Consider the following 54,747-nt stretch of genomic DNA (forward strand, 5'->3'; position numbering starts at 1 on the left):
ACCACGGCCCGCACCGGTGGCTTCGCGTATGCCGCGCCGCGGCCCACCGCGCCGGACCTCAACTTCGCGACGTTCTCACTGGCTAAGCCGGTGAAGGCGGGCTACGTCCGGTTCTTCATCGACTCGGTGCAGGGCAACACGTCGACGTCGGCCCAGGTGGCGGACATCGAGGTCTTCGGGGCCGGGGCGACCGTCGCCAACGGCTCGGTCACGCCTGACCCGGCCTATACCGACTCGGGCACGATCGTCGCGCCCAACCCGGCTGCCGGTGACCCGACCGGTCTGCAGAACGTGTTCGGGGTGACCGGCACCGAGATGAACACCGCGTGCACGTTCCCGCCGGCCAGCCAGGGTGCCGACGGCTGGGTCACGAAGTTCCCGCTCGGGTTCTCCGACGGGCTGCACTCGGTCTCGGTCAAGGGCACCAGCGACGCCGACGCGACAGTGGGCCACGACCTGGACCTGTACTTCCTGGACAGCGCCTGCCAGCTGACGGGCTCTGTGGCGACGTCTGCTGCCGACGAGTCGGCGGTCATCCCGCCCGGCTCGGTCTACCTGGTGACCCAGCTCTACACCGGGGCGAACGTGAAGGTGGACGTCACCGCGGTCGACAACCGCTGACCGCTGCTCCGCCCGCGTCAACGGACAGGGTGGGCCGGGACTTCTCGTCCCGGCCCACCCTGTCGTCGTGCGGTCAGCACCAATCAGGCGGTGTCGACGTAGGACGTGCGCAGGTACTTGTGCACGGCGTCCTCCGGAACCCGGAAGGACCGTCCCACGCGAATGGCGGGAAGCTCTCCAGCGTGCACCATGCGGTACACCGTCATCTTCGACACGCGCATGATCGAGGCCACCTCGGCAACGGTCAGGAACCGCACCTCGGCGAGCTGTCGCTCGTTGGACATGATTACCTCGATCTTCTACACGCGCGCATCRCCGGCTTCCCGTCCGGCGGACCTCTACGCTCGTGCAGAAGGAACTGTAGGGGCTGATGTGACTCGTGGGGAAGCCAACGGGGAAAACTCTTTCGACTTGTCCAGTCGACACGCCGCCAGGGTCCTGTGAATCACAGAGGTGTCACTCCGCCGGCGACCCCGGTCAGTCGAACCAGACGTCCAGGCCGTGCAGCCCGAAGACCGACTCACGCGTCGCCATGATGGCCCGGTCCACCTCGTCGTGGGGGTTGTAGCCCATGTCCCAGGGCTGGTGCCAGATCGGACCGTCGGCCGGGTCCAGGTCGCCCATCCGGCGGGGACCCTCGCGGCCGAAGGCCTGGCGCACGTGGTCGAGCCAGTCCTGCGGCACCTGCTCGGTCAACGGGATCGGGCGGTGCGCAGCGATCGCGGTCAGGTGCGTCCACGTCCTCGGCACGACGTGCACGAGCTCGTAGCCGCCGCCACCCAGGGCGACCCAGCGCCCGTCGCAGACCTCGTGGGAGAGCCGGTGCAGCGACTCCGCCGCCGCCCGCTGGGCATCGACCGACATGGCCAGGTGGGCCAACGGGTCCTGGGCGTGGGTGTCGCAGCCGTGCTGGGTGACCAGGACATCCGGCTTGAACGCCCGCACCAGGGGCAGCGCCGTGGAGTGCAGCGCACGCAGCCAGGCGGAGTCGCCCGTGCCCGGCGGCAGCGCGATGTTGACCGACTCGCCCTGCGCCTTCGGCCCCCCGATGTCGCCCGCGAAGCCGGTGCCGGGAAACAGCGCCCGGCCGGACTCGTGCAGCGAGATCGTCAGTACCCGCGGGTCGTCCCAGAAGATGCGCTCGACGCCGTCGCCGTGGTGCACGTCGATGTCGACGTAGGCGACGCGCTGCGCACCGTGGTCGAGCAGCCACTGGATGCCCACGGCGATGTCGTTGTAGATGCAGAACCCCGCGGCGTTGCCGGCCATGGCGTGGTGCAGCCCGCCACAGAAGTTGACGCCGTGCTGGGTGCGTCCCTCCCAGACGTCGGCGCACACCTGGCGGGTGCCCTCGACCACCCGGGCACTCGCGTCGTGCATGCCGGGGAAGGCCGGGTCGTCCTCGGTGCCGAGTCCGTAGGCCGGATCGGCCGACGACGGGTCTGCCGACGCCGCCCTGACCGCCGCCACGTACTCGGCCGTGTGCACGGTCGCCAGGACGTCGTCGCCCGGCACGTCCGGGGAGAAGACCTCGACGTCGTCGGGATCGAAGACACCGAGGGCGTCGCAGAGCCGGGCCGTCAGGTCGAGACGGACCGGGTTCATGGGATGACCCGGTCCGAAGTTGTAGGCGGTGAAGCCGGGATCCCAGACCACCCGCACCTGTGAGGGCATGGGCCGACGCTACCGGGCGGGGGGTCATCGCGGACAGCACGGTCCCACCTGCAGGGACGCGCTAGCGTGAGAGGTCTCACCATCCCCGATGCCGCGGAGGACCGCAGTGGCGAAGAAGCTCTACGAGGACGACGTCCTCGTCATCGGCCTCGGCCGGTTCGGCAGTGCGGTCGCGATCGAGCTGACGAAGCTCGGGCACCACGTCGTCGGCGTCGAGCGCGACCCTCACCTCGCGGAGTCGTTCCTGGGCAAGGTGGGTCGCATCGTCCAGGCCGACGCGGCCCAGCCGCAGTCGGTCGCCAACCTCAAGGCCCGCAGCTTCCAGATCGCGGTCGTCGGCATCGGCTCGTCGGTCGAGGCCTCGGTGCTGTGCGCGATGAACCTCGTGGACGCCGGCATCCCCACCATCTGGGCCAAGGCGCTCTCCCCCGAGCACGCCCGCATCCTCGAGCGCATCGGCGTCCACCACGTCATCTCCCCCGAGGTCGACAGCGGCCGCCGCGTCGCGCACCTGCTCAACGGCAAGCTGATGGACTACATCGAGTTCGACGACGGCTTTGCCATCGTCAAGATGAAGCCGCCGCAGGAAGCCATCGGTTTCACGTTGAAGCAGAGCGCGATCCGCAGCAAGTACGGCGTGACCATCGTGGGCGTGAAGGCGCCCGGCAGCGACTTCACGTATGCCGTGCCCGAGACCAAGGTGACGGCCCACGACACGTTGATCGTCAGCGGCCCGACCGACCTGCTCGACCGCCTCGCCGCACGCCCCTAGCCAGCCGTTCCTCCACCGCCAGGCGAGGTATGCCGCGTGGCCGGCCACGCGGCATACCTGCCGGTCAGAGGTTGGGGACGCCGCGGTCCTCGCCGAGGGGAAGCACCATGGCGACCTCGTCCTCCGCGTCGTCGTCACCCTTGACCCGCATCGGTCGGCGGCTGTCGGTCGGGCGGAAGCCGAAGCCGCTGGCGAAGGCGACCGCGCGGCCGTTGTCCACCCCCACCCAGTAGGCGAGGTGGCTGCGGCCCTGCTGGCGCGCGGCGTCGGCGCCGGCCTGCACCAGCTGGGTCGCCACACCGGTGCCTCGGGCAGTCGGAGCCACCCACAGACCGAACAGCTCAGCGACCTTCTCGTTGTCCTTCTCGCCCTCCTGGCGGGCTTGGCCGACGCTGGCCACCCCCACCGGAGCCCCGTCCTGCTCGGCGATCAGTCGCTGGGAGCGGCGCATCCTGCGACGCCAGAAGTCTTCCTCGTAGCCGCGTTCCTCGTCGGCGCTCGCCACGAAGGCGTCGGGTGACTCCTCGAGCGCGCTGAGCCGCACCGATCGGTACTGCTCCCACTCGTCCTCACCCAGTGACCGCACGGTGATGTCGCTCATGGACCCACTCTCGCATGATCCACGCGGGTTCGGTCAGGTGGGTTGCTGGGTGTTCACCCAGAGCCGACTGGGAGTTCCCCGAGCACGCCGACCGTCCCCCACCCGGCCGGGTGGGTCGGTGCGRCAGTCCCTCAGTCGTTGCCCGAGGCGAGCTCGTGCGAGCGGTTGGCGGCGGCCTCCATGGCCGTGATGAAGGCGGCCCGCACCTTGTGGTCGTCGAGCTGGCGCAGCGCGGCGGCCGTCGTGCCACCGGGCGAGGTGACCTGTTCGCGCAGGACGGTCGGGTGCTGGCCGGTCTCGCGCATCATCGTCGCCGCACCGAACAGCGTCTGGACGACGAGCTCCGTGGCGGTCGGCCGGGGCAGCCCCAGCACCACGCCCGCCTCGATCATCGCCTCGACGACGTAGAAGATGTACGCCGGTCCGCTGCCGCTGATCGCGGTGACGGCGTCCTGGTGCTTCTCGGCGACCTGGACGACGCGACCGCACGAGCGCAGCAGCTCGGAGGCCTCCTCGAGGTGGGCCGCGTCGGCACTGCGACCGGGGCTCACGGCCGCCATCCCCTGGTCGACCAGGGCCGGGGTGTTCGGCATGACCCGGACGACGGCGACCCCGGCCGGGAGCCGGTGCTCGAGGTAGGCCGTGGGGATGCCCGCGGCGAGGCTGACCACGAGGTTTCCGGGCGAGACGTGGTCGCGGATCTCCTCGACGAGCCCGCCCATGTCCTGCGGCTTGACGACAAGGACCAGGGTGTCGGCGGCCTCTGCCGCCGCGATGTTCGACATGGCACGCACGCCGTACTGCTCGGCCAGCTGGTCGGCCCGGTCCGGCCGACGAGCAGTGACGATGAGGTCGTCAGCGCTGCGACCAGACCGGATCAGCCCGGACAGCAGCGTCTCGCCCATCACGCCGGCACCGAGGATTGCGACAGTTCCCATGGCGGCAGTCTTCCAGTCGCGGGAGGTGTGTGCGCCTCAGTTCTTGGTGGCGAGACCGCGCAGGAAGAACACCGTGTTGGCGGGACGCTCGGCCATCCGGCGCATGAGGTAGCCGTACCACTCCTCGCCATAGGGGATGTAGACCCGCATCTGGTTGCCCCGGTCGGCGATCCGCTTCTGCTCCTCGGGCCGGATCCCGTAGAGCATCTGGTACTCGTAGCTGTCGGCGTCGCGGTGGTGGTGCGAGGCCAGCGCGCCGGCGATCTCGACCAGCCGCGGGTCGTGGCTGGCCACCATCGGGTAGCCGTCGCCCGCCATCAGGATCTTGAGGCAGCGCACGTAGTTCTGGTCGACGTCCGAGCTGCTCTGGTACGCAACGGATTCGGGCTCCTTGTAGGCACCCTTGCACAGCCGCACGCGGCTGCCCTCGTGGGCCAGGTCGCGGCAGTCCGCCTCGCTGCGGTGCAGGTAGGACTGGATCACCGCGCCGACCCACGGGAAGTCCTGGCGCAGCTCGCGCAAGGACTCCAGCGTGGCGTCGGTCGTCGTGTGGTCCTCCATGTCGAGGGTCACCGTCGTGCCGGCGTTCGCCGCCGCCTGGCAGATCTCGCGGGCATGGTCGAGGGCGATCTTGTGACCGTCGCCGGGGAGGTACTGGCCCAGCGCGGACAGCTTGAGGCTGACCTCGCCCATGCCGTGCTGCGACAGGTCGGCGTCCGCGAGCGCCTCGAGCAGCTCGATGTAGTGGTCACGGGTGCGGATCGCCTGGGTGAGGTCGGCGGTGTCCTCGCCCAGGTAGTCGATCGTCGCGAGCCGGTTGGTGGCGCGCAGCTCGGCGGTCGCGCTGACGGCGTCCTGCGTGCGGTCGCCGGGGACGAACCGCTTGACCACGCTGCGGCTCACCGGCGCCTTCTCGATCGTCTGTCGCACAGCGCCGCTCTTGGAGAGCTGGAGCAGGCTGTTGCGCAGCAGGTCACTGGCGTCCACGTGAGTCCTTCCGACCGGGTGCCGCGGAGGTCGCGGCCGCCGACAAGGCTAACCGCCAACCAGCAGGTATGCCGCGCCGCGGGGTGCCGCGCCCGCCTCAGGCGGTGCGGCGACGCAGGGTGAGGCTGCCGAGGACCAGCGCGACCAGCACCCACAGGCCGATGACGGCAGCGTCCGCGGTCACGTCGGCGCCCGGGGTGGGACTGGACGTCACCGACTTCATGGCGTCCACGGCATACGACAGGGGCAGCACGTCGGAGAGCCAGCGCAGGACGTCGGGCAGCCCGTCGCGGGCCACGAGCAGTCCGCACAGCAGGAACTGCGGCAGCACGAACGCCGGCATGAACTGCACCGCCTGGAACTCGGTGCGCGCGAAACCGCTCGCGAGCAGGCCCAGCGCGGTCCCCAGCAGGGCGTCGAGGACGGCCACCACCACGAGCTGCCACGCGGGACCGGCGACGTCGAGGCCGCACACGTAGACCGCGAAGGCCGTCGCGATCAGGGCCTGCAGGACCGCCATCACCCCGAAGGCGAGGGCGTAGCCGAACATGAAGTCCCCCTTGCCCATCGGCGTGGTGAGCAGCCGCTCGAGGGTCCCCGACGTCCGCTCACGGAGGGTCGCGACGCTCGTGACGATGAACATCACCACGAACGGGAACACACCGAGCAGGGGTGCCCCGAGGCCGTCGAACACCGGGGTGCCGTTGAAGATCCAGGCCAGCAGGCCGATCAGCACGCAGGGGACGACGAGCATCAGCCCGATGGTCCGGTGGTCGGCACGCAGCTGGGCCAGGACCCGGCCGGCCGTGACGAGGGTGCGGTGGGCGTTCATCGGGCAGTCTCCTCGGCGCGGTCGATCAGGGACAGGAAGGCGTGCTCGGCGTCGTCGGCGCCGGTGCGGGCGAGCAGCTCGGGCAGCGTGTCGTCGGCCATGATGCGGCCCTCACGCAGCAGGAGCAGGCGGTCGCAGCGACTCGCCTCGTCCATCACGTGGCTGGAGACCAGCAGCGAACGCCCTTGGCCCGCAAGGCGTTTGAACAGCTCCCACAGGTCGCGCCGAAGCACCGGGTCGAGGCCGACCGTGGGTTCGTCGAGGACCAGCAGCTCGGGGTCGCCGACGAGCGCGGCCGCGAGGGAGACCCGTGACCGTTGCCCACCGGACAGGCGACCGACCAGGGAGTCGGCGTGGCTCGTGAGGTCGACGGCCTCGATGGCCTCGTCGGCTGCCGTCGGGGCCGCCCCGAGGATGTTGGCGAAGTAGCGGACGTTGGCCCGCACGGACAGGTCGTCGTAGACGCTCGGCGTCTGGGTGACGTAGCCGATCCGGTTGCGGAGCGACGGCGAGCCCGCGGGCTCCCCGAGCACCGTGACGTCGCCGGACTCGACGATCTGGACCCCCACGACCGCCCGGATCAGGGTCGACTTGCCGCTGCCGCTGGGCCCCAGCAGCCCGACCACCTGGCCGGCCGGGACCGACATGGTCAGGTCGGGCAACACCTCACGACCGCCGCGCACCACGCGGAGGTTCGTGATCTCGATGGCGTTTTTCATCATGCGATGAATATAGCGCTGCTCCTTCGCCCGGACAAGACCTTTGTCAGCCGCCGCCGGACGACCACGGTCGGGGGCGGGGCGACAGGCGCGAGCACGACCAAACCCGCGCACGTGCCGAGCCTGGTCGTCCGCCGGTATGCCGCGGAGTCGCCCTACGGGGCGAGGTAGCGCTGGATCGTGGGCCCGACCAGGGCGGCCAGCTCGTCGTGCTCGGCGTCCACCACGGCCGGGAACTCCACGATGTAGCGCATCATCGCCAGCCCGACCATCTGGGACGCCGCGAGACCGGCGCGCAGCTCGAGATCGGCCGGCCGGTCGCCGTCGGCTGCCATGGCCCGCAGCACCCTGCCGAAGACCTCGCGGGTCAGGAACTCGCGCAGCATCCGGGTCGCCTCCTCGTGGCTGACCGCCGCACGCATCAGGGCCTGGAAGCGCTGTCGCCCGTCCTCGGAGTCCCACACCGCCAGGAACGTCCGCACCAGCGCCTCGCCCACCTGGTCGCGTGGCCCCTCGACCACGGCGCTGATCAGGGCTGCCGGGTCTGCCGGGATGTCCATCACGGCCGCGAACAGCTGCGCCTTGCCGCCGAAGTAGTGGTGCACCAGGGCCGGGTCGACCGCAGCCCGACGGGCGATGCCACGCAGCGAGGTGCCGTCGTAGCCCTGGTCGGCGAAGTCGACCCGGGCGGCCTCGACGATGGCCTGGCGCGTGTCCACACCTCCGGGGCGGCGTCCACGGGGGCTCATGACGCGCCGACCGTCGTCGCGGTCGCGAGGTGCAGCCGGGCGAACGCCAGGGACTCGGCGAGGTCGACCTCCCGCTGCTCCTGGGTGAGCTTGCGGGTCCCCACCTCGACGACGACTGACCCCGAGAACTGTTGCACCGCAAGCATTTCGAGGAACTCCGCACAGGGCTGGGTGCCGCGCCCGGGGACGAGGTGCTCGTCCTTGAGGGAGCCCAGGCCGTCGGCGAGGTGGACGTGGGCGAGCCGGGGCCCGAGTGCCGCGGCCATGGTCATGGCGTCGGAGCCCGCCGTCGACGTGTGCGAGAGGTCGAGGGTGACGTTGTCGTAGGCCTGGGGCACCGGGTCCCAGTGCGGCAGGTAGGCCTCGAACTCCCGCTGCCGGGCGCGCCAGGGAAACATGTTCTCGACGGCCAGTGCGACGCCGGTCTCGTGCTCGCGCAGCGCCACCCCCTCGACGAACTCGCCGGCGTACTCCTTCTGCCACCGGAAGGGTGGGTGCAGCACCACCGTGGACGCCCCCACCTCCTGGGCCAGGGCGATCGAGTTGTCCACCTTGGTCCACGGGTCGGGTCCCCAGATGCGCTGCGTGAGCAGGAGCGTGGGTGCGTGCACCGACACGACGGGTATGCCGTGCAGCCGGGACAGCGCCGCGAGCGCGCCGGCCTCCTGCGAGACGGGGTCGGTCCAGACCATCACCTCGACGGCGTCGTAGCCGAGCCGGGCCGCCGTGGCGAAGGCCGACGCGCAGGTGTCCGGGTAGACCGACGCGGTCGAGAGGGCCACCGTGGCTCCTGGGATCGACACGGCTTGGGCCATGCACCGAGCCTACCCAGCGCGGGTCAGCGCATCGCGTCGAGTCGGCTCAGGATGACGCCCTCGCGCAGCGCCCAGGGGCAGATCTCGAGGCGCTCCAGGCCGAGCAGGTCCATCGCCGCCTCGGCCACGAGGGCACCGGCGAGCAGCTGTGGCGAGCGACTGGCCGAGACGCCCGACAGCCGCTCCCGCTGGTGTGCGGTCATCCCGCCCAGGTCGGCGACGAGCGAGGCGAGAGCGGCGCGCTCCAGGCTGCGCGCGGCATACGGACCGTCACTGCTCGGCGCCGCGCCGGTGACGCGCGCGAGCGAGCGCATCGTCTTGGAGGTGCCGACGGCACGGTCGGCGGTCCCGGCCTTGGCCAGGGGCCGCATGGCCGCGGCCATGCGCAGCCGGATCGCCCGGCGCGCCTCCCTGACCACCTCCGTCGTCGGCGGGTCACCGGGGAGGAGGTCGCGGGTCAGCCGCCCGGCCCCGAGGGGGAGGGAGACGGCGGCGTCGGGGTCCTCGTCCATTCCGGCGGCGAGCTCGAGCGACCCGCCACCGATGTCGACCACGAGCAGCGTGCCGCTCGACCAGCCGAACCACCGACGTGCGGCCAGGAAGGTCAGCCGAGCCTCGTCCTCACCGGAGAGCACCTGGAGCTCCACCCCGGTCCTCGCGCGCACGCGGGACAGCACCTCCTCGCCGTTCGGAGCCTCACGAATCGCACTCGTGACGAAGGCCATCACCTCCTCGACGCCCTGGTCCTCCGCAACCGTGAGGCACTCGCCGATGAACTCGATGAGCGCGGCCTCGCCCGACTCGGCGATGTCACCGCCGTCGGTCACGTGTTCAGAGAGCCGCAGCTCGATCTTGTGCGAGGTGGCGGGGAGGGGCTGGGCCCCGCGATGGGCGTCGACCACGAGCAGGTGGACGGTGTTGGAGCCGACGTCGATGACCCCGAGGCGCATGGCTGCACGGTATCGGCTGAGGTGGCCGGCCACTGGGACGGTTCACCGCGGAGGTATCACGAAGGCCTTCCCGAGCCTCCTTGCCTGCGGGGACGGGGCCGTCGGGGCCTTGTCGAACAGGGGGGAACAAGCATGGATGCAGACCTGCGTCTGGACGGGAACACCACGACGGCCCAGGGGGACGTCTTCAAGACGACCGCCGCCGATGTCGTCATCGACGCGCCGAGCCGTCGCTCCACCGGTGCTGGGCAGCGCCGCGCGATCGTGCACGACTTCAAGGACGGCATGACGCTGAACTGGGACTCGGACTACCCCGGTGGCGTCACGGTCGAGGGGTTCCGGCTGACCTGTCACCAGGCCGACGTGGTGCTCGACCACGCGGCGCGGCGCAAGAGCTCCACGCCGTGGCGACGGGCACTCGTGCACGACTTCGACGACGGCCTGACCATCAACTGGGCGCACGACTACCCGGGCGGGGTGACAATCAACGGACCCCTGAAGATCAACGGGGCGGTCGTCGTCAACGGCACGCTGACGGTGAAGAGCCCGTTCGGCCACCTCAGCCTCGAGGACACGCTGGCCCGCTACAGCGACCTCATCAAGCACCTCGACGCCAGAATCAAGAAGCTCGAGGGCTGACCCGTGGCCAGCCTTCGCCAACGCGCCGCCTGCATCGGCATCGCGACGTCGCCACTCTCGGTCCGCCGTGACTTCATGGGGCAGCTGACCAACTCGGTCCCCGTGTCGCTGAAGACCCAGCTGGACCGGCTCGGGAGCAAGTTCGTCCACGTGAACTGCATCCAGGTCGGGTCCGACCAGTTCACCTTCAACGACGCGGTGGAGATCGACCGCGCCGTCGCCAACACCCGGGACCTGTATGCCGGTGCCGGCCGGTCGATGGGGGTCGGGCGGATCCAGCACTTCGTCATCTCGACCGGCGACGCCAACGGGCGGGACGTCATCAACTCCGACGGGGAGGCCGAGACGCTCACCGACGAGTGGACCGTGCCCAACGACGCGCTGGACCTGTTCTTCGTCCGGATGTACGTCGGCAGCACCGCCGGCCTGTCCCGGGTCGACGGTCCGTGCGACAAGAACGCCAAGGGGATGGACGGCAGCGTCGTCGAGATGAACGCGGGGGGCGGGGTCTCCGACTTCGCCACCGCGCACGAGCTGGGCCACTACCTGGGCCTCAGCCACCGCACCAACTCCACGGCCCTGATGAACCCGACGATCCCCAACGGGGGCGTCATCACCACGTCCGAAGCCGACAACATGCGGGACCACTGCCGCATGAAGAACCCCTGCTAGGAGGCGACATGTCAGTCATCATCGGGTCCCGCAAGGACCGCACCGTGTCGGGGGCCATCGCGGCCCTCGCCGGCAAACCCACCACACTGACCCCCGGGGCAGCGATCGCCATCCTGTCCGAGGCGGCCGCCGCCGGCCCGGAGAAGGTCGCCGGGCGCCGGGCCACCAACGCCCTGGCCAAGCTGGTCTCGGACCATCACGAACCGCAGGTGCGCGTCGCCGCGGCCAAGGGCCTGGCACAGGTGCACTCCCCGACCTCGCTGCGCGCCCTGCGCAGGGTGGTCGACCAGGCCGAGGACGGCCAGCTCGTCGCAGCGGCGTCCGCCGGCCTCACCAACCTGGGCGCTCGCAGTGACGTGCGGCGACTGCGGACGGCGAGCGAGCTCGCTGACTGGCCGCACGCCAGCACTCGCGCGAGCGCCTCGGCACGCCTGCTCGCCCACCGGGTGGGAGCGGCCGTCGACCCGGCCGACCCCCGACAACAGCTCCCCGGTGAGACCGCTCCGGTGCTGCCGGTGACGGCGCGGGTCAAGACCCGCGTCAAGCCGGTCGAGCTCCCCGTCGCGCGGAAGGCCGCCACCGCGGACCTGCCCTGGCGGTCGCTGGTGCCCGAGGGCGCCGCGCCCGTGGGTGCGTTCAGCTGTGGGGACCGCACGCACGTGGTGCTCGCAGGCAAGGACCCGGAGTCGCTCGCGTCGGCGCCGGGCATCGCCGGCGCGCTGCTCGGCGTCAACGAGTCGATGGGCACGACCTTCGTCCGCTGGGTGGTGCTGACCCGGCCCGACGGAGACGGCCTGGCCGTCACCGTGGCGCGCCCGACCGGTGAGGTCGGCTTCGTGGGGCGGGGCACGGTCGTCGAGGGCGGGCTGTCGGTGACCGTGGACGCGGTCGACACCCCGGGCGCCACCGCGGCGCACGTCACGGTGTCGCTCGTCGGCGGCAAGCTGGAGGTCGACGGCCGCACCGAGAAGGGCATCACGACGCCGCGGCGGCAGCCGGCGCCGGTGCCCCTGCAGTTCGACCCCTCCGGTCCGGTGCCCGCACCGATCGGCTGAAGGCCCGCGCCCGGGAGGCGGTCCGGCGCCTCCCGGGGCGGCGGTCTGCCGCCTCTCGGGCACGACCGGCATACGGGCCACGCCGAGTGCGGCGCACTGCGCGACGTAAGGTTGCGAATGTGCCTGAGACCCCGCTCGACACCGCCCGCATCTGGGTGGAGTTCACCGATCCCGCCGACACGGGCCAGCGGTTCCGCTGCGACCTGACCTGGCTGACGTCGAGCTGGACGTGCATCTTCGGCAACGGCTGCCAGGGGATCTACGCCGGCCGACCCGACGACGGGTGCTGCACCCTGGGCGCCCACTTCACCGACGACGACGACGTCAAGCGGGTCAAGAAGGCCGTCAAGGAGCTCGGCGAGGACGAGTGGCAGCTGCACCCCGGCTCGACCAAGCTCGGCGCCTGGACCGAGAAGGAGGACGACGCCCTCAAGACCAAGGTCGTCGACGGCGCCTGCATCTTCCTCAACCGGCCGGGTTTCCCCGCCGGTGCCGGCTGCGCGCTGCACCAGCACGCGGTGCTCACGGGCAAGGAGCCGCACACCGTCAAGCCGGACGTCTGCTGGCAGCTGCCGATCCGCCGCACCTACCGCAAGGTGGAGATGCCTGACGGGTCGAGCTGGCAGGAGGTCACCATCACCGAGTACGACCGCCGCGGCTGGGGGGCCGGTGGCCACGACCTCGACTGGTACTGCTCGAGCAACCCCGAGGCCCACGTCGGCCGGGAGCCGGTGTTCCGCAGCAACCGCGCTGAGCTGGTCGAGCTGATGGGTGAGGACGCCTACGCCGAGCTCGAGATCCGTTGCGAGGCGCACCTCGCGAGCGTGAAGGCTGCCCGAAACGCCTACTCACGCAAGATGCTTCCCCTCCTGGTGCATCCCGCGACGCTGGCCGCGCAAGAGGCCCGCAAGTCCCGATGAGCTCGACGCCGGAGCCGCCCGGGTCGCCGGGGCAGCCGGGGTCGCTGCCCGAGCCGACGCGCAGCCCCAACATCTGGGACTCCCCCGACGTCTACGAGGTCGAGAACCTCGGCGTCGACCGCGCCGGGCTCATCGAGGCCGCGATGGCGTCGCTGCACCCGTTCGCCGGCGCGGACCTCGTCGACGTCGGCTGCGGCACCGGGTTCCACCTGCCTCGCTTCGCCTCACTCGGCTGCGCGAGCGTGGTCGGCGTGGAGCCGCACCCTCCATTGGTTTCCCTTGCGGAGCAACGCATCTCAGGTATGCCGGACGTGCGGGTCGTCGAGGGTGCCGCCCAGTCCCTGCCGCTGGCCGATGCCTCCATGGACATCGCCCATGCCCGGTGGGCCTACTTCTTCGGCGCCGGCTGTGAACCCGGCCTGCGCGAGCTGGAGCGGGTCCTGCGACCCGGCGGCACGGCATACGTGATCGACAACGACGCCACCCGCTCGACCTTCGGCAGGTGGTTCACGCGGGCCAACCCCTCCTACGATCCCGTTGCGGTGGAACGTTTCTGGGCCCGCCAAGGGTGGTCACGCGAGCGGCTGGTGATCGACTGGGAGTTCGACTCGCGCGAGGAGTTCGAGTCGGTGGTGCGGATCGAGTTCCCCGAGACGGCAGCGGAGGGCATCCTCGCGGAGCACGAGGGCACCGGGGTCGACTACGCCGTCAGCCTGTGGTGGCGCCACTACTGACGCGGTGGTGTCGACGGCCACCCGGGTGACGCCCGAGGTCTGGACACGGGCACCGTCGCGGGACAAGGTGGATGGAACCGGACACCCCGGACCCCCCAGGAGGCACCATGACCGACCACGTGGCCACTGCCAGCACCACCATCGACGCCGACCCCGACAGGGTCTGGCAGGCGATGACCGAACCCAGGCTCGTCGCCGAGTACATGATGGGCAGCGAGGTCGCCAGCGACTGGCAGCCCGGCAGCCCGATCACCTGGACCGGGGAGTGGGAGGGCAAGCCCTACCAAGACAAGGGCGAGGTGCTGCAGGCCGAGCCCGGACGGCTGCTCGAGGTCACCCACTACAGCCCGGTGACCGGGGACGAGGACATCCCCGAGAACTACCACCGCGTGCGCTACGAGCTGTCGCCGGACGGTGGGGGCACGACGGTCCAGCTCACCCAGGACGGCTGCGACAGCGCCAAGCAGGCCGAGCAGTTCTCGCAGAACTGGCAGGGCATGCTCGACGGCCTCAAGAAGGTCGCCGAAGGGCACTGAACCACTGGGCTCCGGCAGGTCGCGCGGCCGGTCCGCCGGCCTGTCGGTGCCGCGCCGTAGGTTGTCGTGCATGGCAGCGAAGACGACGACCAGGTCGAGCGGGTTCCGCTGCTCCGAGTGCGGCTGGACCGCCGTCAAGTGGGTCGGCCGCTGTGGCGAGTGCCAGTCCTGGGGCAGCGTCAGCGAGATCGGCGCCGTCACCGTGCGCACCACCGCTGCCGCCCGCGTGGAGCGGCCCGCCGTGCCCATCGGTCAGGTCGACGCCCGACGAGCCGAGGCGGTCAGCACCGGCGTCAGTGAGTTCGACCGGGTGCTCGGCGGCGGCCTCGTGCCCGGGGCGGTGGTGCTCGTGGCGGGCGAGCCCGGCATCGGCAAGTCCACGCTGCTGCTCGACGTGGCCGCCCGCGCGGCCAGGTCGGGCAACGGCCGCACCGTCCTCTACGTCACCGGCGAGGAGTCCGCCGCCCAGGTGCGGATGCGGGCCGAGCGGATCGAGGCGATGGCCTCCTCGTTGTTCCTGGCGTCGGAGACCGATCTCGCGACCGTGCTCGGCCAGATCGACGCGGTGCAGCCCGACCTCGTGATCGTCGACTCGGTGCAGACGATCTCCAGCGGCGACGTCGAGGGGTCGGCCGGCAACGTCACCCAGGTCCGTGAGGTCGCGGCCTCCCTGATCCAGGTCGCCAAGTCACGCGGGATCGCCACCCTCCTGGTCGGCCACGTGACCAAGGACGGGTCGATCGCCGGCCCCCGCGTCCTCGAGCACCTCGTCGACGTGGTCGTGCAGTTCGAGGGTGACCGGCACTCCCGCCTGCGCCTCGTGCGGGCGGTCAAGAACCGCTACGGCCCCACCGACGAGGTCGGCTGCTTCGACCTGTCCGACGTCGGCATCGTGGGGCTGGCCGACCCCAGTGGGCTCTTCCTGTCGCGGGGGACCCTCAGCGTGCCCGGCACGTGTGTGACCGTGACCCTCGAGGGTCGCCGGCCGCTGATGACCGAGGTCCAGGCGCTGGTCGCCAAGAGCGAGATCCCCACGCCGCGGCGCGCCACCAGCGGGTTGGACTCGGCCCGGGTCGCGATGATCATCGCCGTCCTGGCCAAGCGAGCCCAGGCGCCCATCGGCAACGCCGACGTCTACCTCTCCACGGTGGGCGGTGTGCGGCTCACCGAGCCCGCCTCCGACCTGGCGATCGCCCTCGCGGTGGCCAGCGCCGTCAAGGACCAGCCGCTGCCCGACAACGCCATCGCCTTCGGTGAGCTCGGGCTCGCCGGCGAGATCAGGCCGGTGACCGGCATACCCCGTCGGTTGGCGGAGGCGGGGCGGCTCGGGTTCCGAACCGCCTACGTCCCCTCGGGCGTCCTCGGCACGGCCCCGACACCCGAGGGCATGCAGGTGATCGAGTGCGACGACATTCGGACCGCGGTGCGCGCGGCGCTGCAGCCCGTGCACAGTTAGACTCGCGCCAGACCGACGCCAGCGGCACCAAAGGGGTTTGACCAGTGGATCTTCGCGAGGACGAGGTGCTGCGCGCCACCCTCGCCGCCGTGGCACCCGGCACCGAGCTGCGTGACGGCCTCGAACGCATCCTGAGGGGGCGCACCGGTGCCCTGATCGTCCTCGGCCACGACCGGACCGTGGAGCAGCTGTCCACCGGCGGCTTCCCGCTCGACGTCGAGTTCTCCGCCACCCGCCTGCGTGAGCTGGCCAAGATGGACGGCGGGATCGTCCTCGATCGTGAGGCCTCGCGCATCCTTCGGGCCGCCACTCAGCTGGTCCCCGACCCCTCGATCGAGACGAGCGAGTCGGGCACGCGTCACCGCACCGCCGAGCGGGTCGCCAAGCAGACCGGCTACCCCGTCATCTCGGTGAGCCAGTCGATGCGGATCGTCGCGATCTACGTCGACGGCCGCCGCCACGTGCTCGAGGACTCCAGCGCGATCCTGTCCCGCGCCAACCAGGCACTCCAGACCCTCGAGCGCTACAAGTCGCGCCTCGACGAGGTCACCGGCACCCTCTCGGCCCTCGAGATCGAGGACCTCGTCACCGTCCGCGACGTCGCCAGCGTGCTCCAGCGCCTCGAGATGGTGCGGCGGATCCGCGACGAGATCTCCGGCTACGTCGTCGAGCTCGGCGTCGACGGGCGCCTGCTCACCCTCCAGCTCGAGGAGCTCACCGGTGGCCTCGGCAACGACCGCGAGCTCGTCGTCCGCGACTACCTCCCCGTCACCAAGACCGACCTGACGCTCGACGAGGCGATGGCCGCCCTCGAGGAGCTCACCTCCACCGAGCTGCTCGACCTGTCCGCCGGGGCCAAGGCCGTCGGGTTCGCGGTCGGCGGCGACGCCCTCGACTCGGCGGTGAGCCCGTGCGGCTACCGCCTGCTCACCAAGGTGCCCCGCCTCCCCGGCGCGATCGTCGACCGGCTGGTCGAGCACTTCGGCAGCCTGCAGAAGCTGCTGGCCGCCAACCTCGAGGAGCTCATGGACGTCGAGGGAGTCGGCGAGGGCCGGGCCCGCGCCGTCCGCGAGGGCCTGTCCCGGCTGGCCGAGTCGAGCATCCTCGAACGCTACGTGTGAGCACCCGCACCGCTCCTGAGCACCTGCACCACCGGGTGCTGGAGTGGTACGCCGTGTCCGCCCGCGACCTCCCGTGGCGCCGTCCGGACGCCACCCCGTGGCAGATCTTCGTCTCGGAGATCATGCTGCAGCAGACTCCGGTGGCCCGCGTCGAGCCGGTCTGGCGCGAGTGGCTGGCGCGCTGGCCCACGCCGGGCGACCTGGCGGCCGACCCGCCCGGTGAGGCGGTCCGCGCGTGGGGCCGACTGGGTTACCCCCGCCGGGCCCTGCGGCTGCACGCCGCCGCCGTGGCGATGACCGAGCACCATGCGGGAGCCGTCCCCTCGACCGAGGCCGAGCTCCTCGCGCTGCCCGGGGTCGGGACCTACACCGCCGCCGCCGTCGCCACCTTCGCCTTCGGCGAGCGGACCACGGTCGTCGACACCAACGTGCGCCGCGTGCTGGCCCGCGTCGTGGCCGCCGACGAGTATGCCGCGCCGTCACCGACCAGGGCCGAGCTCACCGTTGCTGCCGGCCTCGTGCCGGTCGATGCCGCCGAGGCCCGCACGTGGAGCGTCGCGGTCATGGAGCTCGGAGCACTCGTCTGCAGCGCCCGGTCGCCGCGGTGCTCGGACTGTCCCGTGGCGGACCTGTGCGCCTGGCAGGTCGCCGGCCGGCCGGCATACTCAGGTCCGGCCCGCAAGGGCCAGGCCTGGGAGGGCACTGACCGCCAGCTGCGTGGCGCGCTGCTCGCGGTGCTGCGCGCGAGCGACACGCCTGTGCAGCGCGCCACGCTGGAGGCGTTGTCCGACAACGAGATCCAACGCGAGAGGTGCCTCGACTCACTGGTCGCGGACGGTCTGGTCGAGCCGCTCGCGGGCGGTCGCTACCAGCTGCCCGCATCGCGCGAGGCGAGCTGAGACCTCGATGTCACCCAGCGACGAGGACGAGGGCCGGGGACGCGATGTCGGTGGCGGCTCCGCGTCAGGGCCGAGCGGCGGGCCCACCGAAGGGCCGACCGCCGGGCCGACCGCCGGGCCGACCGCCGGCAGGCGAGCTGCCCACGCACTGCGCATCGGCGCCTCACGCACCGGCCGGGTCGTCGGCCGGGGCACCGTGGCGGGGGCCAGGCTGGCTGGTCGGGGCAGCAAGGCCGGTGCCCGTCGGGCGCGGGCCTACACGCACTCGGCCGGTGCGGGCGAGAGCGGCCTCGCGAGGCTGGTGGAGCTGCACTTCGTCAACCTCATGGGCGACGCCGCGCTCACCGTCTCCCTCGCCGGCACGATCTTCGCGATCCCCACCGACGAGGCACGCGGCCAGGTGGCCCAGTTCCTCGTCCTCACGATGGCTCCCTTCGCCCTGCTCGCGCCCTTCATCGGGCCGCTCCTCGACCGGTTCCGGCACGGCCGCCGCTGGGCGATCGGCACCACCCTCGCCCTGCGGGCGTTCCTCTGCTGGGTGCTGGCGGGCGCCGTCGCCAACGACTCGCCTTGGCTGTTCCCTGCGGCCCTGGGATGCCTGGTCGCCTCGAAGGCCTACGGCGTGACGCGGGCCTCGGCGGTGCCGCGACTGCTGCCGCCCGGGTTCAGCCTGGTCAATGCCAACTCCCGCAACGCCCTGGCAGGGGTGGCCGGGATGGCTGTCGGTGGAGCGCTGGCCGGTGCGGCAGCGCGCGTGGGACCCGAGTGGTCCCTGCGGCTGGCCTTCCTCATCTACGTCGCGGGCACCGTGCTGGCCATCCGGCTGCCGTCGCGGGTGGACTCCAGCAGTGGCGAGCAGGACATCGAGGACTCCGGCCCGGTGCCAGTGGGCCGGCGCGACGGCCGCAGGCTCGGGTTGTTCGAGCGGCTGCGGGCACGGGTGGCGGCCCTGCCGGTCCCGGTGCTGACCGCGCTGTGCAGCGCGGTGGGCGCCCGACTCCTCACCGGGTTCCTCACGCTGTTCATGGCCTTCCTCATGCGCGAGCACCCGCTGCCAGGACACAGCGGCACGTTCGTGCTGGCCCTCGTCGTGGGGGCAGCCGGCGCCGGCAACGCCCTGGGCACGGTCATCGGCAACGCCCTGCGCCGGCTGCGACCGGACCTGATCATCGCGGTGGCCCTGATCGCCGACGTGGCAGTCGCCCTGGCCGCGGCACTGTTCTACTCCCTGACCACCCTGCTCGTCCTCGGCCTGGTGGCGGGACTCGGTGCCCAGCTCATCAAGCTGAGCAGCGACGCCGTGGTGCAACGTGACATCGAGGAGTCGGTGCGCACGAGGGTGTTCGCCTGGTCCGAGACGGTGCTGCAGATCGCGTGGGTCATCGGTGGCGGGATCGGCATCGCCCTGCCGCTGATCCCCCGCCTCGGGTTCGGGGTGATCTCAGGTCTCCTGCTGCTCGTCCTCGCCGCGTCAGTGCGGATCAGGATGAGCCGCCACCACCGAGCCCACCCGGCCCCCCTGCCTGATTCGAGGTGAGCGCGCCGCGTCAMTCGAGGTGGATGCAGCTGGGCGTCCCCGGCGCGTTTACATCGAGTCCGCGACTGCGGTCCGGCGRAAGAGGTAGGCACCCACCGTCACGCCGGTCACCGCGGTGTTCTCCCCCGAGCCGAAGACGCGCTCGGCGCTGCTCTGACCCGTGACCGCGAAGTAGTAGCTCGCGTGCTCGAGGTGCCATCCGACGGCCTCCACCTCGGCCAGGGTCGAGGCCGAGCTCGTCATGGAGCCCGACGTCTTCACCGCACCGAACGACACTTGACCCTGCTGGTTCCGCACGTGGAGCTGAAGCTCGAAGAACTGCTCGCCGGCATCTCGGGCCGCAGTGGCTGCCCCGACGGGTGAGGCGAGGTAGGCCTGCCGTTGGCGCTCGGCCTCCTCCTCGCGGCGCTGCTGGTCCTGAGCGGCAGCCAGCCGCGCCTGCTCCGCCTCGCGCTGCTGGCGCTCGGCTTCCCTCTCCTCAGCACTCTTGAACACGGTGTCCCCCCTGAGTCGCTGGTCCGTGCGGACACCTTAGGCCGGCAGGGAGGTCCCCCGCCCCGGATCGACGCAAACGCGGAGAGAGCTCAGAGGGTGCGGAGCATCCTGGTGTTGCCCAACGTGTTGGGCTTGACCCGCTCGAGGTCCAGGAACTCAGCGACGCCCTCGTCGTAGGACCGGACCAGCTCCGCATAGACCTCGGGATCGACGGCCTGGCCCTCGATCACCTCGAACCCGTGCCGGGTGAAGAAGTCGACCTCGAATGTGAGGCAGAACAGCCGCTCCACCCCGAGCTCGCGGGCATCGGCCATCAGCGCGTCCAGCAGCATCGAACCCACCCCGCGGCCCTTGGCCTCGGGCCGGACCGCCAGGGTCCGGATCTCGGCGAGGTCCTCCCACATCACGTGCAGGGCGCCACACCCGACGACCACGCCCTCGAGCTCGGCGACCCGGAACTGCTGGAGCGCCTCGTAGTAGGTCACCGCGTCCTTCGACACGAGCACCCGGGAGTCGGCGTGCGGCCGCACGATCTCCCGGATCGTCCGGATGTCGCTGGTGCGGGCCGCCCGGACGGTGACCGACGCGGCGTCCCGAACGGGTGGCGCAGGCTCAGGGTCGGCCGACCCAACGGGCCCCGGCTCAGCCGACTCGGGCTCAGCCACCGAGACGGCCGTTCTTCATGTCGGCGAAGATCTTCCTGGCAGGGGAACCCAGCAGGACGACCGACTGGCCTTCCCGGGTGCCGATCGCGCCGGGCACCACCGTGTTGGGGACCTTGGCCGCGTTGGACAGGTAGAGGCTGGCCGACAGGTTGAGCACCTCGGACACGCTCAGGTCGGTGCTCAGGTGGGGACCCATCTTGGACAGGAGCCCCGCCAACGCGCCGGGGCCGGCCTTCTGGGCCATCACCATGCCGGCCCGGATGATCGCGCCCTGGTTGGCGGAGCGGCCGAAGTCGCCGTTGGGCAGGTGCTTGCGCTCCCTGGCGAGGGCGAGTGCGTGCGTGGCGTCGAGCTTGTTGCTCCCGGGCTTGACGATCGCCAGGCCGTCGACGCTCTTCAGCGCCTTGGCCGCCACGAACACGATTCCGCCCAGGCTCCTGACCATCCCGCGGAAGCCCTTGAACCCGGTGATGACGTAGCCGTCGATCTGCACCCCCGAGGCACGGGAGACCGTCCTTACCTGTCCGTTGACACCACCGAAGACGAGGGCAGCGTTGATCTTGCCGCTGCCACCTCCGGGCAGCGGGACCCAGGAGTCGCGGGGGATGCCGACGATGCCACCGACACCCTTCGTCGCGTTCACCCCGATGATGTGGAGGGCGTCGGCCCGACACTTGGTCACAGGCTGTGGGTTGCGGGCGTCCGACCCGATGGCGAGGACCCGCATGGTGGGGAACGCCGGCCGCGCGACCCTGAGCGAGGGCCACCAGCCACCCACGACGGTCCAGCCGGCCTTGGCCTTGACGAGCAGGGTGACGTCCTTGCCCTGCACGACCGTGGCGATGGGCGCGCCGTGCCACGTGCCGGTGGTGCCGGTCACCGCGACCGGGGTGGAGCGCGGCGTCCGCTTCGCGAGGGCGGCCGCGATGGTCGACCCTCCGGTGGCCGGCTTGCCGCCGAGATAGAGGGCGGTCATCGTCGCGAGCAGGTCAGCCGGCAGCTTGCCCGTGACCCGCGCTGGGGGCGGCGTCGACGCGGGGGTCGTCGTGGTGCTGGAGGGACCAGCGGCGGGCTTGTCCTTCGAGCAGGCGGCGAGGGTCAGGGGTGCGGCGAGGAGACCGACGAGGACCGAACGGCGAGGCAGGGGGGAATGAGACACGCGCTCCAGAGTAAGCGTTCTGCGCGCAGCTTCGTGAACTCGCCCATGACAAAGCCGAGGTATGCCGCGTGGTGACCACGCGGCATACCTCGGCTTGTGTCTGGGTCTGGCGCCCCTCAGCTGGCGTCGGCGGAGTCTGCCACCGTCTGCACGACCGGCAGCTCGATGCTGCCGGGGTGCGGCGTGCCGACGAAGGTGAAGGTGCCGCTCTTGCCCTCGCCCTCGGCGCCGACGAGCACCAGCTCGCCCGCCTTGAGCTCGCCGTAGAGGATCTTCTCGGACAGGACGTCCTCGATCTCGCGCTGGATCGTGCGACGCAGCGGTCGCGCACCGAGCACGGGGTCGTAGCCCTTCGCGGCCAACACGTTCTTGGCCTCGATGGTGAGCTCGATGCCCATGTCCTTGTCCTTGAGCCGCTTGTCCAGCTTGGCGATCTCGAGGTCGACGATGGCCACGATCTCGTCCCGCGTGAGCTGGGGGAACACGATGATGTCGTCCACGCGGTTCAGGAACTCGGGGCGGAAGTGCTGCTTGAGCTCGTCGGTGACCTTGTTCTTCATCCGGTCGTAGCCACTCTGGGTGTCCGCGCCGGCGGAGAAGCCGAGCGAGCCCTTGGTGATGTCGCGGGTGCCGAGGTTGGTCGTCATGATGATGACGGTGTTCTTGAAGTCGACCATCCGGCCCTGGGAGTCGGTGAGGCGGCCGTCCTCGAGCACCTGCAACAGGGTGTTGAAGATGTCGGGGTGAGCCTTCTCGACCTCGTCGAACAGCACCACGGAGAACGGCTTGCGGCGGACCTTCTCGGTGAGCTGGCCACCCTCTTCGTAGCCGACGTAGCCGGGAGGCGAACCGAAAAGCCTTGAGACAGTGTGCTTCTCGGAGAACTCCGACATGTCGAGCTGGATGAGGCTGTCCTCGTCACCGAACAGGAACTCGGCGAGCGTCTTGGCGAGCTCGGTCTTACCGACACCGGTGGGACCGGCGAAGATGAACGAGCCACCGGGACGACGCGGGTCCTTCAGACCGGCGCGGGTGCGACGGATCGCCTGGGACATCGCCTTGATGGCGTCGTCCATGCCGACGACGCGCTTGTGCAGCTCGTCCTCCATGTGGAGCAGCCGGCTCGACTCCTCCTCGGTGAGCTTGAAGACCGGGATGCCGGTGCTGGCAGCCAGGACCTCGGCGATGAGCTCCTCGTCGACCTCGGCCACCACGTCCATGTCGCCGGACTTCCACTGCGTCTCGCGCTCGGCCTTGGCCTGCAGCAGCTTCTTCTCGTCGTCACGCAGGTGGGCGGCCTTCTCGAAGTCCTGGCCGTCGATGGCCGACTCCTTCTCCAGCCGCACGGCCGCGATCTTCTCGTCGAACTCGCGCAGGTCCGGCGGAGCCGTCATCCGGCGGATGCGCAACCGCGCGCCCGCCTCGTCGATGAGGTCGATCGCCTTGTCCGGGAGGAACCGGTCGTTGATGTAGCGGTCGGCGAGGTTGGCCGCGGACACGAGGGCACCGTCGGTGATGGACACCCGGTGGTGGGCCTCGTAGCGGTCGCGCAGGCCCTTGAGGATCTCGATCGCGTGGCTGAGCGTCGGCTCGGCGACCTGGATCGGCTGGAACCGGCGCTCGAGCGCCGAGTCCTTCTCGATGTGCTTGCGGTACTCGTCGAGCGTGGTGGCCCCGATGGTCTGGAGCTCACCGCGGGCCAGCATCGGCTTGAGGATGCTGGCGGCGTCGATCGCGCCCTCGGCGGCACCCGCACCCACCAGGGTGTGGATCTCGTCGATGAACAGGATGATGTCGCCGCGGGTGCGGATCTCCTTGAGGACCTTCTTCAGCCGCTCCTCGAAGTCACCGCGGTAGCGGCTGCCGGCCACGAGCGCGCCGAGGTCGAGGGTGTAGAGCTGCTTGTCCTTGAGGGTCTCGGGCACCTCGCCCTTGACGATGTCCTGGGCCAGGCCCTCGACGACGGCGGTCTTGCCGACGCCGGGCTCGCCGATGAGGACGGGGTTGTTCTTGGTGCGGCGGGACAGCACCTGCATGACCCGCTCGATCTCCTTCTCACGCCCGATGACCGGGTCGAGCTTGCCCTCGCGGGCAGCCATCGTGAGGTTGCGGCCGAACTGGTCGAGCACGAGCGAACCGGCAGGAGTCCCCTCCTGCTGCACGCTGCCCGAGAGGCCGGCACCGGAGCCACCTTCCTTGCCCTGGTAGCCGGAGATGAGCTGGATCACCTGCTGGCGCACGCGGTTCAGGTCGGCGCCCAGCTTGACGAGGACCTGGGCGGCGACGCCCTCGCCCTCGCGGATCAGGCCGAGCAGGATGTGCTCGGTGCCGATGTAGTTGTGGCCGAGCTGCAGCGCCTCGCGCAGGCTCAGCTCGAGGACCTTCTTCGCCCGGGGCGTGAAGGGAATGTGGCCGCTCGGGGCCTGCTGCCCCTGGCCGATGATCTCCTGCACCTGCTCGCGGACCGACTCCAGCGAAATGCCGAGGCTCTCCAGAGCCTTGGAGGCGACGCCTTCACCCTCGTGGATGAGACCGAGCAGGATGTGCTCCGTGCCGATGTAGTTGTGGTTGAGCATGCGCGCTTCCTCCTGCGCAAGCACGACCACCCGACGGGCCCGGTCGGTGAACCTTTCAAACATCTTCTGCTCCTGCCTATCGAGATCACCTCGATGCTATCCGTGCTGTGAGGTCCCGGCGTACGCCTTTCGTCCACCGATACCCGATCGGGACGAAACAGTTCCTCTGACACGACTCGTTGGGGGGAACGTGGAGGGTTCGCCCCCTGTTCCCCGCCCTGAGCGAAGTCCGCTCATGTTCGCCGTGGGCGGACGCAAACCGCTGGGTATGCCGCGAAGCCGGCTCCCCGGCATACCTCACCTGGGGAGCGCGCTCAGGCGGTGGGGCCCTTCTTGCGCACCTCGTCGACGTGGGCCATCGCCTCGCGCAGCTCGCCGAGCCAGCTGTCGGACTTGTCGGCCACGAGCTTGACGCACCAGGCGAGCGCCTCGGAGCGGCTCTTGGCCACCCCTGCCTCGACGAGGGTGTCGAGCACCTTGCGCTCGGGCTGCCTCAAGCGCGTCATGACGGGAGCCGCGAGATGGGTGAACAGCGCCTCGGTCTCGCCCACCCGCACACCCCACGAGACCTTGCGGCCGCTCAGGTGCTCGAGCTCGCGGGCGATCTCGATGCGTCGCTCCCGGGTGTCCTCGCGGAAGGACTTGATCCGGCCCCGCGCGGCGATGGTGCGGTCGGTGTCGTCGGCGCCGTCGTCCATGGTGGGTTCTGCGAGGGTGCCGATGATGATCAGCTCGTCGCGGTCGCGGGTGACCTCGACCGGGCCGGTGAACCAGTCGGTCGGGAGGCGGCCGGCCAGCCACGCCTCCGCTGTTGTCTTCGTTGCCATGTAATGATGATTACACGATTACGGGAGGTCGGGAAGGACTGTTCGCCGTCGGCGAACGCCGCACCCCGACCCTGGTGCGGGCGCTGGTCGCTGATCCGCTTCGCCTTGCCGAGCGAACGCTCGAGGGCATGCGGTGCGAGCACGTCGACCCGGATCGTCACGCCGACCCGGTCCTTGACCCGCTTCGTGAGGTCGCGGGCCATCCGGGCACGGTCCTCCCCCGTGGAGGCCTCGGACTCCGCCTCGACCTGCACCGTGAGCTCGTCCATCCGACCGGGCCGGGTCAGCACGCACAGGTAGTGCGGCGTCAGGCCCTCGACGGTGAGCAGGTGCTCCTCGATCTGCGAGGGGAACACGTTGACGCCGCGCACGATCATCATGTCGTCGCTGCGGCCGGTGATCTTGGCCATCCGCCGGAACTGGGGGTAGGCCGTCCCCGGCAGCAAGGTGGTCAGGTCCCTGGTCCGATAGCGCACGACCGGCATCGCCTGCTTGGTCAGCGACGTGAAGACGAGCTCCCCCTCCTGGCCGTCGGGCAGCACCTCGCCGGTCACCGGGTCGACGACCTCGGGATAGAAGTGGTCCTCCCAGATGTGCAGGCCGTCCTGGGTCAGCCCGGACTCCTGCGACACCCCCGGCCCGATGACCTCGGACAGGCCGTAGATGTCGACGGCCCGGATGTTGCTGCGTCGCTGGACCTCCTCGCGCATCTGCTCCGTCCAGGGCTCGGCGCCGAAGATCCCGATCTCGAGCGAGGTCTGCCTGGGGTCGATCCCCTGCGCCTCCATCTCGTCGAGGATGGCGAGGAAGTAGGAGGGCGTGACCATGACGATCCGTGGCCTGAAGTCCTGGATGAGCTGGACCTGTCGCTGCGTCATGCCACCGCTCACGGGCACCACGGTGCAGCCGAGCCGCTCGGCGCCGTAGTGCGCACCCAGCCCACCGGTGAACAGCCCGTAGCCGTAGACGACGTGGAGCAGGTCGCCCGGGCGGCCACCGGCGGCTTCAATCGACCGCGCCATCACCTCGGCCCACATGTCGATGTCGTCGCGCGTGTAGCCCACCACGGTCGGCTTGCCCGTCGTGCCACTCGAGGCGTGGACGCGCACGACCTGCTCGCGCGGCACGGCGAACATCCCGAACGGGTAGTTGTCGCGCAGGTCCGCCTTTGCCGTGAACGGGAACTGCGCCAGGTCGGCCAGGTCGTGCAGGTCGTCGGGGCGCACCCCCGCCGCGTCGAAGGCGGCCCGGTAGTGCGGCACGTTGCCGTAGGCGTGGGCCAGGCTCCAGCGCATCCGGTCCAGCTGGAGCGCGCGCAGTTCCGGGACCGTGGAGACGACGTTGTCCATGTCCGGCAATCTACGGCCGCAACGGCATGCGAGGTATGCCGCCGTCACCAGCCTGCGCCGACGAGCCCGTGTCGCCAACCTGAGAGTTGGCCGTGAATCCCCGGCTTCCGTATCGCCGAGCCGGGATCGGACGTACGCTGCGAAAGGTGGACCGGGTGGGCTCGCCTCTGGTCGTCGAGCCACCTCGGGAGGTGGTCGACGAAACCCCGTCGCGCGTTCGCAGGCGGCTGCCGCCGCGGCGGTGGCTGGTGGCCGCGATCGTGGTGCTGGCCCTGCTCTCGGTGGCCGTGCTCGCGGCGACGTGGGGCACCGACACCGCGCCGATCACGGGCAGAGACGTGGACAAGGCCGTCCAGGACGGCCTCGCCAAGGCCAAGGAGGATGCCGCCAAGGCGCCTCCTGACGCGGCCGCGGCATACCGGGTGGCGTTGCCGTCACTGGTCACGATCGCCACGCAGCGCACCGGCAGCAGCGGTGCGGAGCGGGGTACCGGCGCGGGGGTCGTCATCAGCGCCGCGGGGGCGGTGCTGACCGCGCTGCACGTGGTCAAGGGGGCGAAGAGCATCGAGGTGACGTTCTCCGACGGCACGGAGTCGAGCGCGAGCGTCAAGGAGCAGGACCCCGCGACCGACATCGCGGTCCTCACGCCGGAGGAGCTGCCCCAGGTCGTGGTCCCCGCCGTCCTGGGTGGCGGTGCACAGGTCGGCGACCCCGTGTTCGCGCTCGGCCATCCCTTGGGGCTCAAGGGATCCCTGTCCGCCGGTGTGGTGTCTGCGCTCGACCGGACGATCGAGGTCGACTCCGATGAGACGCTCAAGGGGCTCATCCAGTTCGACGCCGCCGTGAACCCCGGCAACTCGGGCGGCCCCCTGCTGAACAAGGCGGGTCAGGTCGTCGGCATCGTCACCGGACTGGCCAACCCCTCGCAACAGAACTTCTTCGTCGGCATCGGTTTCGCCGTCCCCATCGCCACCGCCGGGGGTGTCGCCGGCAGCCCGCCGCAGTAGCCCGCTTCACCCCGCCGCACCAGCGCCACGAAAGCAACAGATCGCACCCGAGGAGAGCGCATGGATCCCCACCCCGAGCTCGGCCGACAGCACCCGCTCGAGCAGGCGCTCTACGAGGTCAAGAAGACCATCGTCGGACAGGACGTCCTCCTCGAACGCATGCTCGTCGCGCTGCTGGCCCGCGGTCACCTGCTCGTCGAGGGCGTCCCGGGGCTGGCCAAGACGATGGCGATCAAGACGCTCGCCCAGGCCATCGGCGGCGAGTTCCAGCGGATCCAGTTCACGCCCGACCTCGTGCCCGCCGACGTCATCGGCACCCGCATCTACAACCAGAAGGACGGCGAGTTCCAGGTCTCCCTGGGCCCCGTCTTCGCCAACCTCGTGCTGGCCGACGAGATCAACCGCGCCCCGGCCAAGGTGCAGAGCGCGCTGCTCGAGGTCATGCAGGAGCGCCAGGTGACCATCGGCCGGGAGACGTTCAAGGCGCCCGACCCCTTCCTCGTCATGGCGACCCAGAACCCCATCGAGTCCGAAGGCACCTACGCGCTCCCGGAGGCGCAGGTCGACCGGTTCATGCTCAAGGCGCTCGTCGGATATCCCACTGCATCAGAGGAGTTCGTCGTGGTCGAGAGGATGACGACGACCTTCGAGGCGGCTCAGCGAGTGCTCGAACCGGGACAGCTGGTGGAGTTCCAGAAGCGGACCGACGCGGTCTACGTCGACCCCGCCGTGATCGAGTATGCCGTGCGGCTGGTCGGCGCGACCCGCACACCCGGGGTGGTCGGCCTGCCCGACCTGGCGCGCTACCTGTCGTTCGGTGCCAGCCCGCGCGCGTCGATCAACCTGGTGCTCGCGGGCAAGGCGCTGGCCTTCCTCCGGGGTCGCGACTTCGCGCGGCCCCAGGACGTGCGCGACCTGGCGCGCGACGTGATGCGCCACCGGCTGGTGCTGTCCTACGAGGCGCTGGCCGAGGGCATTGCGGCTGACGACCTCCTCGGCCCGATCCTGGATGCGGTGACGATGCCCGACGTGCCCCTGCGCGAGCGCCGCCAGCAGACCCAGTCCACCTCCGAGGCGCCATGGGCCGCCGGACCCCGCTGAGCCAAGGGCCCCCGGTTCCCGGGCCGTCCGCCGCGGGGCCGTTGACCGCGGAGCGACTGCTCCGGCGGCTCGAGTGGCGCGTCGTGCGCCGGCTCGACGGGCGGCTCCAGGGTGACTACCGGACCCTGTTCCGGGGGACGGGCGTGGACTTCACCGACCTGCGCGAGTACGAGCCCGGTGACGACCTGCGGCACATCGACTGGAACGTCACCGCCCGGATGGACACCCCGTACGTGCGCGAGTACGTGGAGGACCGGGAGGTCACGGCCTGGCTCCTGCTGGACCGGTCGGCGTCGATGGGCTTCGGGCCGGTGGATCGCCAGAAGTCGCTGGTGCTGGCCGAGATCGCCACGACGCTCGCGCACATCCTGGCCCGCGGTGGCAACCGCATCGGGGCGGCGTTGTTCGACGGGAGCATCGAGACGATTCCTCCGGGGCACGGTCGCAACCAGGTGCTCCGCATCAGCCAGGCCCTGTTGCGCCCGCCGCCGGGCACCGGGTCGACGGACACCACCGACCTGTCCCGCCTGCTGCGCGCGGCACTCGGGCTGGCTCGCCGGCGCTCGCTGCTGGTCATCGTCTCCGACTTCATCACCCAACCGGGCTGGGAACAGCCGCTGTCGCTGCTGGCGCGACGCCACGACGTGGTGGCCATCCAGGTGGTTGACCCGAGGGAGTCCGAGCTCCCGGCGGTCGGGATGGTCTACGTCGAGGACGCCGAGACGGGCGAACAGATCTTCGTCGACACCAACGACCCGGTGTTCCGCGGGCGGCTGGCCGCGGCGGCCAGGGAGAGGCAGGACGCCCTGGTTGCGGCAGCACGACGGTCCGGCACCGAGATCTACCCCGTCGCCACGGACGACGACCTGGTCAGGGCACTGGCCCGCATCTCCGAGCTCCGCAGGCGGAGGCGGAGATGACCTTCGAGTGGCCGATGCTCCTGCTGTCCCTGCTCGCGGTCCCGGTCCTGGTGATCGCGTACCGGGCCCAGCTGCGCCGTCGCGACGAGCGTCGGGCACAGCTGGCGGCCGAGGGACTGGTAGCCGCCAGTCCCGGTGGCCCCGACCGGTGGCGACACGTCGCGCCCCTGCTGCTGCTCGCCGCCCTGACGCTGCTGCTCGCCTCGCTGGCCCGTCCTTCGGCGACGGTGGCCGAGCCGCGACGCGAGGGCACCGTCATCCTGGCCTTCGACGTGTCGACGAGCATGGCAGCCAAGGATCTCGCACCGACCCGGCTGGACGCGGCCAAGGCCGCGGCCCGCACCTTCGTGGCCAAACAGCCGTCGTCGATCAGGCTGGGCGTCGTCGCCTTCGGGGACTCGGCCGTCATCTCGCAACAGCCGACCAACGACCGCAAGGAGGTGCTGGCCGCCATCGACCGGCTGGCCCCTCAGGGTGGCACGGCACTCGGGCGCGGCATCGTCTCGGCCATCAGCGCGATAGCGGGCAAGCCGATCAGCGTCGACGAGACGGGCCAGGACGGCACGGCCGGGGGTGACGAGCTCGGCTACTACGGCTCGGCTGCCGTGGTGCTGCTGTCCGACGGCGAGAACACAACCGATCCCGACCCGCTCGTCCTGGCCGAGCTCGCCTCCACCGCAGGCGTGCGGATCTTCCCGATCGGGCTGGGCAGCCCGCAGGGCACGGTGCTCGAGGTCGACGGCTTCCAGATCTCGACGCGACTCGACGAGGCCACCCTCAAGCAGATCGCCGACACCACCGACGGCACCTACTACGCCGCGAGCGACACCGCCGCCCTGAGCAAGGTCTACAGCTCCATCAACCTGACCTGGACCGCCCGGACCGAACGTCGTGAGATCACGTCCTGGTTCGCCGCCGCGGCAGCCGTCCTCCTCCTGCTCGGGGCGGGCGCCTCGGTCGTCCGCTCGGGAAGGGTGGTGTGACCGTGGCCTTCGCGCTCCCCGTCGCCCTGCTCGGGCTCCTCGCCGTCCCACTGCTCGTCGCGGCATACCTGTGGCAGCTGCGGCGACGCCGCCGGGCGGCCGTCCGGTTCTCCAACGTCGCCCTGATCCGGGCGGTCCTGCCCCGCCAGCGGATGTGGCGACGACACGTGCCGCTCGCCCTGGTGCTGGGCAGCCTCGCCCTCCTCGGTCTTGCCGCGGGACGTCCCCAGGTGCGTGCGCAGGTGCCGATCTCGAGCTCTGCCGTCATCCTCGCCGTCGACGTGTCGGGATCGATGTGCGCGACCGATGTCAGCCCGAATCGCCTTGCGGCAGCTCAGGAAGCGGTCCGCGACTTCATCGACAAGCAGGACAACCGCACCCGGATCGGCCTGGTCGTCTTTTCCGGGTTCGCCCAGGTGGCGGTCGCGCCGACCACCAACCACGACGACCTCCTGCACGCCGTCGACGGACTGACCACCGGACGCGGCACCACCATCGGCGCGGCCATCCTCAAGTCGATCGACGCGATCGCCGAGATCAACCCCGACGTGGCGCCGGTCGACACGGGCGACACCGGCGCCGACGGACCGGACGCCCTGACCCCGACTCCGGACCCCACCGGCCCTCCCGGCTCGACGCCACCCAAGGGGACCAAGACCGTGCCGGAGATCGTCGTCCTGCTGACCGACGGCGCCAACACGCGCGGGGTGACACCGCAGGACGCGGCCGTGCAGGCGGCGGCCCGTGGGGTGCGGGTCTACCCGATCGGCTTCGGCACCACCGAGCCGACCCAGATGGTCTGCACCCGCGACCAGCTCGGAGGAGGGCTGTTCGACGGGCCGCCCGGTGGCTTCGGCGGCGGCCTGGGGCCGGGAGGGCGCAACTTCCTCGTCGTCGACGAGGACGCACTGCAGGCGGTCGCCCGGACGACCGGTGGCGAGTACTTCAAGGCGAGCGACGCCGACCAGCTGCAGGGAGTCCTGAACGACCTGCCCAAGCACGTCGACCTGCAGGAGCGCAACGTCGAGATCAGTGTCGCCTTTGCCGGGCTGGCGGCGCTCCTGCTGTTGCTCGGGCTCTGGCTCGCAGGACGCTGGACCGCCCACCCCCAGTGAGGGTCCTGGTTGTTAGGAGGCGCCGACCTCGGTCGTTCGGCAGTCAGCGACGGCGCTGGCAGCGACCGCACCAGAACAGGTTGCGGCCCGCCACCACCTGGGTGCGGATCCGTGAACCGCACACCCGGCACGGCTCGCCCTGACGGCGGTAGACGTAGGACGTCCGCTCCGTCAGCCGGTCGACCTCCCCCGCTGCGAGCGCAGCCCGGATCTGCTCGACCTGCTCGGCCACGGTCACGATCTTGCCGGTGACGACCCCCAGCGGCAGCAGGTCGACGAGGTCGAGCCAGATCGCGTCCCACGTCGTGCGCCGGATCTCCTTGCCCGGCCGAAAGGGGTCGACCCGCTGACGGAACAGCACCTCGCTGCGATAGACGTTGCCGATGCCCGCCAGGACGGACTGGTCCATCAGCAGCTCGCCGATCGCCTTGCCGCTGCGGGAGATCTTGCGCCAGGCGATCTCCGGATCCGGTTCTGGGTGAAGGGGATCCGGGCCGAGGCGGGCCATCACCGCCTCCACCTGGTCGGGGGTTGTCACGGCGCACAGGTTGGGACCGCGGAGGTCGGCGACGTGCTCGTCGGTCGCCAACCGCAACCGGACCTGGCCCACGATCGGCACCTCCCCGGCATACGGGCGGTCGTCGATGGTGAAGGTGCCGATGAGGCCGAGGTGCACGTGCAGCCAGGCGTCCTCCTCGAACTCGGCGAAGAGGTGCTTGCCCCACGAGGTCGCGTGGACGAAGGTGCGGCCGGACAGCAGCGCGGCGCCGGCCGCGAACCTTCCCTGCGGGCTGCTCACCGTCGGCTGCGTCCCCCTGTATGCCGCGTCGAGGTCGCGTGCGAGCGCGAACAGGGTGTGGCCTTCGGGCATGGGCCCATCATGGCCTGCGCCATGACGTCCCGCTCCGTGATGGCCTGACGGTGATGCCTGACCGTGATGACCTGATCCACTGTGGCCCCGCCTCCTACACTGCACGGCATGGCGGCCACCGAGACCAGACTGCTGCTCCTCGGCGCCGTCATGCTGTTCGAGCCGGTCAACGGGTACCAGCTGCGCCGCGAGCTGCTGTCCTGGCAGGTCGAGGACTGGGCCCACGTCAACCCGGGCTCGATCTACTCGGGCCTGGCCACCTTGGCGCGACGGGGCAACCTCGAGCGTCACGACCTGGTCGACGGCAGTCGCGAGGTGGCCGTCTACACGAGCACTCCCCTGGGCCGACGTGAGTTCGAGAAGCTGTGGCGCGCAGCCGTGGAGCGACCGGACCTCCTGTCCCCCCTGCCGTTCCACACGGGGATGGCCCTGATGCCGCTGATGAGCCGCACCGCGGTCCGTGAGGCCCTGCAGACCAGGCTGGCCAACCTCGATGCCAACGTCCGCGAACAGCTGGCCCAGGAGCGGCCGGCCGGGGCTGTCCCCCCGCACGTCCTCGCGTTGGCCGACCTCTGGATGGGCATGGGCCAGACCGAGCGTGAGTGGCTGGTCACCCTCATCGCCCGCATCGACCGCGGCGACTTCGCCCTGCGGGGTGAGCCGGTGGACTGGCAGGCCCCCGCGGACGACCCGGGCTGGCAGATGGCCAGCGACCGGCAGCGCTACGTGGAGCTCATCTCCCGCGAGCGATGAGTTGGTGTCAGCAGCCGGGTCTACCTTGGTGGCGCCGGCGGGACAGATCGGCTTGACGCCAGAGTATTCAATGTTGAACACTAGCGATATTCAAGTTTGAACAAAGGCGACCGAGCCGCCAAGGGGACGGTCCGTCAGAGGGAGTTGGGGATGATCCACGCACGAGGTCTGGTGCAGACCTTCCAGACGCGCGAGGGCAGGAAGAAGGGCGAGGTCCGTGCTGTCGACGGCGTCGACCTCGATGTCGCCGAGGGCGAGGTCGTCGGGTTCCTCGGGCCGAACGGCGCCGGCAAGACCACGACGCTGCGCATGCTGACCACGTTGCTGAGGCCCACGGCTGGCACGGCCACGGTGGCCGGCTTCGACGTCGTCAAGGAGTCCGAGAAGGTCCGACGGTCGATCGGTTACGTCTCGCAGAGCGGGGCCACGGGGCAGTTCGCCCGCGCCGGTGACGAGGTCGTCGACCACGGGATGCTCTACGGCATGTCGGCCGCCGACGCACGCCGTCGGGGCCAGGAGCTGTTCGGCCAGCTCGACCTCGAGGGACTGTGGGGGCGCCAGCCGAAGACCATGTCAGGTGGCCAGCGCCGCCGCCTCGACATCGTCATGGGGCTGATCCACGAGCCGACGCTCGTCTTCCTCGACGAGCCGACGACAGGCCTCGACCCGCAGGCCCGGGCCAACCTATGGACCCACATCGCCGACCTGCGCAAGCGACGCGGTGCGACGGTCTTCCTCACCACCCACTACCTCGACGAGGCCGACGCCCTGAGCGACCGGATCATCGTGATCGACCACGGCAAGATCATTGCCGCCGACACCAGCGACAACCTCAAGGCCCAGGTCTCCGGCGACCTCGTCGACCTGGAGGTGGCCGACCCCGACCTGGTGGCCGAGGCAGCCAAGCGACTCGACGCGATCGCCGAGTCCGGCAGCGACGGCCGCGACGCCGTCGAGATCGACGGCAACCACGTGCGCGGGCGCGTGCAGCGCGCCGGCAAGGCGGTACCCGGCCTGCTGGCCGACCTGCGCGGCGCCGACATCGACCTCGAGTCGATCGAGGTCCTGCGCCCGACCCTCGACGACGTGTTCCTCACCCTCACCGGCCGCTCGCTGCGCGACGCAGAGGCCACCACGCCGGCCGACCCGACCTCGAAGGAGAAGTGACATGCAGTTCCTGCGTGAGTCCTTCATCGTCTTCCGCCGCCAGCTCCGGATGAACCTGCGCAACCCCGCGTGGGTGCTCATCGGACTGATGCAGCCGATCCTCTACCTGTTCCTGTTCGGACCGCTGCTCAAGCCGATGGCCGCTCAGATGGGCTACGCGAACAGCTGGACCTTCTTCGTGCCCGGCATGCTGATCCAGCTCGGCATGTTCGGCGCCTTCTTCGCGGGCTTCGGGCTGATCTCGGAGTGGCGTGATGGCGTCATCGAGGCCGAGCGGGTGACGCCGGCCAGCCGGACGGCCCTGCTCATGGGACGGCTGTGGCGTGACCTGCTCCAGCTGTTCGTCCAGGCACTCGTGCTGGTCGGGCTCGGTTACTGGGTCGGCATGGAGGCGCCCCTGCGAGGGGTCGTCCTCGGCGTCGCGCTCACCCTGCTCGTCGGCGGCGCGTGCGCGGCGGCCTCCAACGCCCTGGCACTGACCACCAAGAGCGAGGACGTCATGGCACCGGTCATCAACGTCGTGATGATGCCGGTCCTGCTCCTGTCGGGCATCCTCCTGCCGATGACGCTCGGACCGGACTGGCTCCAGCGCACCAGCGACTTCATGCCGTTCCGGTGGATCACCGATGCCGTGCGTGGTTCGTTCCTCGGCGACTTCGGGACGAACGCGATGCTCTGGGGCTCCCTCTGGGCGGTGGGCCTGTTCGCCATCGCGCTCTGGTGGGGCACCTCGACCTTCCGCAAGGAGAACGCCTAGCCGTCGGGGCCGGCCAAGGGCCTCAGCTGGCCTTCTTCGCGGCCTTCTTGGTCGCTGTCTTCTTCGCGGCGGTCTTGGTGGCCGGCTTCTTCGTCTCGGAGGTGGACTCCCCACGCGACGCCTTGGCTTTGTCGACGGACTTCTTGAGGGCGGCGAGCAGGTCGACGACCTCGCCCGACTCGTCCTTGGACTCGGGTGCGAACTGCACCTCGCCGCCTTCGACCTTGGCCTTGACGAGCGACTGCAGGGCCGCGGCGTAGTCGTCCTCGTAGTCATCGGGCTGGTAGTCCCCCGCGAGCTGCTCGATCAGCAGGTCGGCCATCGCCAGCTCCTGCTTGGTCGCCTTGGCGTCGTCGTCGAGGGAGGCGAAGTCGGGCTTGCGGATCTCGTCGGGCCACAACATGGTCTGCATCAGGATCACGCCCTCGTGGACGCGCAGCACCGCCATCGTCATCCGGGTGCGGATGGAGACCGTCACGACCGCGACCCGGTTCTCCTTCTCGAGGGCGTCCCGCAGCAGGATGTACGGCTTGGTGGAGGCCTTGTCGGGCTCGAGGTAGTACGACTTGTCGTAGAGCATCGGGTCGATCTGCTCGGCGGGGACGAACTTCTCGACCGAGATCTCCTTGCTGCTCGTGGCCGGCAGGTCCTTGAAGTCCTCGTCAGTGAGGACCACCATCTCGCCGTCCTCGGTCTCGTACCCCTTGGCGATGTCGTCGTACGACACGATCTCGCCGTCGATGCTGCAGATGCGCTGGTACTTGATCCGGCCACCGTCCTCGCGGTGCACCTGCCGGAACTGCACGTCGTGGTTCTCGGTGGCGGAGTAGAGACGGATCGGCACGTTCACCAGGCCGAAGGACACCGCGCCCTTCCAGATCGCTCGCATGCTTGTCGTCCTTCCGTCTGCCTGCCCGCGGACAGGCACCCATCCCTGACGAGGCGCCTCGGGCCTCGCGCGTGGAAACCAGCCTATGCGTCAGGATGGCCCCATGCGCCCCATGCTGGCCAGTCCCGCCACCAGCATCCCCGACGGGGACGACTGGATCCACGAGGTGAAGTGGGATGGCATGCGCGTGCTCGCGGACGTGCGCGACGGCGTGCTCACCCTGACCTCGCGCATCGGCAACGACGTGACGGCCAGCTACCCGGAGCTGGCCGACCTCGCGGCCTCCTACGACGACATGCTGCTGGACGGCGAGGTCGTCGCCCTCGAGGGGGGTCGCCCCTCGTTCGGGGCGTTGGCCGACCGGATGCACGTGCGCGACCGCCGCAAGGCCGAGCGCCTGGCCGCAGTCCGCCCGGTGACGTTCATGATCTTCGACCTGCTGCGGCTCTACGGGTCCGACCTCACCGCCCAGCCGCTGTCGGCCCGGCGCGAGCTGCTGGAACGCCTCGACCTCTCGGGTCGTCACTGGCAGGTCCCACCGGTCTACGAGGACGGTCAGGAGCTCTACGCAGCGACCCTCGAGCAGGGTCTGGAAGGCGTGGTGAGCAAGCGCCTCACTGCGCCCTACCTCCCGGGCCGCCGCTCGGCCGACTGGCTCAAGTCACCCCACCGGGCAACCCTGTCCGCCGTCGTGGGCGGCTGGCGAGCGGAGAAGACCAACGACTCCGGGCGGCTCGGGGCGGTCCTGCTCGGGGTGCCCGACGGCAACGGAGGATGGCGGTTCGCCGGGCGGATGGGCAGCGGCATCGCCGGACGCGCGGCCACCCAGCTCGCCGAGGCCCTCGCCCCTCACACCCGCCCGGACTCGCCCTTCAGCGACGAGGTACCCCGCATCGACAGCGTCGGGGCGACGTGGGTCGACCCTGCGGTGGTGGTGGAGGCTCGCACCCTCGAGGTGACGCGCGACGGCAGGCTGCGCCAGCCGGCATACCTCGGCATCCGCACCGACCTCACGCCCGAGGACCTGCAGGAGATGGACGATGCCTGAGCGCTACGTCCCCCAGGCAACGCGCGTCGAGGTGGGCGGCCGCAGGCTCAAGCTGACCAGCCTCGACAAGCTGCTCTTCCCCTCGACCGAAACCACCAAGGGAGAGGTGCTCAACTACTACGCGCAGGTCGCCGACGTGATCCTGCCCCATCTGGCCGACCGGGCGCTGACGCGGGTGCGCTGGCCGCACGGGACCGGCGACCAGAGCTTCTTCGAGAAGAACCTGCCGTCGGGGGCCCCGCCATGGCTGCCCCGGGTCACGGTCGACACGGTGACCTACCCGATGGTCGAGGACCTGGCCCAGCTGACCTACCTGGTCAACCTCAACTCCATCGAGCTGCACATCCCCCAGTGGCGGGTCGTCGGCGGCGAGCGGGCGCACCCCGACCGGTTGGTCATCGACCTCGACCCGGGGTCGCCCGCGGGCCTGCGTGAGTGCGCGCGGGTCGCGATCATGGTGCGCGACCGGCTCGGCGCCCTGGGCCTGGACCTCTTTCCGGTCACCAGCGGCAGCAAGGGGCTGCAGCTCTATGCCGGGCTGCCGGGCGACCTCACCTCCGACCAGACCCGCGACCTCGCCATGCAGCTGGCCCAGGAGCTCACCAAGAAGCACCCCGACCTGATCGTCTGGAAGATGACCAAGTCGCTGCGACCCGGCAAGATCTTCCTCGACTGGAGCCAGAACGTCGCAGCCAAGACGACCATCTGCCCCTACTCCCTGCGCGGCAAGGAGATGCCGACGGTCGCGGCGCCCCGGTCGTGGGACGAGGTCGAAGCCGGAGCCGACGGCGCGAAGTTCGAGCAGCTGATGTTCGACGAGGTGCTCGACCGGCTCGAGTCCGACGGGGACCTGCTCGCCGATCTGCTCACCTAGCCGCGCAGCTGACCGCTGGTCTGTCCCCGGCCGGCCGCAGTCGCGAGCCGGGGGCAGCCGGAGCACTCGTGCACGCCGGGCAGCACGTAAATGAAGCAGCACGAGCCGCGCCGCGGAGGTCGCTGGCCGCTGGCTCGCGCCAGGGTCATCGCCCAGACGTCGTCGACCATCGCCCGTCTCGTGTGCTCACCCAGCTTGGCGTCGGACCGATAGCCCAGCGCCAGCTCGAGCCCCGCCACCCGGTATGCCGCCCGCGCAGCTTCCAGCCGGTCGTCGAGGCCCGCCTCGGTGACCGTGGGGTCACGGAACTGGGCTGCGACGGGGTAGAGCTGCGTCGGTTGCAGGGCGAAACTGAGGCCGGAGTCCTCGGGGTGCAGGACCCCTGAATGGTGCCGGGCGGCATGCACCCCGACTTCCGCGGCCACCTCGAGAGTCCACTGAAGGACAAAAGCCGACGGCATGGAGGCCGGGACGACGGTGGCGTACTGGTGGTTCGTCGAGATCGTCAGCCGCCGACGCCATTCACGTAATGGATCCTCACCCCTGCGCTGACCAGCAAGAATTGCCCGCCAGTCCCAGAAAAGGTCCGGAGTGCCTTCTGGGACGCGGCGGATATCCAGCGTCAGTGCGCCTTGTCGTAGGCGGCCTGGACCTCGGCGGAAATGCGGCCGCGATCGCTGACCTTGTGCCCGTTGGAGCGCGCCCACTCGCGCACGTCACCGAGGTCGCGCTTGCCGGTGCCTCGGCCACCGGCAGCAGGTCGACCCGCGGTGCGGCGGCCCGCCGAGCGCCGTGCATGGCCGACATAGGGCGCCAGCGCATCACGCAGGGCCGCGGCGTTCTTGCCGTTGAGGTCGATCTCGTAGGTGACCCCGTCGAGGGCGAAGGTCACCGTCTCGTCTGCAACCGAACCGTCGATGTCGTCCTCGAGCACAATGCTCACGCGCTGGGCCATGGAGTTTCCTCTCGGCAAACAATGAATGGGGCAGGAGGCCAAAGATAGTGGCCACGCCAGTTCATTCTCAAATGCCCGTCAGAAAGGCCCCTCAGGAAATCTTCTCGCCATTCGCAGAATGCCCTGAATTGTCCTTCGCACTCTCGTCCCCGGCGTTCGCCGCCTCCCATTGGGAATGCGCCAAACGCTCCTTGCGGTCGCCCTCGATCATGTTCTTGATGACCAGCCAGAAGAGGAATCCCACTCCGGCCGAGGGGATCAGTGCGGCGATGTAGGGCCAGATACCGCTCATCGGGAAACCTCCGGCTTGAGGTGCGGGAACAGGATCGTCTCGCGGATGCTGGCGTCGGTGAACAGCATCACGAGGCGGTCCACGCCGAAGCCGAGCCCGCCCATCGGGGGCGCGCCGTACTCCAGGGCCCGCAGGAAGTCCTCGTCGAGCTGCATGGCCTCGGGGTCACCTCCGGCAGCCTTGACCGACTGGGCCGTGAGCACCTCACGCTGGACCACCGGATCGACGAGCTCGGAGAAGCCCGTCCCGCGTTCGACCCCAGCGATGATGAGGTCCCAGGCCTCGATCAGCCCCGGCTCGCTGCGGTGGGGGCGGGCCAGCGGCTGTGCGATCGCGGGGTAGTCGCACAGGAACGTCGGCTGGAGCAGCCCCGGCTCGACGAGCTCACCGAGCAGCTCGAGGAACACCTTGTCCTTGTCCCAGGCCGGGTCGATGGCCACGTCGTGCTTCGCGGCATACCCGCGCAGGGTGTCGACGTCGGTGTCGATGGTGACCGTCTCACCCACCGCCTCGGAAACGCCCTCGTAGACGGGCAGCCAGCGCCACTCTCCGTCGAGGTCGACGGTGCCGGCCGCGGTCTCGACCTGGCGCGAGCCGAGCGCGTCGGCGACGCCGAGGAAGACGTCGCGCATGAGGGCGGCGATGCTGGTCTGGTCGCCGTAGGCCTGGTAGGCCTCGAGCATCGTGAACTCTGGGCTGTGGGTGGCGTCGACGCCCTCGTTGCGGAAGATGCGGCCCATCTCGTAGACCCGGTCGACTCCCCCGACCACGGCCTTCTTGAGGTTGAGCTCCAGGGCGATGCGCAGGGTCATCTCCTGGTCGAACGCGTTCATGTGGGTGCGGAACGGACGAGCCGCCGCGCCGCCGTGGACGAGCTGGATGATCGGCGTCTCGACCTCGAGGTAGCCCTGGGTGTCGAGGACCCCGCGGATCGCGGACAGCGCGCGAGCCTTGGTGCGCACCATGTCGCGGGCCTCCTGCCGGACGATCAGGTCGGCGTAGCGCTGGCGCACGCGCGACTCCTCCGACAGGTCCTTGTGCAGCACCGGCAGCGGGCGCAGCGCCTTGGACGCCATCTCCCACCGCGTGGCCATCACCGACAGCTCGCCGCGGCGCGAGGAGATGACCCGGCCTTCGACGAACACGTGGTCGCCGAGGTCGACGGTCGACTTCCAGTCGGCCAGGGCGTCCTCGCCGACCTCCGCCAGGCTGAGCATGACCTGCAGGCGGGTGCCGACGCCCTCCTGGAGCGTCGCGAAGGCGAGCTTGCCGGTGTTGCGGATGAAGATGACGCGGCCGGCGACACCGACGACGTCCTGGGTCTCCTCGCCGGTCTCGAGGTGCCCCCACTGCTCACGGACCTCACCGAGGGTGTGCGTGCGCGGCACCTGGACCGGGAAGGCCTGCTTGCCCTCGGCCAGCAACCGGTCCCGCTTCTCGCGACGCACCTTCATCTGCTCGGGGAGGTCGGCGTCGGGCTGGGTCGCCACGTCAGTGGCGTCGGTCGCGCTGGGGGTCTGGCTCACCCGCAAAGGGTACCGACCGGCACACGGTGCCTCGCAGGGCGGACTGCGCCGGCCTCTGTTGGAAGCGGCGGGCGGGGCGAGGTCAGTCGGCGAGGTCGAGGGCGAGATCGAGGATCGGGGAGGAGTGGGTCAGCCCGCCGACACTGAGGTAGTCGACACCGGTCTCGGCATACTCGCGCGCCACCTGGAGCGTGAGCCCTCCCGTGGCTTCGAGCTCGACGTCCTCACCGGTCGCACGCACGGCCTGCACCGTTTCGCGCAGCCGCTGTGGAGACATGTTGTCGCACAACAGGAACCGCGCCCCGACCTCGACCGACTCGAGGGCCTCCTCCGTCGTGGTGACCTCTACCTGGATCGGGACCTCGGGGAACTTCGCCAGCACCGCGGCATACGCCTTGCTGAGCGAGCCGGCGGCGAGCTTGTGGTTGTCCTTGATCATGGCCACGTCGAACAGGCCCATGCGCTTGTTGGTGCCGCCGCCCGCGCGGACCGCGTACTTCTCGAGGGCGCGCAGCCCTGGGGTGGTCTTGCGGGTGTCGAGGACGGTGGCACCGGTGCCTTCGAGCCGCTGCGCCCAGGCGTGGGTGTTCGTGGCGATGCCGGAGAGGCGGCACACGAGGTTGAGCATGGTTCGTTCGCCGACCAGGGTCACCTGGGTCGATCCGGCCAGCGTGGCGACCACGTCGCCCTTGCCGACGAGGTCGCCGTCGCGGTGCTTCGTGGTGATGCGCAGCGGCTCGGCGCCCATCCGCCTGGCCATCTCGTCGAAGACCATCGCAATGACGGGTATGCCGGCCAGCGCGCCGTCCTCGCGCGCCACGACGTGCGCCGTGCTCACCTGCTCGACCGGGATGGTGGCCRTCGTCGTGACGTCGACGCCGTCCGGCCCACCGAGGTCCTCGTCGAGGGCGGTGCGGATGACGGCCAGGGCGTCGGCCTCGGGGAACCGCAGGTCTGCGAGGTCGACAGGGTCGGCCGAGGGTGCGTCGGTCATGCGAGGTCCTGTTCGGGAACGGGTTCGAAAGTGGTGGAGAGCGTGCCGTCGGCGCCTCGGAGGACCAGGGTGTGGCCGCGCCAGCGGGGATCGACCTGGTCGGGATGGTCGCTGCGGACGTGACCACCGCGGGTCTCCTCGCGCAAGGAGGCCGCCAGCGTCAGGACCTGGCCGATGTGGAGCAGGTTGGTGGTCTCCCACGACTGCGGACCGGACTCGGTGGACGTGGCGGCCAGCGCGAGGTCGTGGAGGGCGAGCGCGGTGCTCGCGAGCGAGGCGGCCGACCGCACCGCGCCGGACCCGGCCGTCATCGCGGCCTGGACCTGCACCCTGGCCGAGCCGTCGAGCAGCGCGCCCTCACCACTGGGCGCGGCCGGGACGGCCTGGGGGAGCTCACCCCGCGCCAGCCGTTCGCTGATGTCGTCAGCGATGCGGTGGGCGAAGACCAGACCCTCCAGGAGTGAGTTGGACGCGAGCCGGTTGGCACCGTGGACCCCCGTGCAGGACACCTCGCCGCAGGCGTAGAGGCCGTCGAGGGACGAGCGTCCGACGAGGTCGGTGCGCACGCCGCCGCTGGCGTAGTGCTGCGCCGGGGCGACCGGCAGCAGCTCGGTCGCGGGGTCGAAGCCGAGCTCGCGACAGCGCGCCACGATGGAGGGAAAGCGCTCCTCGAGGAACTCCTTGCCGAGGTGGCGGGCGTCGAGGTAGACGTGGTCCTCCCCCGTCTCCTGCATCCGGTCGACGATGGCCCGCGAGACCACGTCGCGCGGAGCGAGGTCGGCCAGCGGGTGACGTCCCTGCATGAACCGCTCCCCGTCGCGGTCGACGAGGAAGGCCCCCTCACCGCGCACTGCCTCGGAGATGAGCGGCTGCTGACCGCTGGAGCCCGGCCCCAGCCACAGCACCGTGGGGTGGAACTGCACGAACTCGACGTCGGCCATGACGGCACCGGCGCGCAGCGCCGCCGCCATGCCGTCGCCCGTGGCGACCGACGGGTTGGTCGTCGCGGAGTAGACCTGTCCCAGCCCGCCGGTGGCGAGCACCACCGCACGGGACCGGGCTGCTCCGACGCCGTCCATCTGCCCCTCGCCGATGACGTGCAGCGTCACGCCACAGACGCGGGACTCCGTGTCCTGCAACAGGTCCACGACCAGGGCGTGCTCGATGACCTCGATGCCGGGGTCGTCCTTGACGCGGTGCAGGGCGGCGATCAGGGCCCGGGAGATCTCCTTGCCCGTGGCGTCGCCGCCGGCATGGGCGATCCGGTCCTTGTGGTGGCCGCCCTCGCGGGTGAGCTTGAGCCCTCCCGCGTCGTCGAGGTCGAACTCGGCGCCCAGGGCGACCAGCTCGTGGACGCGCGCGGGACCCTCGTGGACCAGGGCCGTCACCGCGGGGACGTCGCAGACCCCGCACCCCGCCACCAGGGTGTCGTGCAGGTGCTCCTCGGGGGAGTCCCCCGGGTCGAGGGCCGCTGCGATGCCGCCCTGGGCCCACTGGGTGGACCCCTCGTTGAGCACCGTCTTGGTGACCAGCAGCACGCGGTCCACGCGCTGCCGCAGCCGCAGGGCGGTCGTGAGGCCGGCGATGCCCGAACCCACCACGATGACGTCCGCCGACGTCGTCCACCCGGGCAGGCCCGCGACCAGCCGGCGCGGGATGGTCGGTCCGGGCTGGACGGTCGCGGCGGGGCCGGCGACGGGGGCGTCAGTCATGGTGGCGCCGCGTCACGGCCGAGGTCTTCAGTCCGAAGCCCTCGGGCACGTCCCCGCCGTCGTGGCCGATCTCGACGATCTTGTTGTCCTTGTCGACGAAGACGACCTCCGGCTCGAAGGTCCTCGCCTCCTGGTCGTCCATGGCGGCGTACGCGATGATGATGACCGTGTCGCCGGGTGAGATGAGCCGAGCCGCCGCACCGTTGATGCAGACGATGCCGGACCCCCGCTCCCCCTCGATCGCGTACGTCGTGAGGCGGTTGCCGTTGTCGACGTCGACCACGTCGACCTGCTCCCCCGGCAGCAGGCCGGCGGCATCCATGAGGTCGCGGTCGATCGTGAGCGACCCGACGTAGTGCAGGTCCGCCTGGGTCACCGTCGCCCGGTGGATCTTGGCGTAGAGCATGAAGCGCTGCATGTGCTCGTTCCTCGGTTACTGCGTGGGGTGGTTGCCTTGGGTGTCAGCTGCCGGCGGAGTCGACGTCGGAGAAGACCTCGAGAGCCCCTCCGCCGGGTCCCACCGAGATCGGCAGGTTGTCGATCAGCCTCGTGGTGCCGACGCGGCCGGCGACCGCAAGGAGGGCCTCGCCCCGGTACCACTCCGGCACGTCCTCCAGCGTCGAAGGGTGCACGAGGACGAGGTAGTCGATCAGCGCCAACGGCTCGCGGACCAGCACCGTGCGGGCGGCCCGCCGGATCGCCGACGGTCCCTCGGCCGCCGCCGCCGCACCGGCACGCAGGGCCTGTGACAGGCACAGCGCCGTCTCGCGGTCGGAGTCGGTGAGGTAGGTGTTGCGGCTGCTCATCGCCAGCCCGTCGGACTCACGCACGGTGGGCACCGAGACGACCTTCACCGGGAAGTCGAGGTCGCGCACCATCCGCCGGATCAGCAGGAGCTGCTGGGCGTCCTTCTGCCCGAAGTAGGCGGAGTCCGCGCGGGTCAGGTGCAGCAGCTTGGCGACGACCGTCAGCATGCCGTCGAAGTGGCCGGGGCGGGCCTGCCCCTCGAGCACGTTGCCCAACGGCCCCGCCGAGATGCGCACGGCGGGATCGCCGTCCTGGTAGATGACGTCCGGCGTCGGGGCGAAGACCAGGTCCACCCCTGCCCGACGGCAGATCTCCATGTCGTCGTCGAAGGTCCGGGGATAGCGCGACAGGTCCTCGCGCGGCCCGAACTGAAGGGGGTTAAGGAAGATCGTGACGACCACGTGGGCGGCAGCCTGCCGAGCCGTCTCGATGAGCGTCGCGTGCCCCTCGTGGAGGGCGCCCATCGTCATGACCACCGCGACGTCGCCGTTCGTGAGGGTGCGCCTGGCCGCGCGCAGCTCGTCGCGGGTCCGCGCCACCACGGGTTCGCCACCCCCGAGAGGCCTCGGGTCGGTGAGTGCCGTGGCCGCGGAGGCGGACGGCATACCGGAGTGTTCGCTCACTTATCGCTCCTGGTCGGTCGCGAGGATGTCCAACAGGGGTTCGGCCACGTGTGGCTTGAGCCGACCGCTGGCCAGGGCTCGTTCGGCGGTGGCCCGCGCGAGGGCCAGGTAGGTGGGTCTGATGTCAGGGCTGAGGCTCTGGAGTTGTCGCAGGTGCTCGGCAACGGTACCCGCATCGCCGCGCGCGACGGGCCCGGTGAGGGCAGCGTCACCCGCGCGCAACGCGTTGTCGAGCGCGGCGGACACCAGGGGCCCGAGCACCCTGGACGGCGTCTCGACGCCTGCTGCCCGCAGCGCCTGCAGTGACTGGGCGATGAGGGTGACGAGGTGGTTGGCCCCGTGCGCCAGGGCTGCGTGGTAGAGCGGCCGGGCCGACTCCTCGATCCAGACGGGCTCGGCGCCGATCTCGAGGACCAGCGCCTCGGCGACCGGGCGGAGCGGCTCGGGAGCCGTCACTCCGAAACAGCACTCCACGAGGCGTTCGAGGTCGAGCCCAGTGCCCGTGAAGGTCATGGCCGGGTGCAGCGCCAGCCCGAGGACGTGCTGCTCGAGGGCCGGGGCATAGACCTCGAGCCCGTGTCGACCCGACGTGTGCGCGACGAGCTGGCCCGCCTGCCACGTCCGGGTCGCGGCCAGCCCGGCGACGAGGTCGGCCAGCGCGTCGTCAGGGACAGCGAGGAGGACGAGCTCGGACCGCCGCACCACGTCCTCCGGGGAGACGACGGGTATGCCGGGCAGGAGCTGGGCGGCGCGGCTGCGGGACTCCTCGCTGACGCCCGAGACCGCGACCACGCGATGGCCGACCCGCTGGAGCGCCGCCCCCAGGACCGCACCGACGCGACCGGTCCCGACGACGCCGACGTCGAGTCGCGCTGGACGCTCGTCGGCCGAAGTCACCTGTCCAACCTATCTCGCGGGTTCTGCACCCGACGCAGCGCTCCTGCGTTGATTGCGCGAGTGCTGACCAACCTGGGTCGGCATAGGTTGGCTGGGTGACCCTCCTCGACTGGCAGGCGGCCTGGCAGGGCGCCCTCTACGGTCCCGATGGCTTCTACCGCGCCGCTCCGGGGCCGGCGGGTCACTTCACGACGGCCACGCACGGCGCCCTGGGGGAGGTCCTCGCTGCCGCCGTGGCACGGCTGGCGCGGGAGAACGGCCTCACCCACGTGGTCGACGTCGGCGCCGGCCGCGGCGAGCTCCTCACCCAGGTGCAGGCCGCGGACCCTGCACTGCGCCTCACCGGGGTCGACGTCGTGGCGAGACCCGAGGCTCTCCCCCCGTCCGTCGGTTGGCAGGTCTCGCCGGGGGGTCCAACACTGCCGGCGGAGCTGCGCGACCTCGACCGCGCGCTCGTCTTCGCCCACGAGTGGCTCGACGTCGTGCCGTGTCCCGTGGCCGAGGTGGACGATGACGGAGTGCTTCGGGTGGTTCAGGTGGACGTCCACAGCGGTGAGGAGACCCTCGGCGCGACGGTTGACGGCGACGACCTCGCATGGGCCGAAACACACTGGGAGGCAACGGAGAGCGGCGACCGGGTCGAAGTCGGGCTCCCCCGCGACCGGGCGTGGGCCGAGCTCGTCAGCCGGGTCGACCGCGGCGTCCTCGTGGCCGTGGACTACGGCCACCGCGGCGGTGACCGGCCGCGGGCAGGCACGCTCGCGGCATACCGGCGCGGTCAGCTGGTCCCGGCCGTCCCCGACGGGACGTGCGACCTGACCGCCCACGTGGCCATGGACACCCTCGACCACGACGAGCTGCTCGACCAGCGCACGGCGCTGCGCGGGCTGGGGGTGGACGGACGGCACCCACCCGTGGAGCTCGCGGGTCGCGACCCGCAGGCCTACCTGCAGGGGCTGGCCGCCTCGTCAGCGGCGGCGGCCCTGACCGCGGCCGGTGGCTTCGGCGACTTCCTGTGGGCGGTCAAGCGCGTGGGCTGACGACCAGTCGCTCGAAACCGCGCAGCACGAACGTCGGGCGACGTCGCGCCTCGACGACCACGAGGTCCGGGAAGCGGGCGAGCATGGTGCGCACCGAGATCTCGAGCTCCAGCCGCGCCAGTGGCGCACCGATGCAGAAGTGGATCCCGGCCCCGAACGCCAGGTGCGGGTTGGGGTCACGCGTCGGGTCGAAGCGGTCGGGCTCGGCGAACACCGCGGGATCGCGGTTGGCCGCACCGAGCAGCGCCGCCACCTTGTCTCCGGGCTCGAACGCCACCCCGGCCACGTCGGCGGGTTCCTTGGCGGTTCGCTCGAACAGGTGCAGGGGGGAGTCGTGGCGCAGGAACTCCTCGACGAGGCGCGACACGGCAGCATCGTCGGCGACGTCCACTGCTGCATGGTCGGCGGCGGTCAGCCACGAGTGCAGCCCGTTGCCGAACCCGTTGACACTCGCCTCGTGACCCGCGTTGAGCAGCAGCACCGCCGTGGCCACGAGCTCGTGCGCCGACAGCCGGTCCGACCCGTCACGAGCCGTGACGAGGTCCGTGAGCAGGTCGTCACCCGGCGCCTCGGCGCGGTGCGCCGCAAGGTCCTCGACGTATGCCGCGAACGCCCCGCAGGCCTCGCGCGCCGCCTTGTCGTCCGCCGGCGTCCGGCCCACCTCGTACATGCGGACGATGGCCTGGGACCACGGGCGCAGGTGGTGCCGGTCGGCCTCGGGGACGCCGAGGAGCTCGGCAATCACGAGGACGGGCAACGGCTCGGCGTAGTGCTCGATGACGTCGAACTCACCGTCGGGCAGCTCCGCGAGCAGCCCTTCGGCCAGCTCCTGGATGCGGGGCGCCAGCCGCTGCACGTGCCCCCGCCCGAACGCGCCGGCAACCAGGCGGCGCAGGCGGGTGTGCTTCGGCGGTTCGCTGTCGAGGATCGAGTCGGCGTGCAGCCAGTTGAAGGTGTCCCAGTCGGCGTCCGGCGTGCGCGGCGCGAAGACCCGGCCCAGTCGTCGGTCGCGCAGGACGGCGCCGGCTTCGGCGTGCCCACTCGCGAGCCAGACACCCAGGCCGCTGTGCCAGGCCAGCGGTGCAACGGCACGCAGTGCGGCGAGGTGCGGGTAGGGGTCCGCGACGACCGCGGGGTCGCCCAGATCGAGGAAGTCGGCGGCGTCGACAGGGGGCTGGGCGGGCACAGGAGCAGCCTGCCGCAGGTTGCCCGGTTTTGTCAGGCGCTGCTTCGAGGGCAAACTTGACTGTTGCTGTCACTCGAAAGGACCCCTGTCCCCATGAAGCACCAGCACCACCTGCGCGCGACCACCGCCGCGATCCTGGCCGCCTTCGTGGCTGGTGCTCTGCTGTCCGCGTGTGGGTCCGACTCTCCTCGCACCGGTGGCGACGTCACGGTGACGGTGACGCCGACCGTGACCGCGACGCCTCCGGCTGACAAGACACCGACCACGCCCAAGGCCCCCAAGTCGGACGTGAAGGGCCGCGCCTTCGACTTCGGCCTCGTGACCAAGGTGAGCTCCGTCGCCGGCACAGCCGTCATCGAGCTGGACCGCGTGACGTGGAACAAGCTGGACGATGCCAAGCTGGCGAAGAACGGCGTGCCCACGGGCCCGTTCAAGGGGGCGGTCCCCTACACGAACCAGAACACCAAGCTGACCTACACGATCCCGGTGGCTGCCGGGGCTCGGATCCTCTACAGCCACTGCATCGCCGCCGACCAGCCGCTGCAGATCAAGTCCGTGCCTCCCTCCGGCCTCACGGGGCTGGCAGACCGCGAGAACACCGTGCTCGTCCAGATCGACGCCAAGGGCTACGCCACCTCGATGCAGAACATCCCCGGCTGCCCCGGCTGACCTGCGTCACCGCCTGACCTGCCTGACCTGACGCCCGTGCACCGCGGCGACCACGCGGCATACGGCAGACTGGCGCCGTGACCACGACGGAAGGCCGACGCGAGCTCACCGTCGGCATGGGCGCCGGCGGCCTGGCCACGGCGGACATGGTCCTCAACATCGGCCCGCAGCACCCGGCAACGCACGGCGTGCTGCGGCTGCGCATCGTCGTCGACGGCGAGCGCATCGTGTCGGCCGAGCCGATCGTCGGGTACATGCACCGCGGCGCGGAGAAGCTTTTCGAGGTCCGCGACTACCGCCAGATCATCGTCCTGGCCAACCGCCACGACTGGCTGTCGGCCTTCTCCTCCGAGCTCGGCGTGGTGCTGGGCGTCGAGCGGATGCTCGGCATGGAGGTGCCCGAGCGGGCGGTGTGGGCCCGGACCCTGCTGGCCGAGCTCAACCGGGTGCTGAACCACCTGATGTTCCTCGGCTCCTACCCGCTCGAGCTCGGCGCCATCACGCCGATCTTCTACGCCTTCCGCGAGCGCGAGGAGCTCCAGGCGGTCATGGAGGAGGCGTCGGGCGGGCGGATGCACTACATGTTCAACCGGGTGGGTGGGCTCAAGGAGGACCTCCCAGCCGGCTGGCTCGACCGCGTCGCGTATGCCGTGTCAGCAGTTCGTGGGCGGCTGCCAGACATCGAGTCGCTCATCGTGGGCAACGAGATCCTGGAGGCCCGCACGCGCGGAGTAGGCCTGGTGTCGCCGGAAGTGATTGCGGCGTATGGGGTCTCGGGTCCCATCGCGCGCGCTGCCGGCGTCGACATGGACCTGCGGCGCGACGAGCCCTACCTCGCCTACGCCGAGCTGTTCGCCGAAGGCGGCCCCGGTCGCGTGGTGACGCGCACGGCCGGCGACTGCCTGGCCCGGCTCGAGGTGCTCCTCGAGCAGGTGCACGTGAGTCTCGACCTCGCGGAGGCGTGTCTGGACCGCCTCAGGTCGCTGCCCCAGGGCCCGGTCAACGTCAAGCTGCCCAAGGTGCTCAAGGTCCCCGAGGGCGACCTGTACACCGCGACCGAGAACCCACTCGGCTTCAACGGCTACTACCTCGTCTCACGCGGGGAGAAGACACCGTGGCGGCTGAAGCTCCGTTCGGCGTCGTTCAACAACGTCGCCGTGCTGGCCGAGGTGCTGCCCGGCAACCTGATCGCCGACATGGTGGCGATCCTCGGCTCGATGTTCTTCGTCGTGGGCGACGTCGACAAGTAACCCCCTCCCACCCTGCCCGCGGCGCCCGCGTCCCCCGCGCCCCCCGTCCACGCACAACGGCGGTTGCGGGTGGTCAGGTGCGGGAGTCGCGGTCCGCGTCTCCGCGCGGGTCGACCCGGCACATCCGCTGGGTCAGCATCCCGGCGGTCGTGAGCACCAACGACGCCGCGCAGAGCGACAGCAGCCGCCAGAGCAGGTCGCGGTAGCCGGGCAGGTCCACGTCCGCCACCGCGTGAGCCGCCTGCGCGGCATACCACCCCAGCACGCCTGAACCGGTGAGCGCGGCGGCCTGGGCGAGCACCAGTGTGCGGGCCGCCCGGATCGGGCTGAGCGACTTGCGGGCCTCGCCGCGCAGGAAGCGGCGCACCGGCAGCCCGGCCCCGATGACCAGGACCGCCATGGCGACGAGCATGACGGCGGAGACCCAGGACGCCGGTCCGAGCAGGTGGCCGGCGTTGAGGTAGAGCCGCCAGCCCAGCCACGACAGCAGCCCGACGACAAGGGCGATCGCGCCGAGCTGCGCCCAGCGCAGGCCGTGGCCCTGGTTCACCACGGCCCCTCCAGCAGGTCGATGTCAGGCCCCGGGCGCACGCCGGACACGTCCATCCCGCTGACCAGGTCGGCCACCCGCCGGACCTGGCCGCCCACGCGCAGCACCGCCTCCGAGTCGGCCTGGAGCCACGGCACGAGCACGAAGCCGCGCTCGTGCGCCCGCGGGTGCGGCAGGGTGAGGGTCGGGCTGTCCATCACGATGTCGGTGTCGAACACCGGGTCGCCGTACTGGACCAGGTCGAGGTCCAGGGTCCTCGGGCCCCAGTGGACCTCGCGGGTGCGGCCGTGCGCCCGCTCGATGTCGTGCAGCCCGGCCAGGAGCGAGGACGGCGCGAGGTGGGTCGTCCCCGTCACCACGGCGTTGAGGTATGCCGGCTGGTCGGGACCACCCACCGGATCGGTCTCGACGACCGGGGACACCTCGATGATGTCGATCAGCCCGTAGAGCGCGATGGCGGCGTCGTGCAGGGTGTCGAGGGAGTCGCCGACGTTGGAGCCCATCGCGATCACGACGTGCGACTGGCGCTCTCGGGTGACCCGCACCTGCACGTCGGTGAACGGGTGTCCCACGGGGGCTTCGGGCTTGTGGACGACGACCTCGACCGCCTCGACGAGGGGCCGTGCGAGGACGCGGTCGGCGATGCGGGACGCAAGGGCCTCGATCAGGTCGAGGGAGTCGCCCTCGATGAGCGCCACGACGTCGCCCGCGACCTCGGCGTAGTTGACCGTGTCGGCCAGGTCGTCGCTCGTGCCCGCGGGCCCGAGGTCGACATGCAGCGTCACATCCACGACGAAGGTCTGTCCGTCACGCTTCTCGAAGTCGAGGACGCCGTGGTAGCCCTTGGCCGAAATCCCTTTGAGGACAATCTGGTCCGTCACTGATGCACCTCTGCTGATGTTGCCGGCGTCACTGGGCGTCCCGGATGGCGCGGGCGACCCGCATGGCGTCGAGGGTCGAGGGGACGTGGTGGACGCGCACGCCCCACGCCCCCAGCTGCGCGGCGTGCACGGACGTCGCGGCCGTGGCCACGTCGCGATCCAGTGGTGGCCGCGGCTCAGCCCCCGCGGGCACGCCGATCCGGCCGAGGAACGTCTTGCGGGAGGTGCCGACCAGGACCGGGTGGCCGAGCTCGACCAGCCGGTCGAGCCCGCGCAGGAGCGACCAGTTGTGCCCGGTCAGCTTGGCGAACCCGAAGCCGGGATCGAGCACGATCCGGTCGGCCCCGATCCCAGCAGCCGCGAGCTCCGCTGCCCGCTGGGACAGCTCGGCCACCACGTCGGCCACCACGTCGTCGTAGACCGCCCGGGACTGCATGTCGACGCTGTGCCCACGCCAGTGCATCGCGACGAACGGCACCCCTGCCGACGCGACGACGCCGGCCATCTCGGGGTCGGCCATCCCCCCGCTCACGTCGTTGACGATGGCCGCCCCGGCCGCGAGCGCCTCGGCAGCGACCTCCGCGCGCATGGTGTCGACCGACACGACGGCGCCCGCTGCGGCGAGGGCGGCCACGACCGGGAGCACCCGGCGCTTCTCCTCGGCCACCGACGGACGCTCGGCACCAGGTCGCGTCGACTCCCCGCCGACGTCGAGGATGTCGGCGCCCTGGGAGATCAGCTCACGGCCGTGCTCGACCGCCGCGGACGGCTCGAACCACTGGCCGCCGTCGCTGAACGAGTCGGGGGTCACGTTGACCACGCCCATCACGACCGGGAGCCCGTCGGCCCGGCGCAGCGGCCACGAGACGTTCCCAGCCGGAGTGGTCACGCCCCACCGCCGAGCCGGCCCAGCGTCGGCCAGGTGAGGAAGGCCTCGGCCTCCAGGGCAGCCAGTCCGACCCGTGGCAGGTCCGATCCCGAGGGGTAGACGAGGAACCGTGGCTGCCACTGCGGCTGGAACTTGGCGTTGAACCGGTAGAGGCTCTCGATCTGCAGCCACCGCGACGCGAACAGCAGCACGCGCCGCCAGGACTTGAGGATCGGCCCGGCTCCCAGCTTGCCACCGCGCTCCAGCACGGAGCGGAACGCCGCGAAGTTCAGCGAGACCCGCCGCACGCCCAGACCCGGCGCCGCCGCGAGCGCCTCGGTGATCATCAGCTCGTTGACCCCCGCGTCGGCGCTCGAGTCACGCCGCATGACGTCGAGGGACATCCCGTCGGGACCCCAGGGGACGAACTGCAGGAAGGCTCGCACGACCCCATCCTGCCGTGCGGCCACGAACACGCACTCGGGGTCGCCCTCGTCGAGCAACCTGCCGAGCGCCATCGAGAACCCGCGCTCGGTGGCGCTGGACCGCCATGCGGAGGCGTCCGCCATGGCGCGGTCACGCACGTCGGTGGTGACGTCGCGGACGCGGCAGACGTCCACGGCATACCCGGCCCGCGCGACCCGGCCCACCATCTGTCGCACGTTGCGCATCGGGCGGCCCTCGAGGGTGAAGGTCGAGGCGTCGACGACGGCTTCGTCGCCGAGCTCCAGCGCCGTGTAGCCGGTCTCGCGCACCCAGATCGTGCCGGCGTGCTCGGAGCAGCCCAGCACGGCGGGCGTCCACGCATGGGCAGCTGCCTCCGCGAGGAAGGCGTGCATCGCACCGGGCCAGGCCTCGGGGTCTCCCACGGGGTCACCGCTGGCCAGCATCACGCCGGACACCACGCGGTAGGCGATCGCCGCCTTGCCGGACGACGACCAGATCACCGACTTGTCGCGCCGGGTGTTGAAGTAGGCCAGGGAGTCGCCGTGCCGGTCGACGAGGGCACGGAGGCGGGCTTCGTCGTCATCGGTCAGGGACGGCACGGGCTCGGCGGGACGCAGCGCGAGGTAGACCGGCGTCAGCAGCGTCATCAGCCCCAAGCCGAGCAGCAGCGACCCGACGATGTCGGCGGACCTGTCCTGCGTGAACGTCAGGGGGCCGTTGGCCCCGACCATGCCCAGGCCCAGCTCCCGCACGAGCTCCCCCGGCCCCGGGAAGCCGCCCACGATGTCGCGCCGGTTGAGCCAGATGACCAGGCCGCCGGCCAGCACGGACACGACGAGCAGCACCACGAAGGCGCGAACTGCGCGCCACCGCGTCGTCGGGTCACCGAGGGCGCGGAACTCGGTGCGGTACCGCACGAGCAGCCCGAGACCGACGAGGGAGATGACTGCAGAGGCGGGTTCGGTCTTGATGGCGTGCAGGACCACCGACAGGGCGAGTAGTCCGACCGCCGCCCGCCAGGCGCGCCGCTTGCGACGCTTGAGCGAGTGCCCCAGCACGATGAGGAAGATCCCGGACACCACCGTCGCCGCCGCTGCCGCATCGGAGAGGGCACCGGGCAGCACCTCGGTGAGCCCCTGGAGGTGGACCCGCCAGGAGTGCAGCAGGCCGGTCAGCAGGTCCAGCGTGCCGACGAGGTAGGTGAGGTTGCCGAGCAGTCGGGGCGCCTTGGACGCCGCGAGCATGCCGGGGAGCCGGCTGTTGGGCTTGGCAGGGGTGGTGGGGCGCGCGAGTTCGCGTCCGGTCACCGCTTGCCCCCCAGAAGTAGCGCCATGGCCTCGGCACGGGTGGCCGCGTCGCGCAGCTGGCCCCGGACGGCCGAGGTGATCGTCCGCGACCCCGGCTTGCGGATGCCGCGCATCGACATGCACAGGTGCTCGCACTCGACGATGACGATGACGCCCTGGGCGCCGAGGTGGGTGACGAGCGAGTCGGCGACCTGGGTCGTCAACCGCTCCTGCACCTGCGGTCGCCGGGCGTACATCTCGACGAGCCGGGCCAGCTTGGACAGTCCGGTCACGCGGCCGTCCTTGGCCGGGATGTAGCCGACGTGGGCCACGCCGTGGAAGGGCACGAGGTGGTGCTCGCACATCGAGTAGACCTCGATGTCGCGCACCAGGATCATCTCGTCGTGCTCGATCTGGAACGTCTTGGCGAGGACCTCCGCGGGGTCGAGGGCCAGCCCGGCGAAGAACTCGCCGTACGCCCGCGCGACCCTCGCCGGGGTCTCGACCAGGCCCTCGCGGTCGGGATCCTCGCCGATGGCGATCAACAGCTCACGCACGGCAGCCTCCGCACGCGGCTGGTCGACCACGTGAGGCTTGGCCTCAGTGGCCATTCGGATCGACCTGGCCACCCTCGGGGACCTCGATCACCTGGGTGGGCGGGTGCTCCTCGTGGGCCTTCACGGCGCCGGCCTCGGCCGCCTTGTCGATCGCCTCGGCGGTCTGGCGGTTGGTGCCCGCAGACTCCAGCGCGGGGGCCGAGCCGTTCTGGGCGGCCTTCTCGGCCGGGGTCAGGACGGGCGGCTGGTCGGAGAGGAACCGGGTCTCGCTGGAGAGCCAGGTCGGGCGCACGGGACGCTTGCGGATCGGCTCGAAGATGGCCGCGAGCTCCTTGGCGTTCAGCGTCTCGTGCTCGAGCAGGTCCAGGACCAGCCGGTCGAGGATGTCGCGGTTGTCGTTGATCACGTGCCAGGCCTCGTCGTG

60 protein-coding genes (2 of these 60 cut by a window edge) are annotated in these 54,747 nt (G+C 70.8%); 26 read left to right on the top strand and 34 right to left on the bottom strand.

Going from position 1 to position 54,747, the window contains the following annotated elements:
• Window positions 1-621 carry the 3' end of a M36 family metallopeptidase gene (locus AC1DXJ_RS04665; RefSeq protein WP_477636411.1) on the top strand. 2,616 nt of this gene lie to the left of the window's left edge, so 621 of the gene's 3,237 nt are visible here — the last part of the coding sequence; the start codon falls outside the window, past its left edge; the stop codon is at window positions 619-621.
• 83 nt (window positions 622-704) lie between these two features.
• Here the strand turns inward: AC1DXJ_RS04665 and AC1DXJ_RS04670 are convergent, their stop codons facing one another.
• Together AC1DXJ_RS04670 and AC1DXJ_RS04675 are read right to left on the bottom strand one after the other, a co-directional pair.
• The gene (locus AC1DXJ_RS04670) at window positions 705-905 is read right to left on the bottom strand and encodes a helix-turn-helix domain-containing protein (protein WP_056915613.1); all 201 of its coding nucleotides are present in this window, start codon (window positions 903-905) and stop codon (window positions 705-707) included.
• Between the two features lie 193 nt (window positions 906-1,098).
• Window positions 1,099-2,295: an acetoin utilization protein AcuC gene (locus AC1DXJ_RS04675; protein ID WP_477636412.1), complete on the bottom strand. Its 1,197-nt coding sequence runs from the start codon at window positions 2,293-2,295 to the stop codon at window positions 1,099-1,101.
• A gap of 88 nt (window positions 2,296-2,383) precedes the next feature.
• Here AC1DXJ_RS04675 and AC1DXJ_RS04680 point away from each other — a divergent pair, with 88 nt between their 5' ends.
• Window positions 2,384-3,067, top strand: coding sequence for a potassium channel family protein (locus tag AC1DXJ_RS04680; protein WP_477613764.1), 684 nt, complete (start codon window positions 2,384-2,386; stop codon window positions 3,065-3,067).
• A 64-nt stretch (window positions 3,068-3,131) separates the two neighbouring features.
• On the opposite strand, the gene AC1DXJ_RS04685 is transcribed toward AC1DXJ_RS04680, so the two are convergent.
• The 5 genes from AC1DXJ_RS04685 to AC1DXJ_RS04705 all read right to left on the bottom strand — a co-directional run bounded on the left by AC1DXJ_RS04685 (window position 3,132) and on the right by AC1DXJ_RS04705 (window position 7,147).
• Window positions 3,132-3,668 carry an N-acetyltransferase family protein gene (locus AC1DXJ_RS04685; RefSeq protein ID WP_477633261.1) on the bottom strand — a complete coding sequence of 179 codons (537 nt, stop codon included), beginning with the start codon at window positions 3,666-3,668 and terminating at the stop codon, window positions 3,132-3,134.
• Window positions 3,669-3,799: 131 nt separating this feature from the next.
• Window positions 3,800-4,606 carry a pyrroline-5-carboxylate reductase gene (gene proC, locus AC1DXJ_RS04690; protein WP_477636413.1) on the bottom strand — a complete coding sequence of 269 codons (807 nt, stop codon included), beginning with the start codon at window positions 4,604-4,606 and terminating at the stop codon, window positions 3,800-3,802.
• 36 nt (window positions 4,607-4,642) lie between these two features.
• The gene (locus tag AC1DXJ_RS04695) at window positions 4,643-5,593 is read right to left on the bottom strand and encodes a proline dehydrogenase family protein (RefSeq protein ID WP_477613767.1); all 951 of its coding nucleotides are present in this window, start codon (window positions 5,591-5,593) and stop codon (window positions 4,643-4,645) included.
• Between the two features lie 97 nt (window positions 5,594-5,690).
• On the bottom strand, window positions 5,691-6,425 hold the full coding sequence (locus AC1DXJ_RS04700) for an ABC transporter permease (RefSeq protein ID WP_477613768.1): 735 nt from the start codon (window positions 6,423-6,425) through the stop codon (window positions 5,691-5,693).
• Window positions 6,422-7,147, bottom strand: coding sequence for an ABC transporter ATP-binding protein (locus AC1DXJ_RS04705; protein WP_477633263.1), 726 nt, complete (start codon window positions 7,145-7,147; stop codon window positions 6,422-6,424). Before AC1DXJ_RS04705 ends, AC1DXJ_RS04700 begins: the two co-directional genes overlap by 4 nt.
• 3 nt (window positions 7,148-7,150) lie before the next feature.
• Between AC1DXJ_RS04705 and AC1DXJ_RS04710 the strand changes: the two genes are divergently transcribed.
• Window positions 7,151-7,315: a hypothetical protein gene (locus AC1DXJ_RS04710; RefSeq protein ID WP_477636414.1), complete on the top strand. Its 165-nt coding sequence runs from the start codon at window positions 7,151-7,153 to the stop codon at window positions 7,313-7,315.
• Here the strand turns inward: AC1DXJ_RS04710 and AC1DXJ_RS04715 are convergent.
• Genes AC1DXJ_RS04715 through AC1DXJ_RS04725 form a run of 3 tightly spaced genes read right to left on the bottom strand, consistent with a single transcriptional unit; the run spans window position 7,300 to window position 9,658 of the window.
• Window positions 7,300-7,863: a TetR/AcrR family transcriptional regulator gene (locus AC1DXJ_RS04715; protein ID WP_477636415.1), complete on the bottom strand. Its 564-nt coding sequence runs from the start codon at window positions 7,861-7,863 to the stop codon at window positions 7,300-7,302. The genes AC1DXJ_RS04710 and AC1DXJ_RS04715 overlap by 16 nt on opposite strands.
• 26 nt (window positions 7,864-7,889) lie before the next feature.
• On the bottom strand, window positions 7,890-8,708 hold the full coding sequence (locus tag AC1DXJ_RS04720; RefSeq protein WP_477636416.1) for a sugar phosphate isomerase/epimerase family protein: 819 nt from the start codon (window positions 8,706-8,708) through the stop codon (window positions 7,890-7,892).
• Window positions 8,709-8,731: 23 nt separating this feature from the next.
• On the bottom strand, window positions 8,732-9,658 hold the full coding sequence (locus tag AC1DXJ_RS04725) for a Ppx/GppA family phosphatase (RefSeq protein ID WP_477636417.1): 927 nt from the start codon (window positions 9,656-9,658) through the stop codon (window positions 8,732-8,734).
• A 132-nt stretch (window positions 9,659-9,790) separates the two neighbouring features.
• On the opposite strand from AC1DXJ_RS04725, the gene AC1DXJ_RS04730 reads away from it, so the two are divergent.
• The 10 genes from AC1DXJ_RS04730 to AC1DXJ_RS04775 all read left to right on the top strand — a co-directional run bounded on the left by AC1DXJ_RS04730 (window position 9,791) and on the right by AC1DXJ_RS04775 (window position 19,227).
• On the top strand, window positions 9,791-10,297 hold the full coding sequence (locus AC1DXJ_RS04730) for a hypothetical protein (protein ID WP_477613773.1): 507 nt from the start codon (window positions 9,791-9,793) through the stop codon (window positions 10,295-10,297).
• Between the two features lie 3 nt (window positions 10,298-10,300).
• Window positions 10,301-10,969, top strand: coding sequence for a matrixin family metalloprotease (locus AC1DXJ_RS04735; RefSeq protein ID WP_477636418.1), 669 nt, complete (start codon window positions 10,301-10,303; stop codon window positions 10,967-10,969).
• 8 nt (window positions 10,970-10,977) lie between these two features.
• Entirely contained in the window at window positions 10,978-12,024 is a 1,047-nt protein-coding gene (locus AC1DXJ_RS04740; RefSeq protein WP_477636419.1) for a HEAT repeat domain-containing protein, read from the top strand.
• A 119-nt stretch (window positions 12,025-12,143) separates the two neighbouring features.
• Window positions 12,144-12,944 (top strand): DUF3109 family protein, encoded by an 801-nt coding sequence (locus AC1DXJ_RS04745; protein ID WP_477636420.1) that lies wholly within the window; start codon window positions 12,144-12,146, stop codon window positions 12,942-12,944.
• A complete protein-coding gene (locus AC1DXJ_RS04750) occupies window positions 12,941-13,678 on the top strand; it encodes a class I SAM-dependent methyltransferase (protein ID WP_477636421.1) in 738 nt (245 codons plus the stop codon). Before AC1DXJ_RS04745 ends, AC1DXJ_RS04750 begins: the two co-directional genes overlap by 4 nt.
• A gap of 107 nt (window positions 13,679-13,785) precedes the next feature.
• Window positions 13,786-14,214 (top strand): SRPBCC family protein, encoded by a 429-nt coding sequence (locus AC1DXJ_RS04755; protein ID WP_477636422.1) that lies wholly within the window; start codon window positions 13,786-13,788, stop codon window positions 14,212-14,214.
• A 70-nt stretch (window positions 14,215-14,284) separates the two neighbouring features.
• The gene (radA, locus tag AC1DXJ_RS04760) at window positions 14,285-15,670 is read left to right on the top strand and encodes a DNA repair protein RadA (RefSeq protein WP_477613779.1); all 1,386 of its coding nucleotides are present in this window, start codon (window positions 14,285-14,287) and stop codon (window positions 15,668-15,670) included.
• 44 nt (window positions 15,671-15,714) lie between these two features.
• A complete protein-coding gene (disA, locus tag AC1DXJ_RS04765) occupies window positions 15,715-16,791 on the top strand; it encodes a DNA integrity scanning diadenylate cyclase DisA (RefSeq protein WP_477636423.1) in 1,077 nt (358 codons plus the stop codon).
• The gene (locus tag AC1DXJ_RS04770; protein WP_477636424.1) at window positions 16,788-17,690 is read left to right on the top strand and encodes an HhH-GPD family protein; all 903 of its coding nucleotides are present in this window, start codon (window positions 16,788-16,790) and stop codon (window positions 17,688-17,690) included. The genes disA and AC1DXJ_RS04770 overlap by 4 nt, the downstream gene beginning before the upstream one ends.
• A gap of 7 nt (window positions 17,691-17,697) precedes the next feature.
• Window positions 17,698-19,227, top strand: coding sequence for an MFS transporter (locus AC1DXJ_RS04775; protein ID WP_477613782.1), 1,530 nt, complete (start codon window positions 17,698-17,700; stop codon window positions 19,225-19,227).
• A 48-nt stretch (window positions 19,228-19,275) separates the two neighbouring features.
• Here the strand turns inward: AC1DXJ_RS04775 and AC1DXJ_RS04780 are convergent, their stop codons facing one another.
• The 6 genes from AC1DXJ_RS04780 to paaK all read right to left on the bottom strand — a co-directional run bounded on the left by AC1DXJ_RS04780 (window position 19,276) and on the right by paaK (window position 26,298).
• Complete coding sequence (locus tag AC1DXJ_RS04780; RefSeq protein ID WP_477636425.1) at window positions 19,276-19,722, bottom strand: hypothetical protein; 447 nt, start codon at window positions 19,720-19,722, stop codon at window positions 19,276-19,278.
• 89 nt (window positions 19,723-19,811) lie between these two features.
• A complete protein-coding gene (locus AC1DXJ_RS04785; protein WP_477636426.1) occupies window positions 19,812-20,387 on the bottom strand; it encodes an amino-acid N-acetyltransferase in 576 nt (191 codons plus the stop codon).
• Window positions 20,380-21,546 carry an LCP family protein gene (locus AC1DXJ_RS04790; RefSeq protein WP_477636427.1) on the bottom strand — a complete coding sequence of 389 codons (1,167 nt, stop codon included), beginning with the start codon at window positions 21,544-21,546 and terminating at the stop codon, window positions 20,380-20,382. Before AC1DXJ_RS04790 ends, AC1DXJ_RS04785 begins: the two co-directional genes overlap by 8 nt.
• Window positions 21,547-21,662: 116 nt before the next feature.
• Window positions 21,663-24,185 (bottom strand): ATP-dependent Clp protease ATP-binding subunit, encoded by a 2,523-nt coding sequence (locus AC1DXJ_RS04795; RefSeq protein WP_477613786.1) that lies wholly within the window; start codon window positions 24,183-24,185, stop codon window positions 21,663-21,665.
• Between the two features lie 251 nt (window positions 24,186-24,436).
• On the bottom strand, window positions 24,437-24,949 hold the full coding sequence (locus AC1DXJ_RS04800; protein WP_477636428.1) for a hypothetical protein: 513 nt from the start codon (window positions 24,947-24,949) through the stop codon (window positions 24,437-24,439).
• Window positions 24,850-26,298: a phenylacetate--CoA ligase PaaK gene (gene paaK / locus AC1DXJ_RS04805; protein ID WP_477636429.1), complete on the bottom strand. Its 1,449-nt coding sequence runs from the start codon at window positions 26,296-26,298 to the stop codon at window positions 24,850-24,852. The genes AC1DXJ_RS04800 and paaK overlap by 100 nt, the downstream gene beginning before the upstream one ends.
• A 155-nt stretch (window positions 26,299-26,453) precedes the next feature.
• Here paaK and AC1DXJ_RS04810 point away from each other — a divergent pair, with 155 nt between their 5' ends.
• The 5 genes from AC1DXJ_RS04810 to AC1DXJ_RS04830 are packed head-to-tail and all read left to right on the top strand — an operon-like array spanning window position 26,454 to window position 31,424.
• A complete protein-coding gene (locus AC1DXJ_RS04810; RefSeq protein ID WP_477636430.1) occupies window positions 26,454-27,305 on the top strand; it encodes a S1C family serine protease in 852 nt (283 codons plus the stop codon).
• 60 nt (window positions 27,306-27,365) lie between these two features.
• Entirely contained in the window at window positions 27,366-28,406 is a 1,041-nt protein-coding gene (locus AC1DXJ_RS04815; RefSeq protein WP_477636431.1) for an AAA family ATPase, read from the top strand.
• The gene (locus AC1DXJ_RS04820; RefSeq protein ID WP_477636432.1) at window positions 28,385-29,326 is read left to right on the top strand and encodes a DUF58 domain-containing protein; all 942 of its coding nucleotides are present in this window, start codon (window positions 28,385-28,387) and stop codon (window positions 29,324-29,326) included. The genes AC1DXJ_RS04815 and AC1DXJ_RS04820 overlap by 22 nt, the downstream gene beginning before the upstream one ends.
• Window positions 29,323-30,309, top strand: a complete 987-nt coding sequence (locus tag AC1DXJ_RS04825) for a VWA domain-containing protein (RefSeq protein WP_477636433.1) — start codon at window positions 29,323-29,325, stop codon at window positions 30,307-30,309. Before AC1DXJ_RS04820 ends, AC1DXJ_RS04825 begins: the two co-directional genes overlap by 4 nt.
• Window positions 30,306-31,424: a VWA domain-containing protein gene (locus tag AC1DXJ_RS04830; RefSeq protein ID WP_477636434.1), complete on the top strand. Its 1,119-nt coding sequence runs from the start codon at window positions 30,306-30,308 to the stop codon at window positions 31,422-31,424. The genes AC1DXJ_RS04825 and AC1DXJ_RS04830 overlap by 4 nt, the downstream gene beginning before the upstream one ends.
• Before the next feature lie 43 nt (window positions 31,425-31,467).
• Here AC1DXJ_RS04830 and AC1DXJ_RS04835 read toward each other — a convergent pair whose 3' ends face one another.
• On the bottom strand, window positions 31,468-32,295 hold the full coding sequence (locus AC1DXJ_RS04835; RefSeq protein WP_477636435.1) for an Fpg/Nei family DNA glycosylase: 828 nt from the start codon (window positions 32,293-32,295) through the stop codon (window positions 31,468-31,470).
• Window positions 32,296-32,403: 108 nt separating this feature from the next.
• On the opposite strand from AC1DXJ_RS04835, the gene AC1DXJ_RS04840 reads away from it, so the two are divergent.
• From AC1DXJ_RS04840 to AC1DXJ_RS04850, 3 genes are all read left to right on the top strand, one after another.
• Window positions 32,404-33,048: a PadR family transcriptional regulator gene (locus AC1DXJ_RS04840; protein WP_477636436.1), complete on the top strand. Its 645-nt coding sequence runs from the start codon at window positions 32,404-32,406 to the stop codon at window positions 33,046-33,048.
• 150 nt (window positions 33,049-33,198) lie between these two features.
• A complete protein-coding gene (locus AC1DXJ_RS04845) occupies window positions 33,199-34,215 on the top strand; it encodes an ATP-binding cassette domain-containing protein (RefSeq protein WP_477636437.1) in 1,017 nt (338 codons plus the stop codon).
• Between the two features lies 1 nt (window position 34,216).
• Window positions 34,217-34,972 (top strand): ABC transporter permease, encoded by a 756-nt coding sequence (locus tag AC1DXJ_RS04850; RefSeq protein ID WP_477633281.1) that lies wholly within the window; start codon window positions 34,217-34,219, stop codon window positions 34,970-34,972.
• 22 nt (window positions 34,973-34,994) lie between these two features.
• Here AC1DXJ_RS04850 and ku read toward each other — a convergent pair whose 3' ends face one another.
• Window positions 34,995-35,861, bottom strand: a complete 867-nt coding sequence (gene ku / locus AC1DXJ_RS04855) for a non-homologous end joining protein Ku (RefSeq protein WP_477613798.1) — start codon at window positions 35,859-35,861, stop codon at window positions 34,995-34,997.
• A gap of 103 nt (window positions 35,862-35,964) precedes the next feature.
• Between ku and ligD (AC1DXJ_RS04860) the strand changes: the two genes are divergently transcribed.
• Entirely contained in the window at window positions 35,965-36,909 is a 945-nt protein-coding gene (gene ligD, locus AC1DXJ_RS04860) for a non-homologous end-joining DNA ligase (RefSeq protein ID WP_477613799.1), read from the top strand.
• Entirely contained in the window at window positions 36,902-37,783 is an 882-nt protein-coding gene (gene ligD, locus AC1DXJ_RS04865; protein WP_477636438.1) for a non-homologous end-joining DNA ligase, read from the top strand. The genes ligD (AC1DXJ_RS04860) and ligD (AC1DXJ_RS04865) overlap by 8 nt, the downstream gene beginning before the upstream one ends.
• Here the strand turns inward: ligD (AC1DXJ_RS04865) and AC1DXJ_RS04870 are convergent.
• From AC1DXJ_RS04870 to AC1DXJ_RS04910, 9 genes are all read right to left on the bottom strand, one after another.
• Window positions 37,780-38,208, bottom strand: a complete 429-nt coding sequence (locus AC1DXJ_RS04870) for a (2Fe-2S)-binding protein (protein WP_477636439.1) — start codon at window positions 38,206-38,208, stop codon at window positions 37,780-37,782. The genes ligD (AC1DXJ_RS04865) and AC1DXJ_RS04870 overlap by 4 nt on opposite strands.
• A gap of 197 nt (window positions 38,209-38,405) precedes the next feature.
• Entirely contained in the window at window positions 38,406-38,738 is a 333-nt protein-coding gene (locus AC1DXJ_RS04875) for a histone-like nucleoid-structuring protein Lsr2 (RefSeq protein ID WP_477613802.1), read from the bottom strand.
• Window positions 38,739-38,829: 91 nt separating this feature from the next.
• Window positions 38,830-39,030 (bottom strand): hypothetical protein, encoded by a 201-nt coding sequence (locus tag AC1DXJ_RS04880; protein ID WP_477636440.1) that lies wholly within the window; start codon window positions 39,028-39,030, stop codon window positions 38,830-38,832.
• Window positions 39,027-40,484, bottom strand: coding sequence for a lysine--tRNA ligase (gene lysS, locus AC1DXJ_RS04885; protein ID WP_477613913.1), 1,458 nt, complete (start codon window positions 40,482-40,484; stop codon window positions 39,027-39,029). Before lysS ends, AC1DXJ_RS04880 begins: the two co-directional genes overlap by 4 nt.
• A gap of 154 nt (window positions 40,485-40,638) precedes the next feature.
• A complete protein-coding gene (gene nadC, locus AC1DXJ_RS04890) occupies window positions 40,639-41,550 on the bottom strand; it encodes a carboxylating nicotinate-nucleotide diphosphorylase (protein ID WP_477636441.1) in 912 nt (303 codons plus the stop codon).
• Complete coding sequence (locus tag AC1DXJ_RS04895; RefSeq protein WP_477636442.1) at window positions 41,547-43,262, bottom strand: L-aspartate oxidase; 1,716 nt, start codon at window positions 43,260-43,262, stop codon at window positions 41,547-41,549. The genes nadC and AC1DXJ_RS04895 overlap by 4 nt, the downstream gene beginning before the upstream one ends.
• The gene (gene panD, locus AC1DXJ_RS04900; protein WP_477613806.1) at window positions 43,255-43,680 is read right to left on the bottom strand and encodes an aspartate 1-decarboxylase; all 426 of its coding nucleotides are present in this window, start codon (window positions 43,678-43,680) and stop codon (window positions 43,255-43,257) included. Before panD ends, AC1DXJ_RS04895 begins: the two co-directional genes overlap by 8 nt.
• Window positions 43,681-43,723: 43 nt before the next feature.
• A complete protein-coding gene (gene panC / locus AC1DXJ_RS04905; protein ID WP_477613914.1) occupies window positions 43,724-44,674 on the bottom strand; it encodes a pantoate--beta-alanine ligase in 951 nt (316 codons plus the stop codon).
• A gap of 18 nt (window positions 44,675-44,692) precedes the next feature.
• Entirely contained in the window at window positions 44,693-45,589 is an 897-nt protein-coding gene (locus AC1DXJ_RS04910) for a Rossmann-like and DUF2520 domain-containing protein (RefSeq protein WP_477636443.1), read from the bottom strand.
• Window positions 45,590-45,684: 95 nt separating this feature from the next.
• Here AC1DXJ_RS04910 and AC1DXJ_RS04915 point away from each other — a divergent pair, with 95 nt between their 5' ends.
• Window positions 45,685-46,629: an SAM-dependent methyltransferase gene (locus AC1DXJ_RS04915; RefSeq protein WP_477636444.1), complete on the top strand. Its 945-nt coding sequence runs from the start codon at window positions 45,685-45,687 to the stop codon at window positions 46,627-46,629.
• Here the strand turns inward: AC1DXJ_RS04915 and AC1DXJ_RS04920 are convergent.
• The gene (locus tag AC1DXJ_RS04920) at window positions 46,613-47,815 is read right to left on the bottom strand and encodes a cytochrome P450 (RefSeq protein WP_477636445.1); all 1,203 of its coding nucleotides are present in this window, start codon (window positions 47,813-47,815) and stop codon (window positions 46,613-46,615) included. The two genes, AC1DXJ_RS04915 and AC1DXJ_RS04920, sit on opposite strands and share 17 nt — an antisense overlap.
• 93 nt (window positions 47,816-47,908) lie before the next feature.
• Between AC1DXJ_RS04920 and AC1DXJ_RS04925 the strand changes: the two genes are divergently transcribed.
• Both AC1DXJ_RS04925 and AC1DXJ_RS04930 read left to right on the top strand, forming a co-directional pair.
• A complete protein-coding gene (locus AC1DXJ_RS04925; RefSeq protein ID WP_477636446.1) occupies window positions 47,909-48,484 on the top strand; it encodes a hypothetical protein in 576 nt (191 codons plus the stop codon).
• A gap of 116 nt (window positions 48,485-48,600) precedes the next feature.
• Window positions 48,601-49,734, top strand: coding sequence for an NADH-quinone oxidoreductase subunit D (locus tag AC1DXJ_RS04930; RefSeq protein WP_477636458.1), 1,134 nt, complete (start codon window positions 48,601-48,603; stop codon window positions 49,732-49,734).
• A 73-nt stretch (window positions 49,735-49,807) separates the two neighbouring features.
• Here the strand turns inward: AC1DXJ_RS04930 and AC1DXJ_RS04935 are convergent, their stop codons facing one another.
• The 6 genes in view from AC1DXJ_RS04935 to ftsH are tightly spaced (at most 59 nt apart) and all read right to left on the bottom strand, a layout consistent with a single transcriptional unit that may run on beyond the window.
• Complete coding sequence (locus tag AC1DXJ_RS04935; protein ID WP_477636447.1) at window positions 49,808-50,284, bottom strand: DUF3180 domain-containing protein; 477 nt, start codon at window positions 50,282-50,284, stop codon at window positions 49,808-49,810.
• Window positions 50,281-51,165 carry a 2-amino-4-hydroxy-6-hydroxymethyldihydropteridine diphosphokinase gene (folK, locus tag AC1DXJ_RS04940; protein ID WP_477636448.1) on the bottom strand — a complete coding sequence of 295 codons (885 nt, stop codon included), beginning with the start codon at window positions 51,163-51,165 and terminating at the stop codon, window positions 50,281-50,283. The genes AC1DXJ_RS04935 and folK overlap by 4 nt, the downstream gene beginning before the upstream one ends.
• Window positions 51,166-51,193: 28 nt before the next feature.
• Window positions 51,194-51,991: a dihydropteroate synthase gene (folP, locus tag AC1DXJ_RS04945; RefSeq protein WP_477636459.1), complete on the bottom strand. Its 798-nt coding sequence runs from the start codon at window positions 51,989-51,991 to the stop codon at window positions 51,194-51,196.
• Between the two features lie 59 nt (window positions 51,992-52,050).
• Entirely contained in the window at window positions 52,051-53,787 is a 1,737-nt protein-coding gene (locus AC1DXJ_RS04950; RefSeq protein WP_477636449.1) for a phosphatidylglycerol lysyltransferase domain-containing protein, read from the bottom strand.
• Complete coding sequence (gene folE / locus AC1DXJ_RS04955; protein ID WP_477613814.1) at window positions 53,784-54,377, bottom strand: GTP cyclohydrolase I FolE; 594 nt, start codon at window positions 54,375-54,377, stop codon at window positions 53,784-53,786. Before folE ends, AC1DXJ_RS04950 begins: the two co-directional genes overlap by 4 nt.
• Window positions 54,367-54,747, bottom strand: the 3' end of a protein-coding gene (gene ftsH, locus AC1DXJ_RS04960) for an ATP-dependent zinc metalloprotease FtsH (RefSeq protein ID WP_477613815.1). Its footprint extends 1,716 nt past the window's final position; only the last 381 of its 2,097 coding nucleotides appear in the window; its start codon lies off the right edge, out of view — the gene reads right to left on this strand; its stop codon occupies window positions 54,367-54,369. Before ftsH ends, folE begins: the two co-directional genes overlap by 11 nt.

The organism is Pedococcus sp. P2_D9 (assembly GCF_056404275.1).

Coding starts and splice junctions, on each gene's coding strand:
- AC1DXJ_RS04795 (WP_477613786.1), bottom strand. CDS start 24,185: ATGTTTGAAAGGTTCACCGACCGGGCCCGTCGGGTGGTCGTGCTTGCG.
- AC1DXJ_RS04675 (WP_477636412.1), bottom strand. CDS start 2,295: ATGCCCTCACAGGTGCGGGTGGTCTGGGATCCCGGCTTCACCGCCTAC.
- AC1DXJ_RS04725 (WP_477636417.1), bottom strand. CDS start 9,658: ATGCGCCTCGGGGTCATCGACGTCGGCTCCAACACCGTCCACCTGCTC.
- AC1DXJ_RS04835 (WP_477636435.1), bottom strand. CDS start 32,295: ATGCCCGAAGGCCACACCCTGTTCGCGCTCGCACGCGACCTCGACGCG.
- AC1DXJ_RS04880 (WP_477636440.1), bottom strand. CDS start 39,030: ATGAGCGGTATCTGGCCCTACATCGCCGCACTGATCCCCTCGGCCGGA.
- AC1DXJ_RS04705 (WP_477633263.1), bottom strand. CDS start 7,147: ATGATGAAAAACGCCATCGAGATCACGAACCTCCGCGTGGTGCGCGGC.
- AC1DXJ_RS04680 (WP_477613764.1), top strand. CDS start 2,384: ATGCCGCGGAGGACCGCAGTGGCGAAGAAGCTCTACGAGGACGACGTC.
- AC1DXJ_RS04730 (WP_477613773.1), top strand. CDS start 9,791: ATGGATGCAGACCTGCGTCTGGACGGGAACACCACGACGGCCCAGGGG.
- AC1DXJ_RS04710 (WP_477636414.1), top strand. CDS start 7,151: ATGAATATAGCGCTGCTCCTTCGCCCGGACAAGACCTTTGTCAGCCGC.
- AC1DXJ_RS04815 (WP_477636431.1), top strand. CDS start 27,366: ATGGATCCCCACCCCGAGCTCGGCCGACAGCACCCGCTCGAGCAGGCG.
- AC1DXJ_RS04700 (WP_477613768.1), bottom strand. CDS start 6,425: ATGAACGCCCACCGCACCCTCGTCACGGCCGGCCGGGTCCTGGCCCAG.
- AC1DXJ_RS04800 (WP_477636428.1), bottom strand. CDS start 24,949: ATGGCAACGAAGACAACAGCGGAGGCGTGGCTGGCCGGCCGCCTCCCG.
- ligD (WP_477613799.1), top strand. CDS start 35,965: ATGCGCCCCATGCTGGCCAGTCCCGCCACCAGCATCCCCGACGGGGAC.
- AC1DXJ_RS04930 (WP_477636458.1), top strand. CDS start 48,601: ATGGGCGCCGGCGGCCTGGCCACGGCGGACATGGTCCTCAACATCGGC.
- AC1DXJ_RS04845 (WP_477636437.1), top strand. CDS start 33,199: ATGATCCACGCACGAGGTCTGGTGCAGACCTTCCAGACGCGCGAGGGC.
- AC1DXJ_RS04840 (WP_477636436.1), top strand. CDS start 32,404: ATGGCGGCCACCGAGACCAGACTGCTGCTCCTCGGCGCCGTCATGCTG.
- proC (WP_477636413.1), bottom strand. CDS start 4,606: ATGGGAACTGTCGCAATCCTCGGTGCCGGCGTGATGGGCGAGACGCTG.
- ku (WP_477613798.1), bottom strand. CDS start 35,861: ATGCGAGCGATCTGGAAGGGCGCGGTGTCCTTCGGCCTGGTGAACGTG.
- AC1DXJ_RS04825 (WP_477636433.1), top strand. CDS start 29,323: ATGACCTTCGAGTGGCCGATGCTCCTGCTGTCCCTGCTCGCGGTCCCG.
- ligD (WP_477636438.1), top strand. CDS start 36,902: ATGCCTGAGCGCTACGTCCCCCAGGCAACGCGCGTCGAGGTGGGCGGC.
- AC1DXJ_RS04720 (WP_477636416.1), bottom strand. CDS start 8,708: ATGGCCCAAGCCGTGTCGATCCCAGGAGCCACGGTGGCCCTCTCGACC.
- AC1DXJ_RS04670 (WP_056915613.1), bottom strand. CDS start 905: ATGTCCAACGAGCGACAGCTCGCCGAGGTGCGGTTCCTGACCGTTGCC.
- AC1DXJ_RS04850 (WP_477633281.1), top strand. CDS start 34,217: ATGCAGTTCCTGCGTGAGTCCTTCATCGTCTTCCGCCGCCAGCTCCGG.
- AC1DXJ_RS04875 (WP_477613802.1), bottom strand. CDS start 38,738: ATGGCCCAGCGCGTGAGCATTGTGCTCGAGGACGACATCGACGGTTCG.
- AC1DXJ_RS04775 (WP_477613782.1), top strand. CDS start 17,698: ATGTCACCCAGCGACGAGGACGAGGGCCGGGGACGCGATGTCGGTGGC.
- AC1DXJ_RS04820 (WP_477636432.1), top strand. CDS start 28,385: ATGGGCCGCCGGACCCCGCTGAGCCAAGGGCCCCCGGTTCCCGGGCCG.
- folE (WP_477613814.1), bottom strand. CDS start 54,377: ATGGCCACTGAGGCCAAGCCTCACGTGGTCGACCAGCCGCGTGCGGAG.
- AC1DXJ_RS04925 (WP_477636446.1), top strand. CDS start 47,909: ATGAAGCACCAGCACCACCTGCGCGCGACCACCGCCGCGATCCTGGCC.
- AC1DXJ_RS04755 (WP_477636422.1), top strand. CDS start 13,786: ATGACCGACCACGTGGCCACTGCCAGCACCACCATCGACGCCGACCCC.
- panD (WP_477613806.1), bottom strand. CDS start 43,680: ATGCAGCGCTTCATGCTCTACGCCAAGATCCACCGGGCGACGGTGACC.
- panC (WP_477613914.1), bottom strand. CDS start 44,674: ATGCCGTCCGCCTCCGCGGCCACGGCACTCACCGACCCGAGGCCTCTC.
- AC1DXJ_RS04750 (WP_477636421.1), top strand. CDS start 12,941: ATGAGCTCGACGCCGGAGCCGCCCGGGTCGCCGGGGCAGCCGGGGTCG.
- folP (WP_477636459.1), bottom strand. CDS start 51,991: ATGGGCGTGGTCAACGTGACCCCCGACTCGTTCAGCGACGGCGGCCAG.
- AC1DXJ_RS04685 (WP_477633261.1), bottom strand. CDS start 3,668: ATGAGCGACATCACCGTGCGGTCACTGGGTGAGGACGAGTGGGAGCAG.
- AC1DXJ_RS04740 (WP_477636419.1), top strand. CDS start 10,978: ATGTCAGTCATCATCGGGTCCCGCAAGGACCGCACCGTGTCGGGGGCC.
- paaK (WP_477636429.1), bottom strand. CDS start 26,298: ATGGACAACGTCGTCTCCACGGTCCCGGAACTGCGCGCGCTCCAGCTG.
- lysS (WP_477613913.1), bottom strand. CDS start 40,484: ATGAAGGTGCGTCGCGAGAAGCGGGACCGGTTGCTGGCCGAGGGCAAG.
- radA (WP_477613779.1), top strand. CDS start 14,285: ATGGCAGCGAAGACGACGACCAGGTCGAGCGGGTTCCGCTGCTCCGAG.
- AC1DXJ_RS04895 (WP_477636442.1), bottom strand. CDS start 43,262: ATGACTGACGCCCCCGTCGCCGGCCCCGCCGCGACCGTCCAGCCCGGA.